The 57,671-nt window shown below is 32.9% G+C and carries 48 protein-coding genes (2 of these 48 cut by a window edge); 30 read left to right on the top strand and 18 right to left on the bottom strand.

What is annotated here, in order from left to right:
• The 6 genes from OH806_RS14445 to OH806_RS14420 all read right to left on the bottom strand — a co-directional run.
• Positions 1 to 1,373, bottom strand: partial view of an ATP-binding protein gene (locus OH806_RS14445; protein WP_264744382.1) — the 5' portion only. 121 nt of this gene lie to the left of the window's left edge; 1,373 of the gene's 1,494 nt are visible here — the first part of the coding sequence; the start codon lies at positions 1,371 to 1,373; the stop codon falls past the left edge of the window.
• A 3-nt stretch (positions 1,374 to 1,376) separates the two neighbouring features.
• Complete coding sequence (locus OH806_RS14440) at positions 1,377 to 2,741, bottom strand: restriction endonuclease subunit S (protein ID WP_264744381.1); 1,365 nt, start codon at positions 2,739 to 2,741, stop codon at positions 1,377 to 1,379.
• Positions 2,725 to 5,016, bottom strand: coding sequence for an N-6 DNA methylase (locus tag OH806_RS14435; RefSeq protein ID WP_264744380.1), 2,292 nt, complete (start codon positions 5,014 to 5,016; stop codon positions 2,725 to 2,727). Before OH806_RS14435 ends, OH806_RS14440 begins: the two co-directional genes overlap by 17 nt.
• A gap of 1 nt (position 5,017) precedes the next feature.
• Positions 5,018 to 5,233: a helix-turn-helix transcriptional regulator gene (locus tag OH806_RS14430; protein WP_264744379.1), complete on the bottom strand. Its 216-nt coding sequence runs from the start codon at positions 5,231 to 5,233 to the stop codon at positions 5,018 to 5,020.
• 563 nt (positions 5,234 to 5,796) lie between these two features.
• On the bottom strand, positions 5,797 to 7,107 hold the full coding sequence (locus tag OH806_RS14425) for a DDE-type integrase/transposase/recombinase (RefSeq protein ID WP_264744378.1): 1,311 nt from the start codon (positions 7,105 to 7,107) through the stop codon (positions 5,797 to 5,799).
• Between the two features lie 94 nt (positions 7,108 to 7,201).
• Positions 7,202 to 7,426, bottom strand: a complete 225-nt coding sequence (locus OH806_RS14420; protein WP_264744377.1) for a hypothetical protein — start codon at positions 7,424 to 7,426, stop codon at positions 7,202 to 7,204.
• Between the two features lie 485 nt (positions 7,427 to 7,911).
• Here OH806_RS14420 and OH806_RS14415 point away from each other — a divergent pair, with 485 nt between their 5' ends.
• The 21 genes from OH806_RS14415 to OH806_RS14315 all read left to right on the top strand — a co-directional run bounded on the left by OH806_RS14415 (position 7,912) and on the right by OH806_RS14315 (position 35,433).
• Positions 7,912 to 8,577, top strand: a complete 666-nt coding sequence (locus OH806_RS14415) for a DUF4255 domain-containing protein (RefSeq protein ID WP_264744376.1) — start codon at positions 7,912 to 7,914, stop codon at positions 8,575 to 8,577.
• A gap of 26 nt (positions 8,578 to 8,603) precedes the next feature.
• Positions 8,604 to 10,559, top strand: a complete 1,956-nt coding sequence (locus OH806_RS14410; protein WP_264744375.1) for a phage tail sheath family protein — start codon at positions 8,604 to 8,606, stop codon at positions 10,557 to 10,559.
• A 35-nt stretch (positions 10,560 to 10,594) separates the two neighbouring features.
• The gene (locus OH806_RS14405) at positions 10,595 to 11,023 is read left to right on the top strand and encodes a phage tail protein (RefSeq protein WP_264744374.1); all 429 of its coding nucleotides are present in this window, start codon (positions 10,595 to 10,597) and stop codon (positions 11,021 to 11,023) included.
• 8 nt (positions 11,024 to 11,031) lie between these two features.
• Positions 11,032 to 11,490 (top strand): phage tail protein, encoded by a 459-nt coding sequence (locus OH806_RS14400; protein WP_264744373.1) that lies wholly within the window; start codon positions 11,032 to 11,034, stop codon positions 11,488 to 11,490.
• A 112-nt stretch (positions 11,491 to 11,602) separates the two neighbouring features.
• On the top strand, positions 11,603 to 11,779 hold the full coding sequence (locus tag OH806_RS14395) for a DUF5908 family protein (protein ID WP_264744372.1): 177 nt from the start codon (positions 11,603 to 11,605) through the stop codon (positions 11,777 to 11,779).
• A complete protein-coding gene (locus OH806_RS14390; protein WP_264744371.1) occupies positions 11,776 to 12,546 on the top strand; it encodes a CIS tube protein in 771 nt (256 codons plus the stop codon). Before OH806_RS14395 ends, OH806_RS14390 begins: the two co-directional genes overlap by 4 nt.
• Positions 12,547 to 12,564: 18 nt before the next feature.
• Complete coding sequence (locus OH806_RS14385) at positions 12,565 to 14,238, top strand: phage baseplate assembly protein V (protein ID WP_264744370.1); 1,674 nt, start codon at positions 12,565 to 12,567, stop codon at positions 14,236 to 14,238.
• A 52-nt stretch (positions 14,239 to 14,290) separates the two neighbouring features.
• Complete coding sequence (locus OH806_RS14380) at positions 14,291 to 14,581, top strand: PAAR domain-containing protein (RefSeq protein ID WP_264744369.1); 291 nt, start codon at positions 14,291 to 14,293, stop codon at positions 14,579 to 14,581.
• A 99-nt stretch (positions 14,582 to 14,680) separates the two neighbouring features.
• Entirely contained in the window at positions 14,681 to 15,094 is a 414-nt protein-coding gene (locus tag OH806_RS14375) for a GPW/gp25 family protein (RefSeq protein WP_264744368.1), read from the top strand.
• A gap of 9 nt (positions 15,095 to 15,103) precedes the next feature.
• Positions 15,104 to 18,397, top strand: coding sequence for a hypothetical protein (locus OH806_RS14370; RefSeq protein WP_264744367.1), 3,294 nt, complete (start codon positions 15,104 to 15,106; stop codon positions 18,395 to 18,397).
• Positions 18,398 to 18,409: 12 nt separating this feature from the next.
• Positions 18,410 to 21,421, top strand: a complete 3,012-nt coding sequence (locus OH806_RS14365) for a hypothetical protein (protein WP_264744366.1) — start codon at positions 18,410 to 18,412, stop codon at positions 21,419 to 21,421.
• Positions 21,422 to 21,431: 10 nt separating this feature from the next.
• The gene (locus tag OH806_RS14360) at positions 21,432 to 23,867 is read left to right on the top strand and encodes a hypothetical protein (protein WP_264744365.1); all 2,436 of its coding nucleotides are present in this window, start codon (positions 21,432 to 21,434) and stop codon (positions 23,865 to 23,867) included.
• A gap of 18 nt (positions 23,868 to 23,885) precedes the next feature.
• A complete protein-coding gene (locus tag OH806_RS14355; RefSeq protein ID WP_264744364.1) occupies positions 23,886 to 24,485 on the top strand; it encodes a hypothetical protein in 600 nt (199 codons plus the stop codon).
• 6 nt (positions 24,486 to 24,491) lie between these two features.
• The gene (locus OH806_RS14350; RefSeq protein WP_264744363.1) at positions 24,492 to 25,991 is read left to right on the top strand and encodes a contractile injection system tape measure protein; all 1,500 of its coding nucleotides are present in this window, start codon (positions 24,492 to 24,494) and stop codon (positions 25,989 to 25,991) included.
• 24 nt (positions 25,992 to 26,015) lie between these two features.
• Positions 26,016 to 26,831: a peptidoglycan-binding domain-containing protein gene (locus tag OH806_RS14345; RefSeq protein WP_264744362.1), complete on the top strand. Its 816-nt coding sequence runs from the start codon at positions 26,016 to 26,018 to the stop codon at positions 26,829 to 26,831.
• 19 nt (positions 26,832 to 26,850) lie between these two features.
• Entirely contained in the window at positions 26,851 to 27,522 is a 672-nt protein-coding gene (locus tag OH806_RS14340; RefSeq protein ID WP_264744361.1) for a chitosanase, read from the top strand.
• Between the two features lie 50 nt (positions 27,523 to 27,572).
• On the top strand, positions 27,573 to 28,922 hold the full coding sequence (locus tag OH806_RS14335) for an eCIS core domain-containing protein (RefSeq protein WP_264744360.1): 1,350 nt from the start codon (positions 27,573 to 27,575) through the stop codon (positions 28,920 to 28,922).
• 11 nt (positions 28,923 to 28,933) lie between these two features.
• Positions 28,934 to 29,245, top strand: coding sequence for a hypothetical protein (locus OH806_RS14330; RefSeq protein ID WP_264744359.1), 312 nt, complete (start codon positions 28,934 to 28,936; stop codon positions 29,243 to 29,245).
• A 30-nt stretch (positions 29,246 to 29,275) separates the two neighbouring features.
• Positions 29,276 to 33,547 carry an eCIS core domain-containing protein gene (locus OH806_RS14325; protein WP_264744358.1) on the top strand — a complete coding sequence of 1,424 codons (4,272 nt, stop codon included), beginning with the start codon at positions 29,276 to 29,278 and terminating at the stop codon, positions 33,545 to 33,547.
• Between the two features lie 14 nt (positions 33,548 to 33,561).
• Complete coding sequence (locus OH806_RS14320; RefSeq protein WP_264744357.1) at positions 33,562 to 34,131, top strand: imm11 family protein; 570 nt, start codon at positions 33,562 to 33,564, stop codon at positions 34,129 to 34,131.
• Between the two features lie 30 nt (positions 34,132 to 34,161).
• A complete protein-coding gene (locus OH806_RS14315; protein WP_264744356.1) occupies positions 34,162 to 35,433 on the top strand; it encodes an ATP-binding protein in 1,272 nt (423 codons plus the stop codon).
• A 127-nt stretch (positions 35,434 to 35,560) separates the two neighbouring features.
• Here OH806_RS14315 and OH806_RS14310 read toward each other — a convergent pair whose 3' ends face one another.
• From OH806_RS14310 to OH806_RS14300, 3 genes are read right to left on the bottom strand one after another with little or no spacing between them, the layout of a single operon-like run.
• Positions 35,561 to 36,325, bottom strand: coding sequence for a hypothetical protein (locus tag OH806_RS14310; protein ID WP_264744355.1), 765 nt, complete (start codon positions 36,323 to 36,325; stop codon positions 35,561 to 35,563).
• Between the two features lies 1 nt (position 36,326).
• Positions 36,327 to 37,088, bottom strand: a complete 762-nt coding sequence (locus tag OH806_RS14305; RefSeq protein WP_264744354.1) for a cupredoxin domain-containing protein — start codon at positions 37,086 to 37,088, stop codon at positions 36,327 to 36,329.
• 9 nt (positions 37,089 to 37,097) lie between these two features.
• Entirely contained in the window at positions 37,098 to 37,847 is a 750-nt protein-coding gene (locus OH806_RS14300) for a hypothetical protein (protein ID WP_264744353.1), read from the bottom strand.
• Between the two features lie 930 nt (positions 37,848 to 38,777).
• Between OH806_RS14300 and OH806_RS14295 the strand changes: the two genes are divergently transcribed.
• From OH806_RS14295 to OH806_RS14275, 5 genes are all read left to right on the top strand, one after another.
• A complete protein-coding gene (locus OH806_RS14295) occupies positions 38,778 to 40,109 on the top strand; it encodes a tetratricopeptide repeat protein (protein ID WP_264744352.1) in 1,332 nt (443 codons plus the stop codon).
• Between the two features lie 483 nt (positions 40,110 to 40,592).
• Positions 40,593 to 40,931: a helix-turn-helix domain-containing protein gene (locus OH806_RS14290; RefSeq protein WP_264744351.1), complete on the top strand. Its 339-nt coding sequence runs from the start codon at positions 40,593 to 40,595 to the stop codon at positions 40,929 to 40,931.
• 136 nt (positions 40,932 to 41,067) lie between these two features.
• Positions 41,068 to 41,469 (top strand): hypothetical protein, encoded by a 402-nt coding sequence (locus tag OH806_RS14285; protein WP_264744350.1) that lies wholly within the window; start codon positions 41,068 to 41,070, stop codon positions 41,467 to 41,469.
• 208 nt (positions 41,470 to 41,677) lie between these two features.
• Positions 41,678 to 42,238 (top strand): DUF1684 domain-containing protein, encoded by a 561-nt coding sequence (locus OH806_RS14280; RefSeq protein ID WP_319804134.1) that lies wholly within the window; start codon positions 41,678 to 41,680, stop codon positions 42,236 to 42,238.
• An 11-nt stretch (positions 42,239 to 42,249) separates the two neighbouring features.
• Positions 42,250 to 42,723: a GNAT family N-acetyltransferase gene (locus tag OH806_RS14275; protein ID WP_264744348.1), complete on the top strand. Its 474-nt coding sequence runs from the start codon at positions 42,250 to 42,252 to the stop codon at positions 42,721 to 42,723.
• A gap of 35 nt (positions 42,724 to 42,758) precedes the next feature.
• Here the strand turns inward: OH806_RS14275 and recO are convergent, their stop codons facing one another.
• The 4 genes from recO to OH806_RS14255 are packed head-to-tail and all read right to left on the bottom strand — an operon-like array spanning position 42,759 to position 47,399.
• A complete protein-coding gene (recO, locus tag OH806_RS14270) occupies positions 42,759 to 43,445 on the bottom strand; it encodes a DNA repair protein RecO (RefSeq protein WP_264744347.1) in 687 nt (228 codons plus the stop codon).
• Positions 43,445 to 45,688 (bottom strand): type IX secretion system anionic LPS delivery protein PorZ, encoded by a 2,244-nt coding sequence (porZ, locus tag OH806_RS14265; protein ID WP_264744346.1) that lies wholly within the window; start codon positions 45,686 to 45,688, stop codon positions 43,445 to 43,447. The genes recO and porZ overlap by 1 nt, the downstream gene beginning before the upstream one ends.
• Positions 45,689 to 45,690: 2 nt before the next feature.
• Positions 45,691 to 46,641: a bifunctional metallophosphatase/5'-nucleotidase gene (locus tag OH806_RS14260; RefSeq protein ID WP_264744345.1), complete on the bottom strand. Its 951-nt coding sequence runs from the start codon at positions 46,639 to 46,641 to the stop codon at positions 45,691 to 45,693.
• Entirely contained in the window at positions 46,641 to 47,399 is a 759-nt protein-coding gene (locus OH806_RS14255; protein WP_264744344.1) for a 5'-nucleotidase C-terminal domain-containing protein, read from the bottom strand. Before OH806_RS14255 ends, OH806_RS14260 begins: the two co-directional genes overlap by 1 nt.
• A gap of 107 nt (positions 47,400 to 47,506) precedes the next feature.
• Between OH806_RS14255 and dapA the strand changes: the two genes are divergently transcribed.
• The 4 genes from dapA (at position 47,507) to OH806_RS14235 (ending at position 50,322) form a co-directional block, all read left to right on the top strand.
• Positions 47,507 to 48,379 carry a 4-hydroxy-tetrahydrodipicolinate synthase gene (dapA, locus tag OH806_RS14250; protein WP_264744343.1) on the top strand — a complete coding sequence of 291 codons (873 nt, stop codon included), beginning with the start codon at positions 47,507 to 47,509 and terminating at the stop codon, positions 48,377 to 48,379.
• Between the two features lie 128 nt (positions 48,380 to 48,507).
• Positions 48,508 to 49,008 carry a GNAT family N-acetyltransferase gene (locus OH806_RS14245; protein WP_264744342.1) on the top strand — a complete coding sequence of 167 codons (501 nt, stop codon included), beginning with the start codon at positions 48,508 to 48,510 and terminating at the stop codon, positions 49,006 to 49,008.
• Positions 49,009 to 49,313: 305 nt separating this feature from the next.
• Entirely contained in the window at positions 49,314 to 49,877 is a 564-nt protein-coding gene (locus tag OH806_RS14240) for a helix-turn-helix domain-containing protein (protein WP_264744341.1), read from the top strand.
• A gap of 4 nt (positions 49,878 to 49,881) precedes the next feature.
• Positions 49,882 to 50,322, top strand: a complete 441-nt coding sequence (locus OH806_RS14235; protein ID WP_264744340.1) for a response regulator — start codon at positions 49,882 to 49,884, stop codon at positions 50,320 to 50,322.
• A gap of 615 nt (positions 50,323 to 50,937) precedes the next feature.
• Here the strand turns inward: OH806_RS14235 and recG are convergent.
• The 5 genes from recG to OH806_RS14210 all read right to left on the bottom strand — a co-directional run.
• A complete protein-coding gene (gene recG, locus OH806_RS14230) occupies positions 50,938 to 53,022 on the bottom strand; it encodes an ATP-dependent DNA helicase RecG (protein WP_264744339.1) in 2,085 nt (694 codons plus the stop codon).
• Between the two features lie 71 nt (positions 53,023 to 53,093).
• A complete protein-coding gene (locus tag OH806_RS14225; RefSeq protein WP_264744338.1) occupies positions 53,094 to 53,627 on the bottom strand; it encodes a thioredoxin family protein in 534 nt (177 codons plus the stop codon).
• Positions 53,628 to 53,669: 42 nt separating this feature from the next.
• On the bottom strand, positions 53,670 to 55,181 hold the full coding sequence (locus OH806_RS14220; protein ID WP_264744337.1) for a peptide MFS transporter: 1,512 nt from the start codon (positions 55,179 to 55,181) through the stop codon (positions 53,670 to 53,672).
• Positions 55,182 to 55,299: 118 nt separating this feature from the next.
• Entirely contained in the window at positions 55,300 to 57,015 is a 1,716-nt protein-coding gene (locus OH806_RS14215; RefSeq protein ID WP_264744336.1) for a peptide MFS transporter, read from the bottom strand.
• Between the two features lie 134 nt (positions 57,016 to 57,149).
• Positions 57,150 to 57,671, bottom strand: partial view of a peptide MFS transporter gene (locus OH806_RS14210; RefSeq protein ID WP_264744335.1) — the 3' portion only. It continues 1,134 nt past the right edge of the window; 522 of the gene's 1,656 nt are visible here — the last part of the coding sequence; the start codon falls outside the window, past its right edge; it ends in the stop codon at positions 57,150 to 57,152.

Here is a 57,671-nt window from a genome sequence, read left to right as displayed (position 1 = left end):
TTTAGTTCTTCATCTTCAATCAAATTAAAAAGCTTACTTAACTGCTTTGTTACCTTCTTATTTCTTCTTTCAACTCCCATTAATTCATACAAAATAGTGCTTATATCCCTCCCATAGTATTTGGGTGTAATTTTAATTATTTCTCCATCTTCTAATATTTGGACATCTGACTTTTCAGGGATAGCATTACTCAATAGTTGAGGTGAATGAGTTGTAATCAAGAATTGACTTGATACCGCTTGATTAATTTCTGTAAATTTGATTATTTCCTCAATAAAATTTCTTTGCCAAGACGGATGTAAATAAGTGTCAGGTTCATCAAATAAGAACAATGTATTTTCGTCTGTCACAAGTTCTATTAAACCTTTAATTATAATAGACTGCTGCTCACCTTCACTCAAAACAGAGAATTTTTTTTTCTCACCTTTATTTATAAAATTAAATTTGGCATCAATCCATAAACCATCAATATAAAGGGTGTTAAGAATTTTAAATAAAGCTTTTTCTTCTACGAAATGTTCACGTATTTCAAATAGTTTTTCCTGACCAATAATTGTAATTATTAAAATCTCATCTTGCCAAGCCTCTATGATAACATTGCCAGGTCTGCCTGTTGAAGATATTTTTTCATCTATAATTAACGGTTTCCCAATACTACCAAGAAAATCTAAAAAATCTTTTACTTTTCCATCTGCACCCCACCAATTAATAGCTTTACCTTTTGCCCAAGTGGGCTTTTTTAATCTAAATGTAATACTTTCAATCTGATCTATTTTTGCCCTTTCAGCCAAGTAATCTGGAATATCTCCAAACTCATAAGATAGAAGACTAATTAAAATTATTTCGAATAAAGCAGGTTCAAAATAAAAAAATGGTCTCTGAATATTTATATTCCCATCTCTGTATTGTTTGGAAAGAACTTGGTCATGTGGTTCACAAATTTTTTTCATAATCTCAGAAAGCCCAGAATAGTAAATAATAATATTGCTTGGTAGTATTTTTTGAAAGCTATTGAATCGTTTTTCAATACTATCTTTATCTTCTAAGATTTTATCTTCTACAAAAACTTTAAAAGATAGATCAGTATTTTTTTTAAGTGCAGATATCTCAACTTTAATATAATCAGTTCTAAATTCACTTGTTGTTGCTGTTTGCTCTAAAATTTCTTCTAATCGCAATTCATAAATCAATCTAAAGCCAAACTTTGATTTCTGATTTAGAAAAACATTACTGAAAATTTGTGCTATTGACTCTAATATACTGGACTTTCCAGAACCATTTACACCTATAAGTACTGAAATGTCTTTTTTAAAATCAATAGTAAAATTTTTTAGTAATTTGTAATCATCTATGTATAGAGATGTTATTTTCATTTTTTAATTTTTAAAAATTGCCTCTTCAAACTCATTAATTGCATTTATTCGATTAATTTCTGCTGCTTGTTTCAAGCTTTCTGCTTTCAGTTTAATCTTGTTAATTTCTGAAACTATATCTTCTTGTATCTCTAAATTAGGGATAGGAAACACAAAATCCTGTAACTCTTGTGCATTTACATTTGCTTGTCCTAAAACTTGGCGACTAATGCTGTCTATTTGAGATCTTCCAATCAAAGAATTAAAAAGATAATTTATATAATGGACATTAACAATTTCTGTATTTAGTTTTAGCCTAATTAAATATGAAGCAAAAGTATATTCATCATCCAAATCAAATATAGCAGTTTTCCCAACGAGTTCCTTACTATTGGTTCTATTAAAAAGTAAATCTCCTTTATTTAATAATACCTTACTTTTTTGCTCATCATTAAGTTTGATATACTTTAAATCATTTAAATCAAGTTTTGAGTTATAAATATTATTCATCCTTAGCATTGGGATTCCTATAGGTATTTCTGTAGCTTTTACTGATAAACCGTATTGATATGATAAAAGAAAGCTTTTAACTTTTTTGACCGGATATTTCCCTTCTGTGATGCCTTTTATTGAATCTAAATTAAATAAATAGTCTATAGCCCAACGATCTATATTGCTAAATTTTGCAAATGTTAATGCCTTTTTTTCTTTGTTTTCGCCGAATTTTATATCTAATACACTAAGTAAAAAGTCATTTATTTCTTGCTCTTTATTTCTTGCTTCATTTTCCTGTATTATAGCTTTATCTATCTTATTATAGTATGATGCTAATAAAGCATGTTGTACGTTTAATGGTGGTAGAGCTATATCTAAACTTTTTAATATATCAAACGTCAAATTTTGACGGACAGAACCTGTTGTGCTTTCTTTGATTATTTTGTTAAATCGTTGTGTCTTAAATAATTTATATAAAAAGTCAGGTAATAGTGATTCTTTACAACTGAATACTACATAAGCAGGGCTGATAAATTTGTTCGAATGCTCCTTTGTTCTCATTCCAATACTACCCACATTAATACGATATGGGTTGTATGCTAACCAATCTATCTCCATCTTCTTATATGGCTGATTGATCTTCTTTCCTTTTTCCTGATAAGCATCAAAAATCCCAATTTTATTACTCACTCCAAGTATTCCAAAATCATCTTCTGGAAAAGCAGAAAGCTTTACTCTATGACTTTCCTCTCGAATTTGAGTGCCAAGTTTAACTATAGGATAATCAGATTTGATTTTTTCGGAAGAATATCTTTTTACATCCCACATTGTTATATCATGGAATTTAACATATTTTATAGAGCTGGTGTTTTCTCTATCAATTGTCATTTGCATTTTCTATGTAAAATACTTCTGGTTGTTGTGTACCAATTGTTCTTTGAAACTTATTATTGAAAATACTATACTTTATGTTAATATAGTTTTCCTTCCAGAGTTTATTTTTAATACGATATTTTTTATACTCTTTAGCTATAGGTTCTAATTCATTTTCAATCGCCGCTCCTGTAGTGCTTATACCTGCTTTCTCAACTTCAATGATTGGTATTTCATAATTAAAATTATTTTTAACTTGAAATTTAATATCATCTTCGATTGATTGATTGATTTGTTTAAGCTTTTCCCTTAATACTTTTTTTTCTTCTTTATCCAGACCTTTTTCTTTTAATTTTTTTTCTATCCGTTTTACTTCGTTTTTATATTTCTCGTTTATGCTTTTAGATGCTTCTTCTTTTATTGAATTATATAAACGTTCTTCATCATTTGTAAATTTTTTAAAAAATAGTAAACTTGGTTTTACAGTTGCGCCAGATGCAATAAAAACATCTTGTGGAATAGATGTAATATTGATAATTTTAGCTTTGCTTTCAACATAGTCTCTGACCTTTTGAAGTTTTGCATTATTTAAAACACCTTCTGGTAAAACTATAGCCATTCGACCTCCAGGCTTTAGTAAATTTAAGCAACGTTCAATAAATAAAACTTCAGTTAAACTACTAACTTCTCCTGTTTTGAATAAACTTAAAACTGATTTTCCCTTTGGTTGATTTTCTCCGTTATTATATTCAGCCCACTCTCTTAATGGCTCTATTACCCTTTTTTCATAATCACTTCCATATTTTGCAGTATAAACTTCAATTTTTTCATTTGTAGGTATGTCAGACGGTATAATTCTTAATGTTTTTTCTACCCTTGCGCCAAATGGAGGATTGGTTAAAATGATGTCAAATCTTTCATCATAAACACCATTAACGTTTATCAAGCCATCATGATGATGTACACCTCCATGACCATCACCGTGCATAATCATGTTCATTTTCGCAGTTCTTGCCATTCTTGGATTAGCATCAGTTCCGAAGATACAATCGAAAGATAACTTACGAATTCTACTGTTAGGATTATATATATCTAATTCAGCATTAAGAAAGTTAAAGTATTCGTTTACAGTATGATCTATTTTTTCTTGTTCTTTCTCACTTAGGTTTATAAAATTGCTTCCATAATATTTATCTTTTATTTCTTCTTTTACATGCTGAATATCTTCTTCTATTTTTGTTCTGACATATTCAAATGTTTTTATTAGAAATCCTCCACTTCCACAGCAAGGATCACAAACGGTTTCATTTTCTTGTGGGTCAAGGATTTCAACCATATAATCAACAATTGTTCTTGGTGTAAAAAACTGCCCTAACTCGCCTCTAAAGGTTCTACCAAGAAATTGTTCAAAAGCAATTCCTTTTATATCATCAGATGTTGTAGAAAGATTATAAACTTCTAATTCTTTTATAATAGCTTCAAAACTATTCTCTCTAATCCTAATTGTTTCATTAGATTCAAATAAATCATCATTTTTGTGCTTACTTTTTACTTTGTCAAATAGTTTTTTATAAAATGGTAAGTCTTCATCATTTTTTATTTTATCCCAATTACTTTTTTCTGAACGATATTCTTCTAAAGAATATATTAATCCTTTTTCATTTTCCCTTTCATATAGAGTTTTTATAAATAATACTTTACTTATTTCATCAAATGCAGCTTCTGGAGATAATTTGTCATTATTTCTAATAATGTTATGACATCTAAAAAGCAAGCGGCTAAAGTCATCACGAGCAAACTCAATTGTTTGACCTAATAAAGCGTTTATTTCTTTCTCATCATTGATTGCATCTGCTTTTGGAATATTTAGAATTTCTTCAAGATCAAAAGAGGATCTTTTTTTGTCAACTTTGTATATTTTAGAGAATACTTTTGCATGTTTCTGGTTTGCGGTAACAAGAAATTTTGCTCCTACCATTGAGGCAAATTCAGCTCCTTTATAATAATCTTCTTTTCTTATTGTAACTTGTTGAGCTTTGCATTCAACTACTATTAAAGGTTCGGAACCATGGTCTTTCTCCTTTTTTGATGTCCATATGACGATATCAGCATACGTTTTTATATTTTTATCTGAACTAATAGCAATAACTTCTTGCTCCATTTGATCAATTGAAAAACCGTAGTGCTTTATTAACCTATTCACATATTCTGTTCTTACTTTATCTTCAGGTGAAAAGCTTGCATTTCTTTCTTTTGAAATTAATTTTATGGTTTTTTTTTCTGTTTTAATCTGCATTCTATCTAATGATTTTAGTGGAGTTAATTAACTCTAACACATCAATTTCTAACAACTTAGCTATTTCTATTAAGTTTTCCATAGACGGCTGGTTTTCATTAGTACACCACCTTGAAATAGTAGTTTCATTTTTATTTAGTTGTTGTGAAAGCCACTTATTTGTTTTTCCTTTTTCTGCTAATACAACTTTTAATCTATTAATTGCCTTTTTTTTCATATCAATTAGCATTTAATGCAAATATACTTACATTCAATCAATATTTAATTAAATTTTTTTTGAAAAAAAATTATGCATAAAGCCCCATGTTCTGAAGGCCCTCACCACTTTCAGAACAAAAATATCCCCCATACCACTTATAAGAATCAAAAGTTTTACAGAACAATTATAAATTCAAGTTGAAAGCTGAGTTTTCGTGTGCTGTACAATATAACTTCTTATAGTGTTATTTCTAACTCAAAAATCAAAAAAATGGTAAGAATTATCAATTACAAAAGAAGAGTAGCAGGGCTCCCTCCCAAGACATGATGTTGAGAAAAAATAGGGAAAATTCTTTTATTAATTAGGTTTTGAAAATGTAATTAATTCACAATCAGCATGTACGAGTATTCGTGCAAAGTAGTGAGAATACAAAAAAGAAATTTTTGGATTGTATAAAGAGCAAAATTTTGGTATTTTTGTTCAATTCAAAAGAGAAAAAAGCTCTTTGGCTTTAATGTAAAATGGAGATCAGGAAATAGAATAGAAGGAATACTTACTGAACCGTATTTTTCCGCCAATTCTTACGCCGCTTTACAGCAGGAATTCCGATTGTTTTCCAATCGTTCCTTGTTGATACGGTTTAGTATAGGTTTGACATCAGCGAGTTCTGGGTTATTATGAATTTCGTCAGGTGTATAAAACTGATGTTGGTAATGAGGACGAATACAATCATAATCCTTTACAAAATATTCCATAACCTTATGAATATCTTTGGAGTGAATTTCTCCATAACTTCTAAAGAACTTTTTTAAGATTTTAAAATGTCCTTCTATCATCGAGTTTGAAAATTGCACATCTTTCAAAGCAACTTTCTTGTGAATTTTCACTTGGCAATGCCGGATGAAATTTCGGATTCGAAAATTGTTATTTTCAGAACCACCATCGACAATGAGATCTAAATCAGTAGGAGAAAGAATTTGACCAAATTGTAAAAGAATTGCTTCTTTCAAACTAACGAGTCTTGTTTTAGCTGTTTTATCACGAGAAACAGAATATGCAATAATTTTTCGGGAAAAATTATCCAAAACGGTGTGAATATAGAATTTTACATTGTCCGAAGTAACAAATTCAGTAACATCAGCATGCCAGATTTCATTGGGACGAGATGCTCTTACGGAGATTTTCTTTCTAAGTTTTCTACTGGATTTTCGTTTTTCGGTAACGCCCAAGCGAAGACAATACCGATACCAAGAAGTTCGGGACATTGAAATATGACCTTTCTTGATGGCATATCCCCAAATCGAGGCAATACTCCACGTAGAAAATCGTTTTCGGGACATCAAACTTTTCAAAACATTAATTTCACGCTGTGAGATTTGGTTGGGAAAACGCTTGGTGCAATATCCGGTTAATGAAACCGGACATTTAAAACTCCGTTTACTGTTCCAAATCTTAAATTGATGTGGAGTGATTTGCAGAAATTTACAGACCAAGTTTCGATCAAACTCAACAGGAAGGTTAGACACCATATCAATGACCGATTCTCTATTCTGAAGAATAATTTTATCGAAATTTTTCTTTCCAATAAATTCGAGAATGGCTAAATACAAACGGCAAAAGGTATGAAAAGCGGTGGTCATTTTCTTCACTCTTTCATCAAGAATCACTTTTATTTTCTCCAAATCGTTTTCAATTTGAGAAGCAAATTCATTTCCTACGAATTTTTCGGGATTGAGTTCCTTCCAATTCTGAGAAGTAGAACGAGGAATTGAAGATGTGAAAGAATCAGGTAAAATCAGCTGGTGAATACCTAAAGCGTAGGAAGTTTTGATAGTTGAATGATATCTGTTGTATTTTTTCATCAACACAAAAATACTGAAAGAAAAATCCATTTTAATGTCAAAAGAAAATAAAAAATACGTCTGACGAAAATTCGTCATCAATCAAAAGAAAGAAAATGTTTCGAGCCCTGTAAGGGTTTGTAAATTAGTGTAATGTATTGATATATAATTCAAAGCGGTTCGAGAATGTGACGAGAGGGACCACGGAAGCAAATTCAGAACCTACAAACTTTTTCGCACCAATATCTTTCCAATAAAATGAAGTAGAACCGGGAATTTCTTTTACAAACTTTTCAGGAAGGATTTCATTTTGGATTCCAAGAGCATAGCAGACTTTAATATCAGAATGATACTTTTTATATTTTTGCATGGATTCATTTGTGCTTTACAACAAAATTAAATCAAAATCCAAGAATTAAAAAACTAAAAAATAGTTTCGAATATTCGAATTCAAAATCAACTTGTTTCGAGCCAGTAAGAGTTTGAAGATTAGTGTAATATGTTGGGAAACAATTCAAAGCAGTTCGAGAATGTGACGAGAGGGACCACAAACAAAAAAGTCGCCATTTTGGCGACTTTTTTGTTTGTGGTTATTTATCAAATAACTTAAAATCTTCCACATTAGCTCATTGCTGTAATAATAAATCAACTATTGGTTTTGTGCATATTATTTTAATAGAAATTCTCCTCATAAACAGTTTCTAGATGTGATTTTTTTACCAAGCTCTAAAATATAAAATAAGTCCTGTTTAAAATACTTTACAGGGGTTAGTGAAAATACGGATATAAAATTTAGGGATTTTACGGATGTTCGTATTAAAATATTAGGTAACTTTATATGACTAAAACTAACCCATGAATCTCCGAAAAATAATAGAATTACTATGTAAACTAGTAGATCCTAACAGTTCTATTATTGATACTGTTAACATATCTACGGTAAATGATGGGGACGAATTTTTAAACACTAAGTCCCCGATTATCCTGTCTATTGTTAATATAGAAGAAGATAAAACGCTTAAAAATCAAACGGTATATCTTAACAATACGAATGACAAGGAAAAAATTTCAAAATACAAAAACCCCGCTCAATATTTGATATTGTCTCTTTTATTTGCTTCATACAATAAGGATATGACTAAATATCTGGATGGAATAGATAAACTTAAAAACATTATAGTTTATTTTCAGCAGAATAATTCTTTTTACTACAAAGATGATGATACGGAACTTATTTCTTATGAAAATTATCAATTAAAGAATAATCTGGAAAAAGAACATTACTATAAGATTACAATGGAAACCGTAAGTCTTACTTCAGAGCAGCTGAACCAAATGTGGTCTTATTTGGGATCAAAATACATGCCCTCCATGCTTTATAAAATGAGGTTATGTATGATTCAGGAGTCTCCTATAATTGAGGATAAAGTCATTAAAAAAGTGAAGATCAACTTATGGGAGAATGATAAAAACAGTCTGATCGGAGATATAGAATCAGGCGAATTTCAAGGAGAAACATAAATAAAAACTAAAAACAATTATCAGCCATGAATGTAAGTTCTATCAAAACCCCGGGAGTCTACATCAATGAAATTGATGCGTTCCCGCCTTCAGTTGCTCAGGTAGAGACAGCAATTCCTGCTTTTATCGGATACACGGAAAAAGGACCTACTGTTCCTACAAGAATTAAATCTTTTATGGAATTTGAACAGACTTTTGGAGGGGCGCCCGCACCAAAAAATGTAACTGTAGAGCTAGACGAAAATAATACCCCGAAAGACACATGCAGTGTAGAAGAAAGTCAGTATAAATTATACAATAGCATGAAGTTGTTCTATGCAAATGGTGGAGGTGTATGTTATATAGTTTCTATTGGAGGGTATAAATCTGCCATTACGAGTGAAGCAGCCTTCATTAATGGATTAGATTTGTTAAGAAAATTTGATGAGCCCACTCTTTTATTATTTCCTGATGCCATTAATCTGGATGTTGCAAAATTAGGGCTGTTACATCAGCAGGCTCTATTGCAATGTGCAGATCTTATGGATCGTTTTACGGTGATGGATGTAAAGTCTGAAAACGGATTAGAAACTGACAGCTCAAATTTCAGAGATAAGGTAGGGAATCAGAATCTTAAATATGGCTCTGCTTATTATCCTTATTTGCAATGCGCATTTCCTTATGATTTCCGTTTTAGTGATATCAATGGAAATACAGCGGGTAAAGTAAATTTTAAAGGAATTTTTTCAACCAATACAGATTTGAAAAAATCTATCGAGGATTATGAAAAGCTAATTAATGATTACAATACGATTAATACGGCTTGGAATCCTAGTCCGGCTCCCGCCGATGCTACAAATCCGAAAAAGTTGCATCAAGCTATTACTGATGGTGCAAAACTGAAAACAGCTGTAGACAAATGCTGGAAATTATTGGAAATAGTGGGCAAACCCGATATTCCTGATATCACTAGCACAAAATTCGCAACATTTTTACAGGATTTAATCAGTAATTTCCTAAAAACACACGCACAGGATTTAGTAGACTTTAAAAAATCTTATGAAAAGTTGAAAAAAACTGATGGGGTTACTGATGTTGATGATCTTTCTGCTTTGGATAATGATACCAAGTTCAAAAGTGTGTGGGGAAATATTTCAACCTATACCGAAAGTACTCCAAACCCTTTTGACACAAAGATAAAAGTAAGTATACCTGCTGATGCTGGTCCGCCTGCTGTTCCTGCACATGATGAACCTGATTTTGTGAATATACAAGCCATTATACAAAAATTACATATCGGTATAATTAATACAATGGATGGTATGATGAAAAAAATGTATGATTTCATGTTGTTTGAAGAAAACAATCTTGTTGTTCAGATTCCGTTCTATTCAGCGATTATTACAAAACTTTCATCGTGTATGAATACAATTCCTCCTTCAGGAGCAATCGTAGGAATTTATGCTAAAACTGATGCTACAAGAGGAGTTTGGAAATCTCCTGCTAACATTAGTGTCAACGGAATTATAGGAGTTACGGCAGATATTAATGATTCTGATCAGGAAAGTATGAATATCCATGAGACAGGCAAATCCATCAACCCAATCCGTAGCTTCTCAGGAAAAGGATTCTTGGTTTGGGGCGGAAGAACTCTTGCCGGAAACAGTAATGACTGGAGGTATATCAACGTAAGAAGATTAGCCAATATGATTGAGGAATCTGTGAAAAAAGCGTGTATGCAATACGTATTCGAGCCTAATGTTTCTCAAACCTGGGTAAGTGTAAAAGGAATGATTGATAATTACCTTACCACTTTATGGAATGACGGAGCATTGGCTGGAAGTAAAGCTGAGCATGCATTTTTCGTTTCTGTTGGTTTGAATGAGACAATGTCTGCACAAGACATTTTAGAAGGAAGAATGATCGTAAAAATAGGTTATGCACCGTCAAGACCTGCAGAATTCATCATTCTTGAATTTAAACAAATGCAACAAAGATCATAAACTAATAACCTTTAAAAACTATAGCTATGCCAAATATGGATTTTCCACTGCCAAAGTTTCATTTCAGTGTAGATTGGGGCGGAAGTAAAATAGCCTTTACAGAAGTTTCAGGACTTAATAAAGAAATGGATGTAATCGAACATAGAGTAGGATCCAGTCCGGAATTTTTTAAAAAGAAAATGCCGGGATTACAGAAAGTAAGCAATATCACTCTCAAAAGAGGGGTTTTCATCGGAGATAATGAATTTTTTGATTGGTACAACACTGTGGCTCTCAATACCGTGGAAAAAAGAACCCTTATTATTTCATTATTAGACGAAAATCATGAGCCAAAAGTAGTTTGGACGGTTAAAGACTGTTTCATTGTCTCCCTAAAATGTACAGACATGAAAGCAGATGCTAACGAAGCAGCTATTGATACCGTAGAAGTTGCCAATCATGGTTTTACTATAGAATATAAATAATAAGCGTCATGTCTGATAGCAATCCAATAGTAGGGTTTTATTTTTCAGTTATTTTCGAGCTGATCCCACAATTCTCTGTAGATACTAAGTTCCAGAGCGTAACAGGGCTGAAAGTAACCATGGAAACAGAATCTTATACGGAGGGCGGACAAAACAGATTCAAACATAGCCTTCCCGTAAGATCAGGATATCAGGATCTGGTACTGAAAAGAGGTCTTACCTCAGATATGTCGGGTATATCTATGTGGTGTACACAGGCATTGGAAGATTTTATATTCTCTCCTGCAAATCTCATTATTACTCTTCTCAACGAAAATGGAAACCCCGTAAAAGTATGGTATGTTTCTCATGCAATCCCGTTGAGTTATGAATTGGGAGATTTCAACGCGGAAGAAAACAAAATCGTGATTGAAACTATTACCTTGAGATACAATTTTTTCAAAGAAATACCGGTTCCCGGATTTTAGATAAAATTACTCTTATTATAAGTGATAACTGATGTATGATAATTGATGTGTGAGTGTTCTTCTAATATTTCACATCGAATATTTGGCATGTAGTTTCTAACATCTACTTAATATGGCCATTGAGATCAAAGAGCTGAAAATAAAAATAAATGTCAGCGAGCCTCAAAATAGCGGATTTCCTGATCATCTTAAAATGAATACTTCAAAATTTCAGGAGATGAAAACAGAAATCGTTAACGAATGTATACGAAAAGTACTGGAAAAAATTAAAGAAAAATCAGAAAGATGATATCAGGACTTTTAGGCATTATTGATAAAATGCGTATCGAGGTTTTTCCTACCAGAGAATACATAGAACCTCCCAAGAAAACCATCTTTGTTCAGCTTAATCCTGAAAAATATACTCTGCATCACTCGGTAAACTTTTGTGAAGGACAGGCTATTGGAACGTCGGGAACAGATTTAACTTTCAACAAGATAGAAGGAGAAGAGGTGAGTTTTGATTTTGTCTTTGATAGTTCTGGAGTAGTACCTCCTGGGAAAATAAAAGACGGAAATGGTGAAGAATCTCTTCTTGATGCAGTGGGTGATATTGCTAATGCCATAAAACCCGCAATGGTAAATCCTTTTGTAGAAGTGGAAACCGTAGAAAAGGATGTGGAGGAGTTCAAAAAACTATTGATGGGATATGATGGGGAAACTCATGAAACCTCTTATCTCCGAATTTTATGGGGAGGCTACAGCCTCGATTGTAGGCTCAAAACCATGGAAATAGAATATACTCTGTTTCGAAAAGACGGAAGACCCATTCGTGCAAAAGTGAAATGTACATTCAAAGGAACGGTAGACTATAAAGTAATGATCGCCAAAGAGAATAAAAGTTCTCCCGATCTTACCCATGAAAGAATGGCTAAAATGAATGACAAGCTGACGGTACTTTCAGAGGACATTTATCAAAATGAAAATTATTATATAGATGTTGCTAAAAACAATAGGCTGCTCACATTCAGAAAGTTGGATGTAGGACAAAAAATACAATTTCCACCCATTAAATAGACAACAGAAATGCCAGACATGAAACCTTTTTATCCGGATGAAACCTTGCTTAAGTTAGAATTCCTGATCAATAATGAAAATCAGGGGCTGGATAATCTTTTGTCTGAGGGGAAAGTTCATTTTGAAGTCAATAAAATTCCGTTTGCCAAATTTACATTTATCTGTTCCGATGAAGACTTTAAAGAAGGAAACAATTCTCCTTTACAATCTTTAAACAGACCGCAAGGTGCTTCTCCATTACCTATTGAGGTGAAAATATCCTATAAAAAAGAGATGAAAACCATTTTTAAAGGAGTCATCAAATCTTTGGATTTACATCATGAAAATTGCAATGTAGTTGCTAAAATAGAATGTAAAGATATTGCGCTAAACCTTTTACAGTCTTCTACTGATGAACAGAATGATAGTGAAACTTTTGAGGATAAATTAACCAGTTTTATCAGTAATCTCACATTGAGCAGCGATCTTAGTGGTCAAAGTTGGGGACAGGAACATGTTACTCACAACCGTTCTACCGTTCCTTGGGATTATATTGTCGGATTTTTAGATTCTATAGGGTTACCTGTGGTTTTAAGAAATGCAGAATTTACCTGTGTAGATATTATTAATGGAGAAAAAGAGGTCAAGTATAATGCGGAAAACGGGATTAATGTTTTTGCTTTTAACGGAAGGATAGATCCTGATGTGATAAAATCTTCAGTAACCATTCAGCATTGGGATATTGAAAGCCAATCGGTAAGCGAAATCACTTCCGAAAATGAAGCAGAAGAAAATCCACATACGCTAAGGATAAGTGAAACCAATTTACAACCAGAAACTCTGCAAAAAGTAGCAGATGCCATTATTGCTAAAAGTAGGATTGCTTCTATCAGCGGAAAAGTAGCCACTTTTGGAAATCTGGAAGCCAAAATCGGGGAATATATAACTTTCAATAAAGTAAATTCCGAAATTGACGGTAAAGAGCTTCTTATCACCACAGAAGAACACATTATAGAAAACGGATGCTGGAAAACAGAATTTACGTATGGGCTGGAGAATGAGAGGTCTTTCACACAGAATACAACGTCAGGGATTAACAATGCCAATGCCGAATTGGGACATTCAAATTCTGTAAATGGATTACAGATAGGTATTGTTACACAAATTGTGGAAGATCCTAATAATCAGTTTAGGATTAAGGTAAGAATTCCTGTTTTATCCGAAAACGGTGAAGGAGTTTGGGCAAGATTAGCGACTTTAAACGCAGCCAATGAAATGGGAAGTTATTTCATTCCCAATATCAATGATGAGGTGATTGTAGGATGTATTGGGAATAACCCGGATACACCCGTTATTTTGGGAAGTTTGTACAGTAGCAACAGAGCAATGCCTTTTCCCATCGCAGAAGAAAACTACAAAAGAGGATTTGTTACCAAAGAAGGTACAAAAATCATCATGGATGACGAAAAGAAAAGCATTGAGATAAGCACGGCAAAAGGGAATAAAATTACCATCAGCGATGACTTGAAAGGCATTACTATGCAGGATGAAAACAATAATAAAATTGTAATGGATGATCAGGGAATTACTATTGAAAGCTATAAAGATCTCAACCTGAAAGCAACAGGAAACGTCAAAATTGAAGGTGTACAAATCGCAGGAAATGCATCAGGAAATATGGATTTGAAAGGTGCAATGATCAATTTAAATTAATAAATGAAAAATGATAATTGACGAGTAATAATTTTGTTAAAAACTAATAATTATGGGAATAGCAGCTCGTGCAACAGATATGCACACATGTCCTATGGTAAACGGAACTGTGCCTCATGTAGGAGGTCCGATTATACCGGGATCAAATTCCACTGTAATGATCGGAGGAATGCCTGCGGCGGTTGTAGGTGACAGCTGTATTTGTACAGGATCTCCAGATTCTGTGGTAATGGGTTCTTCCACGGTAATGATTGGCGGGAAACAGGCAGTCCGAATGGGAGATAGTACAGCACATGGAGGTGTTATCGTAGCAGGATGTTCTACAGTAAATATTGGTGGCTGAATCTCAGCGTTTCAATATTTCTGACAATCATTTAATGAAATATTTTAAATGATTAAAGCTAAAAGTCTAAAATCTAACTTCTAAAATCTACTCATATCCATGAAAATAAAAACTTTTCTTGGAACCGGATGGGCATTTCCACCTACGTTCAACAAACTGGAGGCAACTGTAGAAACTGTTTCGGATGAAGAAGATGTGTTTCAGAGTCTTCATATATTGCTTACAACACAGTTGAAAGAGAGAATCATGCGGTCTGATTTTGGGTGCGATCTGACTTCCATGCTGTACGAGAGCATTACCATCACACTCCTTACCAAAATTAAAGGGATCATTACAGACGCAATTCTAAAATATGAGCCCAGAATAGATTTAATAGACGTACAGTTTTTTACTGAAGATACGAATAACGGAGTGATTAATATAGAAGTGACCTATAGAATAAGGGCGACAAACTCAAGGAAAAACTATGTATTCCCTTATTATATAAAAGAAGGAACATTTGTAAAACCATAAACATTCAAAATGAAAAACTGTTCATCTTCAATGTCAATTCATCAGGGTAGCGGTACTACACAGAATGAAAGACTGAATCCAGCCTTATTGCCAGATTTTTTTCTTTTAGACGAGAGAAAAGAAGAAGATTTCATTTTGTTTGTTCAGAAACTTTCTAAGTATGTTGATTTTTATGGGGAATATAACATAAAAGAAGGTGATTGGTCAGACTTTTTTGAAAGCGAATCCACTTCCATTATCATCAGTATTGCTCTTTGGAATGTTGATACTTTACAGAGCAATTATGAATCTGTAAAAAAAGAAGTTCAGCTCAATGCAAATCCTGTAGACCAGAAAGAAATCTTAACCAGATATTTTTCAGCGATAGCCAACAGTTTTAAAGATTTAGCAGATAAAGTTGATTCATTAGATGATAGCATTATAGCAAAAGAAAGTCTTAACGGAAGTATTCAGATTATTCAGAATCAATTAAAATCTATTATAGATACGGAGATTATTCCTTCATCAGACATGGTTCAGCTTATCCAAAGCTATATCTATGTGAAAAAAGTGCAACAGCTTTTCGGTTTACTTTCCAGTTGGAGAAAATATGCGGAATCAGCGATTGATGACCAATTGAATAACTATGACAAACATCATCCTCATTACGCATTATTTTTAACATTCTTGAAATTATTGAGTTTTGCTAAGGAAAAACTGAACGAGTTTACCAAAAAACACCTCGATTTTTATTACAAAGATGTAATACGTACAGAAAATCAGGCAGCAAAACCCGATCAGGTATATCTTATTATTGAACCTTACAAAATTGATCCTTTTTTATTGGCTAAAAACACCGTTTTCTTAGCCGGAAAAAATACTGAGGGAGAAAAAAAATACTATGCTTCCACTACAGATCAGGCTATCAATCAGATAAAGCTAAAAAACTTTTCGAGTTATCATCTGGAAAATAATCAGTATTTTAAAGTTTCAGATCTTATTCCGTTGAATGGAGCAGGAGATAGTTTTGATGCTTTTAGGGCAAATAAGGAAGAATTTAAAGAAGGCATTCTCATTGCAAGTCCTTTATTCTTTTTGCAAAGTGGAGAAAGAAATATATTCCTTCGGTTTAATAACCAGAATATAGATCAAAATCAGTTTGATTTCTACATTACAGGAGAAAAAAAAGTGATAGAAATTACCACAAAATCTTTCGAAAAAAAGAACAGCAATTCTTCTGAAAAATACATCAAACTTACCATTCCTGATACCGAAAAAGCTATTGTTCCTTACGATAGTAAAAAACATCCTGAGATTGTGGTGAGCACTCAATTTCCGGTACTTAAAATAGTTCCTAAAAATAAAAATGTTATTTCATCGGTATCAGAAATCAATATAGAAGTTAAAGTAAACAACTTCAAATCCTATACGTTAGAATCTGATTCCGGAAATATTGATATTAAAAAACCTTTCTATCCTTTCAGTGAATTTCCTAAAAACGGAAACGGATTTATGGTAAGCTCCAACGAGTTTTTTATGAAAAAAGAAACCGTAGCAGAGTTTATTGCAGAGATGGATACTGGTTTTGACTTTATTGAATATTTAGGTACAAGCAATATATTATCTGAAGGTAATATTACCTCCAAAAAGAAAAGCGTCGAACAAAAAAAGATAGCCGATAATATAACAGATATGGGCTATTCGATGGATTTCAATGAACTAGGTGTTTATTATGAACCTACCTATTCGCTTATCGGCAAATACAATTGGCTGAATGATAAAGTAAAAACTTTTTTACTGGATAAAGGAAAAAGAATCCATTACTCTGATGAGTTATCAACCATTATCAATAATTTTTCAGTTAAAGAATATAATTTTAAAGACGTTGCAACTCAACATAAAATCAGAATAGAACTGAACTATCCCAACTATGCAGGGGAAAAATATATGGAGGATTATATTACTGCAAGTACTTTAATAGCCAATCAGGAAACAGGAACATTCCCATACAAACCACGGATTGTGGAGTTTACGTTTAATTATCATGTACAGGAGATCCTAAACCCACTTTCTAACGCTGATTCTGATACGGAATTATATATTATACAGCCTTTCGGATACAAGAGAATACAAAATGAGTTCCTGAAATTTTCAACATTGAATAATTTAGAAGGTTTCATGTATTTAGGCTTTGAAAAGGCTAATCCTAAAGACAGCTTCAGCTTTTTAATCCAACTCGAAGAAGGAACAGCCAATCCACAGTTGCCACCAGCAATAATTAAATGGGAATATTTATCTCTTAATCAATGGGAAAGTTTCGAAGACAATACCATTGCGGATGAAACCTATTCTTTTACCCAATCGGGAATCGTGGCAGTAAATATTCCGGATTTTTCGGCAACGACCAATACACTTTTTGCTCCGGATCTTTTCTGGATCAGAGTATCTGTTTCTAATATTCAGGCGGTATGTAGGATTTTGGGAATTCATGCACAGGCTGTGAAAGCAGTTCTGACTGATTTTGAACAAAAAGGAACAGTATACACAGAAATTACCCCAAAAGAAACCATCAGTAAAAGCTTTAAAGTAATATCTGGTGTAAAAAAAATTAAACAGCCTTATGCTTCTTTTGGAGGAAGAACCTATGAAGAAGATCAAAACCTTTATCTGAGAACAAGTGAGCGTTTGAGACATAAAAATAGGGCAATTACTTCCTGGGATTACGAACACATCCTGTTACAGGAATTTCCTGATATATACAGGGTGAAAACTTTAAATCATTATCGATATGATTCTGCCCAGATTTCTAATGTTTCGGCGGGGTATGTTACCATTATTCCTGTGGCAAAATCTTCACCTACGGAAAACATCAACTGGAAACCTCTTTTAAGCCTCAACAAAATGCAGGTGATTAAAGAATTTCTGGAAAAAATAAGTTCACCACATGTAAGATTTAATGTAAAACCTCCAAAAGCAGAAAAAGTAGAAGTAAGTTTTAATGTAAAATTCCATAAAAAAGAGGGAATGGATACCCGAATTTATGTTCAGGAGCTCATCAAAACCATCAATTCATTCCTTTCACCATGGGCTTATGATCTGGAAGATGCCGATTTTGCTCAAAGTATAGAATTTTCTACCATGATAAAACTTATTGATAATCAATATTATGTAGATTATATTACAGACTTCACGGTGACGCAGTATATTCTGGATGAAAACTATAATATCAAGGGAAATCCGATCAAAAATTTGAGCAAGATTACACCTCAGACTGACTTTACGTTGTTTGTACCTACAGAAACGCACAATATTCATGAGATTTAAAAAAAACAGGACATGGAAACAGAAAACTACATCAGCAAAGACCGGATATTGGCTCCATCTCAGGATTTCCAGTTCCTGCTCAAAACAGGGCTGGAATATGTAGAGAAACTCGGGAGTAAGTTCTGGACCGATTACAATCCTCATGATCCGGGAGTGACCATTCTCGATGTATTGTGCTATGCTATTACCGAATTGGGATATCGTTCAGATTTTGATATTCAGGATCTTCTTACCAATAAAAAAGGAATTATTGACAATAAAACTTTTTTTACAGCATCTAATATTTATACCAATGCTCCTTTAACGGTTAATGATTACAGAAAACTGTTGATTGATATTGATGATATTTCTAATGCATGGTTAATTGCCACAAAAAATACAAAAGATTCCAACGGTTATTATCTTCCTAATGATACCGAAACAATGATCTACATCAACAGGTTGGAAGATAAATTAAGCCTTAAAAATACCGATAAAGAAGGGAAAAAAATCCCTGAACTTCATCTTCGAGGTCTGAACAAAATAAAAATCGAGCTGGATGAAAATCCTGAATTGGGTGACTTAAATTCTTTGCTGATAGAATTTGCCTTTTGGGAAAAAGATCACTGGGTAAATTGTAGGATAATACCACAGTTTGCGAATTGGAACGACCCGAAAGCTGATCTTTTCAGGAAAATGAATGAACCTTCAAAAATCTCAATAGACAGTGTAAAAAAAGTAGGAGATATTGTTTATGTTATTGTGCATCGATATACTAAACCGTCGGACGAATTGCATTTCCGCATTTTTGCTGATGATCCTGCTGAGCTTGATATTATTTTGAACCATTTCGATACAGAAAAGCCTGTTTGTGAATTTATTTCGCTTTTCGCTAAAAAAAGAAAAAAAGTTCAGGATAATTTTTCAAAGGTAGTTTCCACTTTACATAAAAACAGAAACTTCACAGAAGATTATCTCTGTGTTGAAATTATAGAAAAAGTAAATATAGGAGTTTGTGCAGATATAGAATTAGCTCCTGAAGCCGATCCTGTGGAAGTTATGAGCCAGGTACGGATTGCAATAGATAAGATTGTTAATCCTAGAATCAGTTTTTATACTTTAAACCAATTGGTAAATGAAGGTTATCATGCTGAAGATATATTTTTAGGACCAAGATTAATGCATGGTTTCATAAAAGATGAAGAGCTTGAAAAAGCACAATTATTAAAAGAAATTTATGCTTCGGATATTATTGCTGTTTTGATGGAAATTCCGGGAGTTCATTCTGTGAAAAATCTCATGATGACAGCTTATAATCTCCTTGGAAAACCTATTTCAGGTTCCATTAATGAAAGCTGGGTACTGAAACTTTCTGGCGAGGTAAAACCTGTTTTTGATGCACATAGATCAAAGTTGTTATTTTTCCAGAAAAATATTCCTTTTTTGTTGACAGAAACCCAGCAAATGTTGGTTGACCAGAAAGTAGATTTGTACAAAACTCAGATTCAACAGAGAAAACTGAACGGGATTACCACAGATTTTTATATAGAAAACGGAGAACATTTTGAAGTGAACCGCTATTACAGTATTCAGGATGATTTCCCAGCCAATTACGGATTGGGGAAAAATTATCTTTCAGACAAAGAGTCTCCTTTAAGACAAGCACAGGTAAAACAACTTAAAGGCTATTTGTATTTCTATGAACAATTACTGGCAGATTTTTTTAGCCAGTTGTATAATGCAGGTAACCTTCTCAATACAGAAACCATTAAAAAAACCTATTTTCCTGTATATCTAAAGACAAATGATTTTACAGGGAAAGATTTTTATTCAAAAGAAATATACAGCCCTGATCTGGAAAACAGGTTATTGTCAGGAATTCCCAATGAAGAAAGTGTATCATTGTATGAGACAAAAAAAACATTTTATGATCGTAGAAACAGAGCTTTAGATCATCTTATTGCAAGATTTGCGGAGAGTTTTAATGAATATGTTTTCACGATGTATCAGATTACTCAAGGAGCATCCGGAGCTTTTACATTTGATAATGAAGATCTTATACAAGATAAGCAGGATTTTGTCAATAATTATCCGGAAATAAGCAAAAACAGAGGCTTGGGAATAGATTACCTGCATACTGATTCTACTTTAGCTGTTTATCATCCTTTCTGGAAAACCAATCATAGAGGAGGGTATGAAAAAAGGGTCGCAAAACTTTTGGGAATCAATGATATTGGCTTGAGGGATATCGTTACCGAAGATTCACCACAAACTCAATGGACTGTAGAAACCGACGAGGGAGATTTCCTTTTCAAAATAGTGACCCCGGGAACCAACCTTCTGGAAAAATGGGAGTGGTCTCAACTGCATTTTTTAGATCAGAGCCTTTATAAAATAGATTCCTATTCCGGAAAATATTATTTATATCTGGTGAATGATACTAAAAAAATAGCTCGTTTTGAGAAAAAATTTGACGATGAGCAGAAAGCCTACGACTATCTTGTATATATGATTGGTATTTTAAATAAATATTACGAAAACTTTTTTTGCCTGGAACATATTCTTTTAAGACCATTCAATACAAAATATTTTACCGATGAAGAATTGCTTACGGTGTGCTTAAATGACGATTGCAGCAGTGAAGCAAATGATGATCCTTATTCCTTCAAAGCTACGATTGTACTTCCGGGATATTTGTCGAGATTCAAAAATCTTATTTTCAGGAGATATGCCGATAAAATATTCCGTCAGGAAGCTCCCGCTCATGCGCTACTGAAAATTTGCTGGGTGAATGCTGAAGATATGCTGGGATTTCAGAAAGCATACAGGAAATGGCTGCAGGATTACAGATATTATCGTGTAAAATTCTGCAATCATACCTTAACGATAAATGAAGAGAAAACGTATGTAAAAACCCTTCAGGATTTAATAAAAGCATTAAAAGAGCTTAATACCATCTATCCGGAAGGTAATTTATACGATTGCCAAATAAGTGAGACCAAAAATCCTTTAATACTTGGAAATACATCATTAGGAACCTTATAAAAAAACGACCATGAAAGCATATAATACCTCATCTTACCCTGTTTTTGAAGCAGATCAGGTTCTGAGCCAGAAAGATCTCAATATGGCAGTCAGTCATCTGGAAGAGCAGGACAGGATTACCAGAAAAAATTTAACAGGAATAGGAATTACTTGTGGATTAGAACTTGCTTTTCCTGCCAAAAACCAAGTGAAGATCAGTTGCGGAACTGCTGTAACTTCCTTGGGTTTTCAGATCAACTGGAACGAAAAATTATTTACCCATTACAAAGAAACCAAATTATCAGATCAGTTTCTGGCTCCAGATTATACAGATGAACCTTATTTGGATGCTATTTTCAAATATTCAAAAAGCTATGCTTCTTTGAAAAAGATTTATGACCTGCTTCCTTCTGATGCTTCAGATACAGATAAAAAACCTATTCCTAATGATTTTTTTGATGATAAACTTATCATTCTTCTTTTGGAAGTAACCCTGATTGATCAGAAGAATTGTGTAACGACTAATTGCGATGATAAAGGAAAAAGGTTGGAGTTTAATCTACGTCCAATTGCCGTTTCATCAGGAGATTGGTTCAAAGAATTATTTCCTCAATATCCGTCTTATCAATTTACTAAGCTTACATTTCCAAGATATAATGTTCCGTATAATACCATCACGACTCCGGCAAAAGTGCTTGATAATTTTGTAAAGCCGTTCAGTGCTGCTTATATTAAATCTGTTTCCGATGCAGTTTCTAAAATCTACAATGAATATAAAGGAATAACGAATCAGAATTTAAATGTTCTTAATGATGCAAAAACAGTTATAGATAAAAATTTAAAGGCATACAAAGATACCATCAATGTACAATATTTCTGGGATTGGATGTCAGACATTGTTTCAGCATATAATGAGTTGATATGTTCAAAAAAAACAGAGCTTTCCTTATGCTGTGTGAATGAAGCTCTTTTCCCTTTCCATGTTGTTTTGGGAGGAAGTACAGCTCAATCTTTAACTTATAGAACCCCGTTTTTCTCTACAAATAATTCTTCAAAGAAAAACGAGAAAAAATTGAAAGAACTTCAATTACTTTTTGAAAAATTAGCTCATATCATAAGTTCTTTTAAAATAGAGAAAAATTTAAATATCCGAATTACCCCGTCTCAATATGGTGATGTAAAACTTTCCGAAAAAGCGTTGCCTTTCTATTATGATGAAATTTTAGAGCTTCGGGATTATTGGAGTCCTCATTTAACTATAAAAAAACTGAATGATACTGTTTTGTCTTATCATTCCTTACAAAATAATTACACGACTAAGGCAGAAGTAAAAGCACCATTATTGTTTGAGACAGAACCGTATAATTTTTTCAGAATAGAAGGGCATATCGGGAAAAATTATCAGGACGCAATGGCAGATATTTTAAGAATTCAGGAAACCCATCAGTTGCCTTTTAAAGTAATTGCCTTGAATGCAACTCAGTTTCCTGATCTGCCGATAAATCTTGCGACAGATGAAACCAATTGGAGTTATTTGGAAACGGATTATGATCTTGTAAGAAGAAATTGGGAAAACGTAATAGGTAAAATAATAGAATGGTTGGAAGATCATCAAGGTACCATAAAAGAAAATAGATACATAAAAGATTTAAATTTTCTGAATAACTATATCCGTTTTCTGAAAAAAGGAAGGAACTCTATGGTAGAATCTTTCACGGCTTTCATTAAAATTTACCATCAGTTTATCCCTATTTATGAGAAAATAGAAGAATTGTCTATACAATTCAGGGAAGCTGTTTATAATAAAAGAAATGAGGATCTGAGATTTGAGGAGGATTTGATAGATCATATTGATGAGGTGATTATGGTTTGTGAAAAAGGCGAATTTCGAGCGTTGTATCAAGCCGCACAGGAAAAATGGAAAGAACTGGGAAAAAGATTGTCTTTACAAAGATTCATAGAAAAGCATCCCGGAATAGAACACAAAGCCGGAGTAACAAAAGGTGGAACTTTCATTGTTGTGTATAAAGAAAATCCACCCAAAAAGAAACTTCAGAGAATAGATGCTATAAGAAATCTTAGTGCAGCAAGGAATGAGAAAACCTTAATGGCTTCCAACGAAGCAACGAGTGGCGTTAAGGCTTCTGTAGATGTTTCCGGTACAGAATGCAGCAGTATGATTGAAAATTCGTTACTGAAAATGCAGAATTACATTGCGTATTACCATCCGGAAAACGCTTTGGAACTCAATAAATATTTATTTTATTATTTCAATCCCAAATTTGTGGTCGAAAATAATGATATCATTCCGGATAAGACGGTCATCGCAGATTTCTACATTCCATATATATGTTGTGGTGAAGGTGATGTCATCAATTTTGTACTCGGAAAAGTAGAAGAAGAACCAAAAGTAGGAGATTTTGATTTTCCTGATTTTGACAGTGAAGATTTTAATACCAATAGATAACCAAAAAAATTAAATAACATGGCAACGAGATTATCCGTAGAAAATAAAATTGCCGCAATAGAAGATAAAGGCAATAATACCGCTCTGGAAGTGCGGGATGTTTTAACAGAATTATTAAACTATACAGAAAACCAGCCGTTTCCTCCGGGTCAGGATGTAGAATTCTTTCATTTCTGGACAGATGGAAATCCTGTAAAAGATAAGCTGGGGAATCTTTTATGGTATTCTATAAAAGGAATTAAAGGACAATGGATTAATTTCACCTTCCGTGTAGAAATTAATATTAGCAACCCTGCTTCTACCAACAATATGTTTGATAATGTTTTTACATTTCCCATCCAAAATAAGGATGAGAAATTACTGCAGTACCTTAAAGATATCGTAGTTCTCAATTCTCCAACCGTACGATTTGTAATTCCTTATACAATTTCTAATGGTGAACAAATACTAGATTATCCGCTTAGTACAAGCATTTATTTTTCGGAGAAAAATATGATTGTTTTTGATTTTAATAATATTATTTATACCAAAGACTTTTCTGAATTAGGAATTGCAAAAGGATATGCTTTTTCCTCAGTATCATTTCATTGTCCTCCGTTTAAATTAGGGAAAGTTTAAGAAAACATGCATCTCATTAGGCAACATATTTTGGATATCGACTGTTCTTCCGAAACTTTTGGAAAAGAACTGCAAAATAATTTGTCTGCTATGCTTGAGAAGGAATTTTATCCACGCCTTGAAAAATTATTGAATCAATATTCCATTGAAGGCTATATCTGGGAAATAGATTCGCTACCTGTTGAAATTTCAGAGATTTCTCCTGAAAATTGGAAAGAAGAAATTGTAAGAAAATCACTGGAACAGATAGAATATTATCTTAAACTTAATCAACCTCAAGAGAATGCCTCGAAAATAGCTTTAAATAAAACATTTAATTCTGAAATATACCCGGTAGAAGTACATGCAGAAAGTTTGTTTTTAGATTTTTTGAAAAAAGGATATATCATCAGTAATTCTTTTGCTACAGATATTGAAACTATCATTTCTAAGTTGAATGGTAATGAAAAGCTGGCGGATGAAATAGTAAAAACTTTTAAAGAAAATTTGGAAAGTCTGTTGAGGTGGATATTTTCCGTTCCTGAAGATTTTAAAGTGAAAATTTATTCTTTTTTGCCGTTTCAGAATGAGTTTCAAAAAATATCAGAATTGAAAAGACAATGGGAGAAACGATATTCATTTTCTATATTTTCAAACGAAATTGATGAAAAACAATGGTATGAAATGATAAAATGGATGTTTGTTTTCATCAAGACAGGATTTTCCGCTGAAATAACATACCGATTTTTATCTGTTTCCACAGAGAAACATTGGAATATAAAAAAAGAAGAAATTTTTGAATTTTTACAATTTATCACAAAAGAAAAAACGAAAGACAATACAGATATAACCTTGAAAAATGATGAGATGAAGTTCTTTGAAAACTGGAAGGGATATTTACAGAAAGAATTGAAAATTCAGAAAATAATTCCAGATGTTGCTGAAGAAAATTACAGTCAGATAGAGGAAAAGATAATGTCAAAGTTTGAGGATTATAATGAAAATAATCTGTTGAGGGAAGAATATATATTCTATGTGGAAAATGCAGGAATAACGATACTTCATCCTTTTTTACCGATGCTTTTTGAACAGCTTGGTCTCACAGAAAAAAATGAATGGAGAACAACTGCAGATATTCAGAAAGCCGTTTTATTGCTTCATTACTTGGTATACGGAAATACAGAGTTTCAGGAAGATAAAATGATACTGAATAAAATTATCTGCGGATTGTCTGTTAATGAGGTAATTAATATAAAAATCAATCTGAGTACAGAAGAAAAAGAAGCCTGTGAAGACCTTCTTAAAGCTGTTTTACAGCATTGGAAGGTCATGAGTAGCTCATCTATGGATGCATTACGAGGAACTTTCTTACAAAGAAAAGGAAAACTGGAAATTCAGCTTCGAGGTTTTGAAATATGGGTTGAAGAAAAAGGCTATGATATCCTGTTAGAACAAATTCCTTGGGGAATCACGATGGTAAAAACACCGTGGATGGAATATCACCTCACCTGTAATTGGAACCAATAATAACCAATCATAAAACAAATTACCATGAAAAAAACTCAATATTTAAAAGAACTAAACATTTCTGCTCCACAACAGAGAGGCGGTGCCAATAAAAAATCGGATGTTGAAAAAATACAATCCTGGCTGTGTTTACAAGAGAAAATGCATCCCGGATTGGGAACAATGGTAAACATTGATGGAGATTTCGGACCGGCCACAGAAAATGCAGTGAAAATCTATCAAAGATCTATTGATGTTCCATCAAACGGAGTCGTAACACCATCACTTTTCATGGCATTTACTTCTCATATGAAAAATGCCTTTGAAGGAGTCGCTCCAAAAGCATCCATAAGAGAAAGCATACTCTCGGTTGCTGAAAATCATTTGAAGCATCTCCCCTTTGAATTGAATATTCGTCAACAATCCAATTCCGGACCATGGGTGAGAAGCTATATGGGAGGGAATGAAGGTGCAAGTTGGCTATGGTGTATGGGATTTGTACAAACCATTATAGATCAGGCGATGTCTTTACACGGAAGAGATTTTACCAAAATAATGCCTTTAACCTATAGTTGTGATACCATAGGTACTTACGGAATTGGCCAAAACACTTTGATTAGAAATGAAAAAATACGGAAAGATCCAGGGCTTGTAAAAAAAGGTGATATTCTGTTGATAAGAAAATCTCTTCATGACTGGGTGCATACCGCTATTATTATGGATATCAAAGGCGATACTTTTGTTACGATTGAAGGAAATACCAACAATGATGGTTCCAGTAACGGAGATGGTGTATATAAAAGAATACGGAATTTCAGGAAATCGGTATTGGATGTATTTAGTTTGAGCAAATGGATATAAACCAACAAAAAAATTAAATATGATCACCCAACTACAAAAAAATAAGATTCTGCAGGTTATCAATGTATTTGAAACCGGTAGTAAAGAAGGGAAGTACGATACTCTTGTAACATATCCTGACGGAAAAAACGGAACACGCCAAATCACTTACGGACGTAGTCAGACTACGGAACAAGGTAATTTAAAAGCTCTTATTGAAAAATATATTGCTAATAAAGGTCTATTTGCCAATGATTTTAAATCTTATGTTTCCAAAATAGGAAAAGTAGCTTTGGTAGATGATGCAGACTTCAAAAAACTTCTAAAAAGATCGGCAAAAGAAGATATAATTATGCGGACAACCCAAGACGAATTTTTTGATGTTCTGTATTACCAGCCTGCATTACATTTTTTTGAGAAAAACCTTTTTACGCAGGCTTTGAGTATGTTGGTTATTTATGATAGCTATATACATTCAGGAAGTATTCCTTCTTTTTTAAGGGAAAGGTTCCCGGAAAATGTACCTTTAAATGGAGGAGATGAAAAAAAATGGATTAAACAATATGTAGACACTCGCCACAAATGGCTCATCAATCATTCAAAGAAGCTTTTACAGAAAACAGCATATAGAACGAAATGCTTATCTGAGCAGATCTCCAATAACAACTGGGATTTGTCTAAACCGATAAATGCAAACGGAACAATGGTTTAATTGTTTAAAATAAAGTATATACTTAAAAAAGAACCTCTAAAATTGATCCTATGGAATCACAAAATACATTTAGAGAAAACCAAACGAATTCATCAAATAAAAATACTTCGTTTTTCAGACCTGTGATTCAGAAGAAGCTAAGTGTGGGTTCTTCCAATGACAGATACGAAACAGAAGCAGATCATGTTGCAGATAAAGTCATACAAATGAAAAATACTTCTTCGCAAAACTTTGCACATTCAGGTTCTATGATTCAAAAGAAATGTGCACACTGTGAAGAGGAAGAAAGAAAAATACAGACAAAATCTTTAGCAGAAACTATACAAAAAAATGCTAAAGCACTTTCTGAAAGCTCAATTGCACCCTCTCATATAGAAAATAATATAAATAGGACCAGAGGAAAAGGAAATATGATGGATGGAAATACTAAAGATTTTATGGAAAGCCGTTTTGGAGCAGATTTTTCAGGAGTGAAAATTCATACAGGAAATGAAGCCGTACAAATGAGTAGAGAATTACATGCTCATGCTTTCACTGTAGGTAATGATATTTATTTTAATGAAGGAAAATATAATCCGGAGACAGATTCAGGAAAACATTTACTTGCTCATGAACTGACACATACTATACAGCAAAATGGAGGGATCGGAAGGAAAATTCAAAAAGTAGATGATGCAACTGCTGAGTCAGGGACAGGTGTTGATCAGGGGATTACCAACGGAACTATGATTGCGGATGCAATTATGGGTAATACATATACTGCTAATTGTAGATTGAGAAATTATTCTATGCGTTTCAAGTTTTCAAAAGCTTACAAAGGAACATATCCTTATCGGGCTGCTTCTCGAGATGTAAAAGGAGTTTATGTGAAAATTGAAGCATCAATAGCAGACAATCAGTATTGTGGTAGATGTACACCTATGAAATTAATTCAGACTTTAAGAAATATAACACAAAATAGTTCTGGAAATATGGAGACGGCAGATCCTACTGACGCAACAAGAAGAGAAAGATCTGGCTGGAGTGATGCTTCAGCACCTTCAAGAGGTTGGAGAGTTGATACCCTTACAACATCTGCTAATCCTTACTATACCTCTACTTGGGTGGGGCAGGAAGGTTCAGAAACCTCTCCTGCAATTCTTTGGGATGTTCCCGGAGACTGGAGTACAGATACAAATGTGGGTAAAGAATTTTATACCTGTGCTGTTTGTACAGATGTTTCAGGCAGAAACTGGATATCTGCATGTGTACAGTGGGGATATTATATTAATAGTAGCGGAGACATCGCTTTTAGACCAATAACACCGGTTGCAACCTGTAGCTATACCCAACAGGTGAGGGATGTATCCGAAAGATGGGATTCCATAGCAGGAAATACAAAAACTAATATTACTTTTTAATAAGATGAATAATGAAACAAAATCAATTCATTGAAAAATTAGAAAAAATTGCTAAAGAAAATATAAAAATAGAAGATGTTGAAAAAGTTGTTCAAACTAAACCTGTATTAAGCAGTTTGGAAGAAAATTATGTGGAAATACTACAAAAGGCAACTATAGACATCGATGAAGATTATAAAAAACAATTATCTATCCTTCAAGAAGCTGTTGACTTCATGTATTGGAAAATAGAAGATGAAAAAGCAGCAGTCAGAATTGCAGGAATATGGTGGGATATAAAAGAAAAAGCACATGTTTTTTTCGCAAGAATATATGCGCCTTAAAGAGATTTAAGTGCTGAACTCAATAACATTATGGAAAAAGTTGTATCTACTCAGGAAAAGGTACTTTCAAAGAAAAGTAACTCTTCATTTTTCAAGCCAGTTATTCAAAAAAAATTGAGTATTGGTACGGCTAATGATGTTTTTGAAGCAGAAGCAGATTCCGTTGCGGAAAAAGTACTCAATACTTCCTCAGAGACTAATCAATTTAATACACAGGCAACTCCTTTAGTTCAGAAAAAATGTGCTCAATGCGAGGAAGAAGAAAGATTGAGAAGAAAACCTCTTGCAGAAGATGTGTCCCATTTTGTTCAAAGATCATCACTGATTGATTCGTCAGAAATTTCCACTTCAGAACATAAAATTTCCCATACAACACCATTGGTACAAAAAAAATGTGCTCAATGCGAGGAAGAGGAAAGAATGAGAAGAAAAGAAATGAATGAGGTGCCCCAAAATGTTGTACAAAAATATTCACATTTTAATTCACCAGAAGCCTTAGCCCCATCTTATTTAGAAAACCAGATCAGAAGTTCACAAGGAAGTGGACAGATGATGGATAACAATACTAAAGGCTTTATGGAAAGCAGATTCGGTGTTGATTTTTCTTCAGTCAGAATTCATACAGATTCCCAGGCAAGTACAATGAGTAAGGAACTCAATGCAAGAGCATTCACGGTTGGGAATGATGTTTATTTTAATCAAGGTGAATATAGTCCTTCTACAAGCTCTGGGAAATTCTTACTGGCTCATGAGCTTACCCATACCATTCAGCAAGGCGGAAGTAATATTAAAAAATTACCTATACAATCTACAAAAGATCAGAAAATTCAGCGAAATATTCTAACAAGAATAGGAGGTGGAATTGCTGATGCAGCTTCTACAGCGTGGGATTATACAGGAGGTGCGGTCATCCGTTTCGGAGGAAGAGTAATTGAATGGGTGGAAGACAGGGCAGAAGATATAATCAACTCTATTGCACCGGGATTGCTCAATTTTTTAAGATCCAGCATTTGGGAACCTATCCGGGATATGATTGCAAGAGGATTGGATACCCTTACAGGAGGTTTATTCAGCAGGTTGCAGGAAGAAGGTCTTTCCGGAATATTGCATGAATTTGTAGATGGTATAATGCAAAGTTTACAAGGAACCATAGCTGATGCTTGTCGAAGTTTTGCACAGATTGCCGAAAAAATATCCAATTTTATCAGTAGATTAGGAAGTGGAGCATTGGCAAGATTAAGAAGTGTATTCAACAGGGTGAGCAGTTTTTTCAGTTCTATCTGGAGTGAGTATGGTCGCCCTGCAATGGATGCCATAAGACATTTTGCAAGCGATGCATGGAATTGGATTGTAGAAAAAGTTAACTGGCTCTGGGATTTGATAGAACCTATAAGAAATGCTATTGAAAGGGCATGGAACTGGATAAAAAGAATATTCAATATCGCTTGGGAGAGTGTAAATTCTGTATGGGATTGGATTGTAGAAAAAGCAACACAAGCATGGAACTGGATAAAAGAAGCTATTGAGCCGATAAGAGTTCCTTTAATGATCATTGGTGGAATTTTAGTAATGCTTTCTCCTTTAGGTCCATTTGTTCTGATTGGAGCCACAGTATATGGTATTTACAGAGCTGTACAATGGGTAAGAACCAATTGGAATAATGAGGTATTTGTAAGATTCAGAAATTATATACAACAAAATATTTTAACCCCAATTCAGCAGGGTATAGAGCAACTTAGAAATCTTGTCAATTCTGCTTTACAATGGATAAACAGTGTGTTTCAGCAATTACAGGCAGCTTTTCAGTCTCTTGTAAATGCCGTGATACAATCATCAATTTTTACCTTTTTAAGAAGCATTGTACAATCTGTTGCCAACATGATACAGGAAGTCAGCTCTTGGATTGCCACACAATGTATAAGAATTGGTGAGTTTATAGCAGATATTGCACAACGGGTTTGGGCGCTTATAAGACCGTTTGTTTCAATAGTCGCTAAACTGATAATCCTTGCTACCTATCCTTGGCTTATACCAATAGTTCTTACCGCTTGGTACTGGAGAATTTTACCGGATTGTTTTAAGCCTCCTATTATCAATTTTGTACTCAGAATAATGATCGGGGTATTAAGAGCGATGCCGAATTTTGCAATGTTTGGTGAAACGTGGGTTCAAGTGAAAGGTAGAATCATTGCTTTCCTTCAGGAAATGTTTGCAGCTTCTGATGAAGAGAAAACTGCCGCAGTAAATCGGGTTGCAGTCATGGTTTCTGAAATGGACTTAACGCTTCTAAGTAATCAGGTTGCCGCAGCAAGAGGTGCTCCTGGAGAATTTGAAGGACAAATGGAAGAAGAATTGATTGGCGTTGATCTTACCACTCCTTTACCATTTGAAAGAACATCAGTAGATGCAGCCACTCCTGCATTAAGTGATCAGCTTCAGGAATCTGGAATTGCAGAAAGTATACATCCCGATGATGCGGCATTATTTGGTAGAAGAGAATTTACAGAACAGCATATCGGAGTAGATTCCATAGGAGATTTTACTCCGAGTGAACAACTACAGGAGGCTATCATGAGTCGTACTGGTGAAGACGGAACTGTTGAATTTGGTAATTCTACAGACAGCTCCAGAACCGTGCACGGAATTTTATCTGAAATGATTCCTGCTGGAGGAGGGATTGGTGGTGAAGAAGGAACAACGGAATCAGCTGATTCCGCAACAGGTGATGGTGGAGTTTCTCATGCCGCTCCTCTTTCTCATGAAGAAGAGACCGAATCAAGATTGCAACAAATGATGGCTCAAAGTTCTGAGGAAATTTCCAGACAACCATGTACGATGCCTGAAGCTTCTTCAGAAGGTCGCCGTGAAACAGGAGCAAGTGCTTTCCCTGAAGCTGCGAAATTCGGACCTCTTACCAGAAGTCAAAGAGCAAGATACACGCTTAACCAAATGTATAACGGAATTGGGCATTGGTGGCAATGTAACAGAAGTTGGCTGATTCCTGCAATATTAGGAGTGATTATCGTACTTGTTTTAGTCGAAATATTAACCGGAGGTGCAATTACAGCTGCTTTACCTGCAATATTTAGTGCTTTAGGTCCCATCATGATTGGGGTTGCTGTGATAAGATCATCTTACTATTTGGGAGAATATGTCTATAAATCGATTGCAGGAGATATTCAGGGAGCTAGTAAATCTTTAGCGAGAGCTTTTGCAGTCGCGGCAGTAGAAGCAATATTTGCATTGTTGGGAAGTTCAGCATTCTGGGGAAGAATTCGTGATGGTGCGAAAGGTGCTGCAAAATTGGCAGGAGCAGCTATTTCCGCTACAGGTAGGGTAATTGCAAGAACAGGAAGGGTAGGAGCTAGATTAGTAAGAGGCATCACTGAAGCAGGACATTATGTACTGCAAACCACAAGAGCTATGGTAAGCCGAGGAAGATTAATCATGAGCGGAGTAAGAGGAAGAATAGGACAGGGTGTTCGTACACTTGAAGAACTGGGAGAAAGACTATTCTCAAGAGTAAGATTCAGACGTTTTAGAATTCGTTTCAACAGAGGGTGGTTCAGATTAGAAGGTTATATCAACCCTTGGGTATTGCTGGCTACAGGTGAATTACAGTTTATAGAACAAAACAGACTAAGACCAGCCGGAGGAGGCGGATTATTGGATGATACAGTGCGTTTGGGGGATGAAGTACTTATCGGAAGCGGTTCGTCAAGAGGAATTATAGTAGGAGTGGAACGTACACCAAGCAGGTTTGTTGATGAGTTAGGCAGCTTATCACGTTCAGCAAGAGTTGATGAATTCAGAGGCTTAAGAGGTTCTGTGGGATCTCGTCTTTCGGCAGCAGACAGATTAAGAATTATTCAGAATGGAGAAACTACAGCTGCTTTACGAAGAGGAATATCTGGTGTTCAGCCTGCCAATTTCCAGGCTCATCATATAGTTCCAAGAGAGTTGAGAGGAGCATTTGATGACTTTTTTACAAGGATTGGGTTTAATATTGAAGATGGAGCAAGAAATGGAATCATGGTGGCGCCAGATTTATCCACAAGAGCTGCTGCAATAACATTAAACCCGAGTTTAGCCTCCCAATTCGGAAATTCTGCATTACATTTGGGTTCACACCCTAATTACACGGCAAGAATGGCAAGTGAACTGACGACTATCAGAACTGCTTTGGATGCGAATCTTATAACGGAAGCTCAGGCGTTATCGAGATTAGATGCCGTAATAGGTCGTGCCAGAACAGCAATCAGCAATGGAGGAGGAATACATATAAATAATGTAGTATTTTAATTAATTTTATTTTTATGACAGATTATAGACGATTTTACGCAAAACTTGAGCCCGAAGAACTGTATATTTCAGAGATGAAATTTGATGCTGATTTTGAAAAAAAAATGTACTTGGGCGTTAGTCTTAAAGGAATGTGCAATCCGAAAGCAACAATAAAAAATGCATCTGGAGAAAAGAACGATTTTTTATATTCATTGGGGATAAGTAAACTGGTGGTTTCTGAAAAAGCAAAATCATTTTTAGAGAAGTCAGAAGATGCTCATTATTTTGAATTTTTTGATATTGAATTTCAAAATAAAAAGATACCTCCTTTTTTTCTGCTCAATATTTTAGAATTGGTAGATGCTTTTGATTGGGAAAGATCTCAGTACGAATTATTTGAAGAGTTGGGACCAAAAGGCAATAAAGTAATCCGAGATCTGATTAAAATGGAAATAGACGAATCTAAAACCAATAACAGAAAGCTGTTTTCGCTTTTAAACCATGAAGGAAATACGATTGTGCACAAAGATTTTGCAGAGGAAATGATAGATTACGGACTGACAGGAATATTAACTGATCCTTTATGGGGACATACATTATAATGAATTATAATAAGTTTTTAAAATAATAGAATGCTTTTTACCAATCTCAAAAAATATATTCTGAATGCTTTAGGACAGAATGAACCTGCAGATGTCAATTTTAAAAGTACTTTTTCTGATGTGCTGAAAAGAGAAGTTTCTCATGAAGAAGGCTTTATTTTGTTGATGGCTTTAATGCCTCATGTTTATCCTTCTTTTTTTGACGAAGTCATTCGGGAGGCTTTTCCTGAAGGTGGTGACTTTCCGGAATTGGGTGGGGTAAGAGAAGGAAATCATCGAGGAATGATTCCTACAGGTGAGACCATTCAGTATATATTGGCAAAAAATGATCTGGATTACCGTCTCAGAATTCAGAAGATTTTTTCAACCAATCATTGGTTTTATAAAGAAAATATTGTCGTTTTGGAAGAAGTGAAAGAAAGCGAACCCGTTATGAGCGGAAAACTTGTTCTTCCAAAAGAAATTGTTCATCTTCTATGCTTCGGAGAAAATATTAAACCAAAATTCGGGGTCAATTTTCCGGCTAGAGAAGTGAGTACTTCAATGGAATGGAAAGATCTGGTCGTGAGCGAAGCTATTCATAAACAGGTAAATCAGATCAAACTTTGGATCAAGCATCAGCAAACCCTTATGAACGATTGGGGAATGAAAAAGCAGGTATTACCCGGTTTCAGATGTTTGTTTTATGGCCCTCCCGGAACAGGAAAAACTCTTACAGCAACTTTATTAGGCAAGGAATTTAATCGTCCTGTTTACAGAATAGATTTGTCTCAGGTAATTTCAAAATATATAGGTGAGACCGAGCAAAACCTTGAAAAAATATTTAATCAGGCAGAATATAAAGACTGGATTTTACTTTTTGATGAGGCAGATGCACTTTTTGGAAAAAGAACAACCACTCGTTCTTCCAACGACCGTTATGCAAATCAGGAAGTAAGTTATTTATTGCAAAGGGTAGAACGCTTCAATGGTTTGGTTATTTTAACTTCAAATTTTAAAAATAATATTGATGATGCTTTTTTAAGGAGATTCAATACGATTATTAAATTTCAAAAACCTACATCGCAGGAGCGTATTGAGCTTTGGGAAAAAGCCATTCCGAAAAATGTTTCTGTGGATCATGATTTGATCTGTCTGCTCGGAAAACATTATGAAATTACCGGAGCCCAGATTGTTTCCGTCATATTGCACGCTTCTCTTTTAGCCTTGGAAGATCAGGCGACATCACTATCAAAAGAAAACCTTCTTGCAGGTATAAAAGAAGAATTTGAAAAAGAGGAAAGACAGTTTAATATGATTTAACATGATTTATAAGATCATAATGTTTTTTCAACAGACTTTCAATAAGGGGTGGGAATGGCTTTAAATTAAATTATATTCTCATTAGTGTTTATCATAACTAAAATAAACAGTGTTTTTTACAGGAAATTTAAGGAATCTCACTATATAAAATACTGATAAAAGAGGGACCTTGTTTCCAAGAACATGCGTTAGAGTTTGCTAATACTTGAATTATAGAATTAGCCTCGAGCACTGTGCTTTTAGTGATATACGCTGAATATGAGCTATTGTATATTAAAGTAGTGACTCCATTGGCTGCATACTCGTCTGAAGTTTCAAGAAAAATAAATGGAGCATATACTTCCCAATCGATTGAGTTTGACATATCACATTTGACATCATAGGAAGTAAAACCTGCAGTAATGGTATAAATTCCTTTTTTGGCGACTGTAAATTTGTTGCTTGTACTATTCCAGGTACCATATGCAGGATCTATACTGGAATTAATTGTAGGAAAAGAAATAGGGACATAGCTAGAGATTGCATTTGTAGTGGTACTATTTGAATCTCTTTGAGCATTAAAAATTTGTACTGTTGCCCCTTTGGGAAGGTTACCCCATACCGGTGCTGTATCTGGACCTTGTGAAATTAGATATTCTCCTGCATTTCCGGGTTTTTTTGCTGGCATAATTGCTTTTCCAAAAGTCAAGTCTCCGGATAAATTGACATCTATTAACATTTGATTAGATGAATTACTTGCTTTTAATACTTTTCCGGAGGTATTAGAATTTTGTGAAACCACATCTAATGTAGCGGTAGGAGTATTTGTGTGAATTCCTATTTGGGCTGTTATTTTATTTATGGAAAGTATAAACAAAATAAATATGATAAAATGTAAAGAAATGTTTTTCATGTTAATTGGTTTTAGGAGAATAGTTGATGTTGAGTATAGCGTCTTTATATTGCCAAGTGGATTGTGAAGTATTCAAATTACTGGTTTGTACAGTAACCCATATTTCTGTTCCTGCCGTAAGATAACGGGTTACTTTTCCTGTGCAAGTCATATTATAACTGCTCCCCTGATTACGGGTAGCTTTATAAAGCTGTTTATAACTCCCAAGATTAATTGTCATAACTGCTTTTCGATTAGAGGATGATTGGCTGGTACTTAAAGGAACTGTAGCAGTTATATCATAAATTCCATTTTCCAAAACAGTGTAACGTTTTGTTGTAGATTTCCAGTTTCCTATAACAGAGCTGCTAATGGTAGGAGAAGTTCCAAAGTCAATAGAAATGTCTGAATTTGAAGCCAATCCGCTTATGCTTAATGAATTTTGTGCATGATATGCAATTGCAACATATTTATAGAGAGGAGAGTTGGAAACATCTTTCCATTGAGGGGAGGTATTGGCTCCATTAGATCCTAGTACATACCCACTAGTACCGGAAGAATTGTTGGCAATTAAACTTCTTTTGAAAAATAAATTTCCGTTTTTTCCGACCGACATTAGATCTTGTTTACTATTGTCTCTTATTTTTATTATATGTGTATTATTGATATTGTTATCAGCAACTACATCAAGCATAGCTGATGGGTTGGTTGTTCTTATTCCAATTTGTCCCATGAGGGCTTGAACTGTTGTAAGAAAGGTAATTATTGTTGTGTGTATTTTCATATTTGTTTTTTAAAGTTCTACATATTTTATTTGCAGAGAAGATTGGGTCTCTCTCCATTGGTTGGCGTTGAATCCTGAAATATATATTTTATCTCCAATATTTAATTTTTTTACAACTTCTCCTGCAACCGTATTGTAGTAGGTAGCAAAACCTGGAGAATAACCTAGTATTACATCTGCAAAAAACTCATATTCATCTCCTGCTGTTAGTTTAGCAAAAGCTTGAGTAGGAGTTTCATTTGTTCCTGTATACATTTCTAATGAAAAGGATATGATATAAACCCCATTTTTGCTAACTGTAAACTCACGATTTGTTGTACTCCAGATCCCGATAGAAGAATTAATTATATTTGTGGTTGAAGGTCCAACTTTAATCCATGTTGAGGCAGAATTATTTAGGGTTCCTGTAGTTCCTAAATATGCCCCCTGGAAAACGTCATAAATCTGTTTTGTCTGTTCAGGAAAAATAGCTTTCCACTCTGGAGCGTAACCGGTACCTTTAGAAAATAAATATTCCCCTTTTTTACCAGGATTTCCATTGGGCATCAAAGCTCCTTCAAATTGTAAATTTCCGTTATCAAAAACTGTAAAAACCTCGTTGTTTGTAGCATCATTGGCTTCAATTGCTTTTGTTGAGATACTATTACTTTTAGATTGGATATCTAGGGTTGCTGTAGGGTTGTTCTTGTTGATTCCTACTTGGGCGTATGTGTTTTTCAATATAAATAGAGAAAATATTATAAATATATTTTTTTTCATAATTAATGAGTCTGTATTAAATTACTGTCGTTTAATCTGAATAATTATTGAATGAATAATTTCACTTAGAATATTATTTTCTTAGACGGAATTGAGTTTTCAGTACAAAGCGAATTGTTTCTAGATTGAAATATGTAGTTGTATTAGTGAACGTAATGTGAGCACCAATTTTTCACCTTTTCTGTTACTAACTTCATGTAGAATGTTGGCTAAAACAGATGAAATGAAATTTTATCTGTTTTGTATTAATACCTACATTAATATTTTTGTTTAAATAGACGACCTCCAGAGAAAGGAATTTTAAAAAGGGAATTATTTTTTTCATTTTATGTGTTTTTTATTTTATGTTGATCTCCAAGTTTTCATTTTGTTCTCATAATAATCAAAATAGAGAATTGAAATATTGAAAATGATAAAATTTTGACAAAAATAATGCTTTTGTATAAAAATATTCACACTGCATTTGCACTGCAATTATATAGATTATTGATTATCAATTGTCAATTATTTTATTGAAATAGGTTTAAATTCTATATTTCTTTTCACGAGATAAATTTGTGTTATTAATGTATCGATGTTATATGTTAAAAAAAACAATTATGAGATTCGGTGTATTTTCTAATATAGATGCTGGATTTTAATTGATTTTCTTATGTTTTATTTCGTATTTTTCATAATTTATGTAGTTTTAGGTATAAATTACATAACACATTGCTATCACAGTTGATAAAATTTCTTATTTTTGTGCTTTATGGTTTAATAATTGTAAATGGATCTTACATCAATTGATGAATGTAAAATTATATGCTTAAAAAATTTATTCTATTTTTTTGTTTTATTCTAAGTATTGGCTTTTTTAATGGGCAGTGTAGTGAAAAAGAGATAGCTGATAAATTAGATAAATCAAAACATTACTTTGCAAATTTCGATATGCTGTCTTCTGTAAAGATGGCTCAAGAAGCTCTGAATCAGGCAACAGAATGTAAAAGTTCTTTAGGAGTTACGAAAGGAAATATTTACATTGCAAAAGCTTTGATCGAAGTGGGTAAATTCAATGATGCATTTTCTTATTTAAAAGAAATTGAAAAAGAAAGTCTCTTTAAAAAAGATAAAATAATACAATCTGAATATCATCGTTTACGAGGGCTTATCTTTTCCCAGACTAACTTATATGATAAAGCAAGAGAAGAGTTTAGAAAACAAATTAAGTTATCGGAAAAACTGGATGAGCAATCTAAAAGATTAAGTTCTTTTTGGGCGCATCAGAACCTTGCTCAGATATTTATAGAACAAATGGAATATGATTCTGCGATGGTTCATTTAAAAATTCAGGAGAAAATACTTGAAGAATTTGATGAAAAGGCTGATCTGTATAATTTTACAACAACATATGCCCAAATTGGAGAAGTGTATATTTTCCAGAATGAATTAACAAAAGGGGAAGAATATTTAAAGAAATCCCTAGATCTTCTGAATAAAAATAAGTCTAACTACTTGTTTTTTACTTTGAAAAGATATGGTGATTTAAATGCAAGAAAAGGAAATGAGGGTTTAGCAATTAAATATTATGAAGATGCATTGCAAAATGCAAAAGATTTAGGATATGATAATGCGGAGAGAGAACAATATTCTGTATTGGTTGATTATTTGAAGAATTTTCCTTCCAAACAAAACCTTTATACAAAATATTACAATGAATCTAAAAAAGTAAGCAAAAAGGTTGATAATGAAAGACAGCAGCTCACTTCTAATATTATCTCTTACTTAAATAATACCGAGATTAGCAAATCTAAAGATAAAATTGATTATTACAGAACGATAATTATTTCTTTGTCTATACTTATTGTTATAGCTGCTATTGCCGTTTTTTTAAAAATAAAAAATCAGAAAAAGAAAACAACGCAGTATTTATCACAGTTGAAAGATGATAGGGAAGAATTAATTTCAACATTAAACGAAAATAAATTTGAACAATTAATACAGTTAGTAAGAGCAAATTCTCCTGAATTTCTAATTTTATTCAAAGAGCTTTATCCCGATTTTATATCAAATTTAAAAAAACTAAACCCGAATATTAAAGTTTCTGAGTTATCGTTTTGTGCGATGATATTCTTAAATTATAGTACTAAAGACATTGCAGAATATACGTTTGTAAGTATACGTGCGGTGCAAATCAGAAAAAACAGACTTAGAAAGAAATATAATATCCCTTCTGAGGTGGATTTAAATGTTTGGATGAGAAGTTTAGATACTAAAGAGTAATTTTCCTCTATTTATACCTGCGAATATTTCATTTACGTTAACATTTATACAATAATATAATTCAGATTAAATAGTTTTTAGTTTGTAGTATTTATTTTAATTAATTGTTTTTCAATTGTATAAATACGGGTGATACCTGTGTGATACGTATAAATATTGATAAAAAAAATCCTTGATATATATTTGTCGAAATATTGCTAGTGAATAATTAATTATTAGTTTCCCCTCTGCTAATTTTTATTCCGCAGTAAAAAACATAGGATGAAAAGAAATTTAGCCTAACAAGTACACAAAATTCAATTGCCAAAAAGCATTTGCCTTTTTGTGTACTTCCCTTGTTTATTTATCGATAGGTTTTAATAAAAGAAGTAATAGAATACGATTTCATATTATGTCTCAAAAATCTGTTATGACATCATCCTTTGTTTATAATTTGAATAGCCAAAGTATTAATGTCAAATAAATAAACCAATTAAGAAACTAATGAATTGCCCTCAAAACTCACCCGATTATAATAAAATATATTCTGATATCATTGCTAAAAAGTTTCCGCACAAATGGCAATCTTGTAAGAGTATTCTTGAAAAAGAAACATTAACCTCTGTTGATATTATTAAGATTAATGAAAAAATCTTTGACGGAATTCAAACCAATAGTGTAGATAATCAAAGGTTAAGAGCGTATTCTAAAGAGGATATTCTGAAAATTTTAGAATATCAAACTAAAAACAGACTAAACAAAAGCCAATTAGCCGCTCATTTCAGATTAAGTAGAAATACAATTACAAAATGGAGAAGGCTATATTTGGTTGATGAGTTATAAATTCCAGATTAATTATTGAGCTGAAAAGTTTATTTTACCCGTTTAATAATGGAAATTAAATGGGGAAGAATGGGTTTTGTCATTCAGAAAGTATTTTAAAGTAAGTATATTTGCAAGGTAATAGAAAATATTTCTTGTGGCTGAAACAATTGAAAAACCTGTCATTGTAAAAGAACTTTTAGAATCTCTTCAGACAAAAGTAGAAGAAGAGAAACAAGTGATTGTGCATTGCTGTTTTCCGGCTTCACCTTTTTTAGGAAATCTTATCAGAATTTGGCAGTCAACATATCTTTTTGATAATCATTCTGAACATAGAAGTGAATTAATACACGCAGAAAATATTACCATTTTTCCCAACTGGACGCCTGTCCCTTTTATGCGTGATTTTTGGTTTACACTTATATTTTCAGGACTTCCGAAAGATTGCAAAAGTTTTGATTTGAAAGAAGTAATTCCCGAAGAAGGAGGCTTCTATGTTGAATCAATCAAAAGAAATTCATCGGATATTTATCGTGTGAAAATTTCAGAGTCGTATTGATATATCTGTATTCTATTTTTTTCCTGAATTAAGATTTGTATTACATTATTAAAATTAGCCTATTTGTTAATTTGGAGCATTTTTTGTAATATAATATTAATAGTATTTACAGTAAAAAATCTTAGTTTTAACAAGTAATTTAGACACGTTCATGAAAAAATATATTTTGATATTGTTACTTTTTCCATTATTTGCCTTTTCTCAAAAAATGGTGTCACAAGACATAATGGAAATAAAGGAATTTCAGGAAAAACTAAATGCAGAATATCTGAATCCTGCTGAAACGCCTTTAAGAGGAGATAATTTTACTAATTTTAAAGGTCATCCGTTCTTTCCGTTTGCTTTAAAATATAAAGTCACAGCAAAATTTGTAAAAACAAAAAATGCTAAACCATTTGAGCTTCCAACATCGTCAGGAAAGACGAAATCTTATAAAGAATACGGAAAAGCTACTTTTGAGTTAGACGGAAAATCTTATACGTTGAGTTTGTACCAAAGTTTAGATTTAATTAAACAAAAAAAATATAAAAATTATCTTTTTCTGCCTTTTCGTGATGCAACCAACGGAAAAGAAACTTATGGAGGCGGAAAATATATGGATTTAACGATTCCTAAAGGAAACACAATTGTTTTAGATTTCAACAAATCTTACCAGCCTTTTTGTGCTTATAATGCTTATGATTACAATTGCCCGATTGTTCCTGAAGAAAATAAACTTCCAATTGAGATTCGTGCAGGTGTAATGTATGAAGATATTTATCATCATTAAAATATTGATTTATGGTTAGCCTGCGTTTTTTTAAACACGATGATTTTCCAGAGTTAAATTATGTTTTGGATGAAATTCAGGCTCAATATACTTCTACCGCAGAATTCGCATTGCAAAGAATCAAAGACAGAAATACAAATCAAGAATTTCCGGTAACGATTTTTGAAAATGAGAAATCTGCAGGATTTTTCACCCTAGATTTTGGAGAAGATAAATTGGATTTAACGGATAATATGCATTCAGTTTTATTGCGTTCATTGTCTATAAATCCTCAAATGCAGGGCAGAGGAATAGGAAAACTGGCAATGACTGAAATTGATAGTTTTATACAAGAACATTTTAAAAATTGTAATGAAATCGTTTTGGCGGTTAATCAAAACAATGTTTCGGCTTATAATCTTTACCTCAAAGTGGGTTACCAATGTGATGGGAAAACACGCATGGGAAGGAGTGGACCACAATTTTTGATGTATAAAAAACTTTAAATTATTGATGAATTTTGTAATGAAACTTCATTAATTTATTCAAAAATTTCCTGAATAACTTCCAATGAATTGGGTGTTTTGAAATCAGTAATGTGGTAGTGATAATATACCAAAATACTGTCTAAAAAATCTTTTCTGAAAGAAGAATGAACTCTTATTTGATAAGGGTTTTCAGCCAAAAGAATAGCTTTCCAAATATTTGAAATATTGTCATTGAATAGCTGGTGTGTTTTTTCATGGGTGAAAGTTCCTGTTTCTGGGTCTAAAAAACTTTCGTCATTAATTAATGGAGAAACGCCTTGTATTTTTAAAATTTTAATCAAAAAAATTAAATGAGACTGATAGTTTTTTTGAGCTAACTCATCAATAAACTCATCAAGACCTGTATAAATACTAAGATTCTGATTTTCATGTCTTAAATTTTGATTCAAGAAATCGGTAATAAAGAAAATAATGGTATTGGTCTTAATATCGGTGTAAATATCATTACTTTTTATCAGTTCAAAATTGGAAACGGTATGTATTCCGTTTCCTTTAATGGGATTCAATGAAAAATTGATTTCACTTAACGGCAGAAGTAAGGCTTTTTTCTTATTTCTTTTGGAATAAATTCCTTTCAAAAAATAAGACTGAAAGCCATCTTCTTTTGTAAAACAATGCAGAACTGCATCATTTTCACCATATTTTAAGTAAGAAAGTAAAAATGCGTTTTGTGAATTCATTAATTAACGACACCTATTTTAGCGGTAGCTTTGTCTGAACCATCTTCATTGGTCATTAAAACAAAATAAATTCCGGAAGCGACTCTTTTTCCTTTTTGGTTATTCAAATCCCATTCATAATAGCCACCTCTTGCCACCGCTGAATGTACAACGTTTCCTGCAGCATCTACGATTCTTATGTTTGTTTTTTCAGCAAGACCTTTTATGGTAACAAGACCTTTGAAATTAGAGTAAACAACAGGATTGGGGTATACTAATACATTTCCGAAATCAGATGTTACCTCCGCAACATCCCCTTGATAAGTAACAATACCATCAAGTGTTACAAAATAAACTTTTCCCGTTTTTTTATCAACTTTTATGTCTGTCACACTATTGGTTGGAAGAGGGGAGTTTTCTTTTGTAAAGTGTTTTATAGTTCTCTCTCCATCAGGTGATAAATAATATACACCACCATCTTCTACGGCGACCCATTTATGATTTCCTCCATCTACTTCAATTTGTAATATTGTATTATCTCTGAATAATTCTTCTGCAATTCCGTTTTGTTCAATAATTACAGGAACAGCTTGCGGTGAAGGTTCAGTTATTGCTGCTTTTGGATTTGAAAGTATTCTTAAACCTAATCTGGTACCAATCCAAACATTATCATCTTTATCAATTGCAGCAGATACGGTTCCACTTGCGGGTAATCCGTTTCCTTTTTGTATAATCTTGTATGGAGTAGTAGTGGAAGTAGGATTGCTACTATATTCTTTAATGATTAGTCCTCCCGGATCAAAAAATGGAGAAGGTAAATATAAAATCCCATCTTTTGTAATTGGTTTTTGAGAACCTCCGGCATTAATAATAGGAACAAGAGTGAAGCCATCAGCAGATTTGTTGTAAAAGAAATATCCTGTATTTGCAGATCCACCTTCGATAAAACATACAGCAGCGAATAAATTATTGTTTTCATCAAATGTTAGTCCTGTAATTCTATTTAAATTTGGTGCCGAATCATTGTTTTTATATACTTTCTTGAAAGCATCGTCTTCCATTTTGTAAATGCCTTTTTGATTCAGTGCGTGGATGTGATTCGTAAAAAATACTTCAGAAGGATTAGAAGGATTAGGAACTACATCCAAAATGTTAAACTGAATAGGATTATTTGCAAAATAATCTGGATAAATCCACTTACTTCCATCAAAATGATAATATCCAATATTTCTACCAGGTGTAGGATCATTGTAGCCAACTTTTCCTCCGGTGGCTACCCAGATTTGATCATTGAGTAAAGAGATTTTATATGAAATATTACTATATGGACCATCAGGTTTGAATATTGTGCCATCTTCTGTTTTTATACCAGACAATTTTGTTCCACCATAAATTTTTCCATTAACTTTTGTTGCAGTATTACATTCTTCTCCAATACTCGTATTACCAGTCGTCGTTCCGTTAGTTGAGAATGTATAAATTCTGCTGGCATCTGTCACAACAATATCATTATTTGTCACAACAATATCACGAATACCCCCGAAACTTTGAGGCAGAGGTGTAGAAACTCCATTGTTATATAAATAAGCAACAGCTGAGGAACCAAATGATAAAACAGATTCTGAATCAATTTGGGTGAATGAACCCGTCATTTCTGTTGTCCAGGTAGAGTAAACAGGGAAGGTTGTGTTCATCTCATGACTTTTTAATCCTGAGTTTGTCACAGAAAAAACTTTATTTCCTACTAAAGCCGCTTCATTACTTGCTTCGTATACTCCTCCGTTCATAAAGAAGGCAGAGTCATTAAATTCTTTTTTTGTTAAGTCAAAAACAGAGACACCATATCCTACAGAAATAATAGCTTTGTTACCAGTAATGGATATATGATTAATTTTTTTGTTGCCTGTATAGCCTGTTGCTAAAGGAATATCAACAACATAAGTAACACCTTCGGGTGTGATAACGTCAAGAGAACCATTTTGGTAACCAACAAGACCAATATTCGTTTGTGGGTTATAATCAAATGCTGATATTTTTACATCGTGAAGACCATTGGCTTTAGATAATTTCGTAATCTCACCCGTTGAAATTGTATAATAGAAGATCCCGTTTTCTGTTGCCGCAACTATTTTTCCGTTGCTTTCCTTCATGGCTAAAACATTATTGTAGGAAAATAAATCCGCCCATTTTTTTGAAGAAATATTCTGTGCATTTACAAATTGCAGGGATGCTAAAATACCAAGAGAGATTAAAAGTTTTTTCATGCTTATGCTATTATACTGCTATCAATTACCTGATTATTCCAGGAAATATGTTTTACATTTTTGTTTGTATCGAAATAAAAATCAATTCTGCCTAAAAGAAGTCCAGCCCAACCAACCTGGTTTACCAAAACATTTTTTCCTTGCCTATTCGTAAAGGTTTGAGGTTCCGGTAAAAAAGTATGAGTGTGTCCCCCTAAAATAATATCAATATTTTCAGTTTTGGCAGCTAAGATTTTATCACTTATTTTATTGGGTTCGTCTTTGTAGTCATATCCTATATGAGAGAGGCAGATTACAAGGTCACATTTTTGTTCGTTTTTCAGCAAGTTTGAGTAATGCTGAGCTACATCAATAGGGTCTGAATAAATAGTTTCTCCATATTGTTTTTTACCAACTAATCCATCCAATTGAATTCCTACTCCGAAAATTCCTACTTTGATTCCGTTTTTGTTGAAAATTTTGTATTGAGATGTTTTTCCGTCAAGAACAGTATTTTTAAAATCATAATTTGAACAGATAAACGGAAATTTTGCATTAGGTAATACTTTTAAAAATCCGTCTAAGCCATTATCAAAATCATGATTTCCCATTGTGGAGGCATCATACTTCATCATTGACATTAATTTGAACTCCAATTCTCCACCAAAGAAGTTGAAATATGGAGTCCCCTGAAATATATCTCCGGAATCTAGAAGTAAAACATTAGATTCCTGATTTCTGATTTGTTGAATTAAACTAGCCCTTCTTGCAAATCCTCCCTGATTAGGATTTTTGCTATAGCTTGAATCAAAAGGTTCTATTCTGCTGTGTTGGTCATTGGTATGTAGAATAGTCAGTTTGTTAGCAGATTTTAAATCAAGAATTTTTAATTCTTCTGCCATCATCATATTGGGAGCTAAAGCCATAGCTAAAGTTCCGCCACCTATTGCTTTTAAAAAACTTTTTCTATCCATTACTGCTTACCAATAAAATTTAAACGAACATCTGTATTTGGAATTACTTCAGGATTTTTTTTGAAGTAATCAATAAATAAATCCCTCAATTTAATGCCTGTTGGGATAGATTCTCCTTTTAAGAAAAACTTCATATTGTCTCCTCCAAGAGCCAGATAATCGGAGGTTGCAATTAAATACTCTTGTGTAGGGTTTACTGTTTTTCCGTTAATTAAAGTTTTTGTTATTTGTCCGTTATCTGTTTCTATGTATAAATGAGAAACAGGGTTGTTTACCTGAGTTTTTGCATAATAATCAAAAAGTCCCTGTAAATCCGAACCCTTCATTTTTACAATAATAACTTCATTTTCGAAAGGCATTACTTCAAATACACTTTTCAATAAAATATCCCCTTTGCCAATTGTTGTTCGAATTCCTCCGATATTTATTAATGCGGCATCGATATTTTTTTTAAGATTTGTTTTTGCCCATTCTTCAGCCCCATCGAATGTATAATCTGCTAAAAGATTGCCCAAATTACTATTGTCACCTTGTTTGGTAAGGTCTTGATTGGTATAGGAAATTTTCTGGTTCATTTCTTTATCCAATCTTTGCTTATAAGGTTCAATAAATTTTACAAACTCTTCATCATTCTTTAGCTCATTATTAATAGAAATGTTTTTCTGAGTCTGCACATTCGAAACCTGCAGTGGAGAAACCGTTTTGCAGGCAGAAAGAGCAATCAGAGCAATTCCTAGTAACAAGAATTTATTTTTCATAATATCTTTTAGTATATGCAAATATAATTATATGTATAATAAAACATTATTATTTATTAGAAATTCTTAGCAGAAATTGCTAATTTTGAAAAAAATAATTCTAACAGATGAGCATTTTAAAAGGAGTAGGTGTTGCATTGGTGACACCCTTTAATGAAGATTTATCCGTTGATTTTGATAGCTTGACAAAACTTGTTGAGTATAATATCGAAAACGGAATCAATTATTTAGTGGTTTTGGGAACTACTGCGGAAGCTGCAACGCTTTCTGCAGAGGAGAAGAAACAGGTGATTGAGCATATCATTAAGGTTAATGATAAACGCCTTCCTTTGGTTTTAGGAATTGGTGGAAATAATACTCTTGAAGTAAAAAAACAGATTGAAGAAACAGATTTATCTGCATTTGAGGCGGTACTTTCTGTGTCTCCATATTATAACAAACCAAATCAAGAAGGGCTTTATCAACATTACAAAGCACTTGCTTCTACAGGTAAGAAAATTATTATTTATAATGTTCCGTCAAGAACAGGACAGAATATTGAAGCTGATACAACGTTGCGTTTGGCAAAAGAATTCCCGAATTTATTCTTAATAAAAGAGGCTGCACCAAATATTCTTCAGTATTTTGATATATTAAGAAAAAAGCCTGAAGGTTTTAATTTGGTTTCCGGAGATGACGAATACACACTTCCTGTAACTTTGGCAGGAGGGAATGGAGTGATTTCTGTAATTGGACAAGGATATCCAAAAGAGTTTTCTGCGATGGTTCAGTTGGCTTTTGAAGGAAAAGTAAAGGAAGCCTATGAAATTCACAACAAATTGGTAGAAATTACAAGACTTATTTTTGCAGAAGGAAATCCTTGTGGAATAAAAGTTATTTTGACAGAAAAAGGAATTATTAAAAACTATTTAAGACTTCCATTAGTTCCAGCTTCAGAAGGTCTTTATTCAAAAATAAAAGCTGAAATGGCAAAAATTTAATAAGGGTGTCTTTTATTATTTAAAATTTGTAGTAACATTTTAAATCGAAAGTTGACTTATTAAAACAACGATACAAAAGGTGGAAGGCTCAAAGCTTTTCACTTTTTTTAATCATAAAATTTAAAGTAATGAAATTAATAGAAGCAATAGAAAAAGATATTCCTTTGATTCAGGATTTAGCAAGGAGATCTTGGGAAAGTGCATATAAAGGAATTATCTCTGATGAACAGATTGAATATATGTTGGAAGAAATGTATTCCAAAGATGAGATTTCTAAACATTTGCAGAATCCGAATTATCATTATTATCTGATTTTTGATGAAAATAATGATTCTTATGAAGGATTTTTGGGCTATGAGCACAATTATGAGAAAGAAACAACAAAACTTCACAGAATATATTTAGTTCCTGAAAGTAAAGGGAAGGGTTTTGGTAAAGGAGCTTTGGAGTTTTTGAAAGGAAAAGTTCAGGATTTTGGAAATAAGAGAATTATTCTAAATGTGAATAAAAATAATTCTGCCAAAAAATTCTACGAATCACAAGGATATAAAGTATATAATGAAGTGGTTTTAGATATCGGAAATGATTTTGTAATGGATGATTATTTGATGGAGTATTTATTTCACTAGTTAATGAATTGTAATTATATAATTTTAACTTATAATTCTATAACAGGTGATGTATATTTTTTTTCATCTTTGTAATATAATAATCAAATTCATAGAATAGAATTTGTATAATGTTACATTCATATGCTTTGTTGGCTTTTTAGCTTTTTAGAAGTATATTTTTTTCATCCTTAGTGTTTAAAATTCCTGTATTGAATGATACAGGAGTTTTTTTTTATGAGAGTTTATAAAAAAAGTAATTTTATTTCACTTTTTTTTGAATTAAAGTTTTTATATTTACTCAAAATTTTATACACTATATTAGGATGAGAATGTACGTTAAATTTGATTTCAATGCCCTTTGTAAAAAGGTGTTGGATGAAAAGCTGAAGGAACAAGGGGTAAAATACCGCTTGTTAGATTTCGGTGAAGTAGAGTTTTATGAGACTTTTACAAAAGAACAACACAATAAATTCAAAAAAAATCTTGAAGATTACGGTATTGAAATTATTGAGAGTCAAAAAAATGCTTTAGTTCAGAAAATAAAAGATACAATCGTTGAATTGGTTTTTTCGGAGGAAATTATCCCTGTAAAAGCTTCTATTTATATTTCTGAGAAATTGAAACACAGCTACGGATACCTTTCCAATCTATTTTCTGAGGTTACTTTTACGTCAATTGAGAACTTTATTATTCTCCAGAAAATTGAGTACGCAAAAGAACTCATTATAGGAAACAAGCAAAATCTTACAGAGATTGCACATAGATTGAATTATTCAAGTGTAGCACATTTGAGTACACAGTTTAAAAATACAACAGGAATTACACCTTCTCAGTTTTTCAAGATTATTGAAAGAAGAAGAAAGGTGCAAAGTTTAGCAACTTTTTAAGATGATGAATAAAGAGTTTTTAAATATTGCAATTGTAGATGATAATGATAAAAATTTAACTTCTTTTAAAAATAATTTAAGCAAAATAAAAATAGGTACAAGAATTCAGATATTTGAGAATATTAATGATATATTGAATTGTATAAATGAAGAGGAATATGTTGTACCTGAAATTGTATTTATTAATTATGATGTCTTTGAGGAAAAGATTTTGTTTGAGATTAAAACGAATGGCAGATTTAAAAATTTATCTACTGCAATTTATTCGGACAGGATGTCAGAGAGTGAAATAGAAGATTTTTTTATCAAAGGAGGAAATATTTTCGTTAAGATAAAAGATGATGAAACAGAGTTTAAAAAAGCGCTTTCTGAAGTAATCGCAATTAACTGGCAATATCATACATCAGGATTAAATAAAGATAATTTTATCTTGAAGATATTGTAAATAAAGAGTTTTTTCATTTGCATTTTAAATGGGAAGCGATATTTTTTGAGTTTAATATTCACCAATGTGTGAAAATTATATAACTTAAAAATGAAATGATATAAAATATTTTATACAATATATTGTCATTTTTGTAATAAGAAATTGTAACACAAATTCATTTATATATAAGAGCAAAAATGTATGAATGAAGTTATTTCAATTTTTAACTAAATTATATTATTATAAACCTAAATGTTAGTTAAACAAAATGAATTATATTAAAATCCAATTTATAAGCGAAGACGATCTTTAATAAAACGGTACAATCATGAAAACTTGGGAGTAATTGAAGGATAACCTTAATCGTTTCATTTTAAAGTGTCCTTCAACAAACCATCAGTTAGTTTTTATAATAGAGAAGTTGGAAAATTAATTCATTTTGTTTTTAATTATTTTAATAGCGTGGTAGCAAAATCATCATTTCAAGTAGTAAAGTAAATATTTTCACCATATCACAAAATATTAAGCTGTCACGTTATTAAAATAATTGTTTAAGTATTGTAGAGAATAATTTCTTCTAGATAACAGTTTTATAAGGGGGCCGCGTTAAGATTTTTTCTTTTCGCGGTTTTTTTATGATATTTTACTCCACTTATTTTTTCCTTTGTAGTATTTCAGGTAATAATTCTTGATAATCTGATTTTCAGTTCTGCTCAATAGAGGGTCTGTTTCAAGAATTTTTTCGACTATTTTTTTTGTGTTTTTTATGATTTCCGAATCATTAACTAAATCTAACCTTTTAAAATCTATTACACCACTTTGCTGCGTTCCCAAAATATCACCAGGACCACGAAGTTGCATATCTACTTCAGAAATTTTGAAGCCATCATTGGTTTCCGTCATTGTTTTTATTCTGGTTCTGCTTTCTGTGGATAATTTATCGGAAGTCATTAATATACAATAACTTTGTTCTGCACCTCTACCAACACGTCCACGCAACTGATGCAGTTGTGATAATCCGAATCTTTCTGCGCTTTCAATTACCATTACGGAAGCATTCGGAACATTTACTCCAACTTCAATTACCGTTGTTGCTACCATTATTTCGGCTTTTCTGGATGCAAAATAATTCATTGCAGCATCTTTTTCGTCGGGTTTCATTCTTCCATGAAGCATACTGACATTATAGCTTGAAAAATATTGCATTACATGCTCCAATCCTTCCATCAGATTTTTGTAGTCTAAAGTTTCAGACTCCTCAATTAAAGGATATACAAAATAGACCTGTCTGCCTTTTTTTATCTCATCCCTGCAAAAATTATATACAAAAAGTCGGTCTTTTTCTCGTCTGTGAGCGGTGATGATGGGTTTTCTTCCAACAGGCATTTCATCAATTACAGATACGTCCAAATCGGAATAAAAACTCATTGCCAACGTTCTCGGAATAGGAGTGGCAGTCATGACCAAAATATGTGGCGGAACTTTATTCTTAGCCCAAAGTTTGGCTCTTTGTGCAACTCCAAATCTGTGTTGTTCGTCAATAATTGCCAAACCAAGGTTTTTAAATTTTACTTTATCTTCCAAAACAGCATGAGTTCCTACAAGAATTGATAAACTTCCGTTTTCAAGTTCTTCATGGATAATTTTTCTCTCAGAAGCCTTTGTTGAGCCGGTTAAAAGACGAATATTAATTCCTGTATCTTTTAATAAATCTTTGATTCCGTTATAATGCTGTTGAGCGAGAATTTCGGTGGGAGCCATCATACAGCTCTGAAATCCGTTATCCATTGCAATCAGCATTGTAAGCAAGGCAACCATTGTTTTTCCGGAACCAACATCACCTTGAAGAAGACGATTCATCTGAATTGGTTTCTTCATATCTAAACGAATTTCTTTTAAAACCCGTTTTTGAGCATTCGTTAAATCAAACGGAAGATGATTTTCATAAAAATTATTGAAATAATCTCCAATTATCGGAAACGGATTTCCATGAGATTTGGTTTTGTGATGGAGTTTTTTTAAACCGAATCCTAGCTGGAAGAAAAAAGATTCTTCAAATTTTAACCTATAATTTGCTTTTTCAAAAAAATCTAAATTTTTCGGAAAATGAATATTTAAAAATGTATGTTGTCGGGATAAAAATTTAAATGATTTTATTAAATATTCAGGTAAATTTTCTTCAATAAGATTCGGAATCTCTTTGCAGATATTTCTTAAAATATTTTGAAAGAATTTTTGATTTAAACCTCTTTTGGTAAGTTTTTCTGAACTTGGATAAATTGGTCTTAAACGGTTTTCTGTCTCTTTTTTTTCTTCAACTTCAATTTCAGGATGCGGCATTGAATATTGATTGTTGAATACATTTATTTTTCCGAAAATATAAATTTCTTTGTTGATGGGAAGTTGCTCTTTCAACCATTTTGAATACTGAAACCAAACCAATTCCATCGAGCCTGTATCATCATTGAATTTGGCTGAAAGTCTTTTTGTTTTCCCAGTCTGTACTTCCTGAATATTTGTGATTTTTCCTTTTAATTGAACATCAGTATTAATATCTTTAAGCTGAGAGATTTTATGAACTTTACTTTTATCTAAATAGCGAATAGGGTAGAAGTTTAAAAAATCCTCCACTGTAGAAATTCCCAACACATTTTTGATGAGTTTGGCTCTTTCGGGACCAATGCCCTTGACGTATTCTATGGATGTTTCTAGAGTCATTAAAGAAATACGAATTTCGTGAAAAAATAGAAATTAAAAAAGACTTCCGGTTTTGAAAGTCTTTTTTTGTTTTAATCTTTTATTTTTGATTTGAATTTTTTCTGATAATCTTCCCATTGTTCACGGGTACGGATTTTCTTATATAGCTCGTTTGAAATTAATCCTAAATAAGGTTCCAATTCTTTGGCAGACAATTCTCCTTGAAGAATGGTAATAGGACCTCCGTTTTCATCTAAAAATACAGTGCTCGGAACGGCTGCTACATTCATGTATTGTGTAAATTCATGCAGTGAATTTCTTCCTTTTCTTTGAGCTGTATTGGGATTTGAAAATTTTCTCCCGAATATTTCCATATCATTTTTTTCTTCAGCATTGAATTTTACGGGGTAGTAGTTTTCGTTCAAAATTTCAGCAATTACGGGATTTCCGTATGTATTTTTGTCCATTGTTTTGCATGGTCCGCACCAGTCTGCATAAAAATCAATAAGGATTTTTTTCGGATTTTCTTTTTGAGCTTTCAATGCTTCATCAATGGTCATCCACTTTACCTGTGCAAAACTGACAACAAAACAAAATAAGAATATTATGCTTATAATTTTCTTCATAATTTTTAAATATTTAGTAAAAATAAGCCTAATAACTTATCTTTATTTTACATCTTGCATTAATTTTTTCACATACGGTGATATCAAAATTAATACCACACCAGCAATTACTGCGTATAATCCCAATTGTTTGTATCCGTCAGTATAGGTAATAAGAGCGTCATAATTGGTAGAATCTTCTTTTGCGGTAGCTAAACCTGCCCCGATAATTCCTGCAACATATTGACCGTAAGCTGAAGCCAAAAACCACATTCCCATCATCATTCCCTGAAGGTTTTTTGTCGACAATTTAGTCATAATTGATAACCCGATAGGAGAGAGGCATAATTCTCCTAAAGTAATAACCAACAATGCAATAGTAAAGAAGTTTAATGAAGTTATACCCTGAAGATTTGCAAAAAGCCTTGTTGCAAATAAAATGTAATAACCCAGACCAAGAAAAATAAACCCTAATCCAAATTTAATGATGGTGTTTGGTTCAATTTTTCTTTTGTTTAGCCAAATCCAAAGTAATCCAAGTAATGGAGCTAAGAAGATAATAAAAAATGCTCCTCCTGAATTATTAACACCATTTGGGTCTAAACCTAAAAGGTCTTTATTCAGGTTTTTAGCAGCAAAAATGCTTAATGAGCCTCCACTTTGCTCGTAAATTCCCCAGAATATAATGGAGAATAAAATGAAAACTAAAGCAGCCCAAAGTTTTTTACGTTCAGCCGGAGTAACTTTTGTCATTTCATAGAAAAGATAGATTAAAGTCAATGGACCTATAATCCACATGAAATAATCTGTATACTCTGTTTTCGCAACCATTGTCATAATGATTGGAACGAAAATTAATGATAAAAAATATACTCCGTATTCCTGCCATTTCGGAATTGGTGCAGATTTTACTTCATTATCCGGATGGCCTGGCTGAAGACCGATAGAGCCTAAACTTTTTTGAGTAAAAACAAAGTTAATCAAACTAATTACCATTACTATAGCTGCAAAACCAAAAGCAAGATGCCATCTTAATTCTTCTGGGATGTAGTCAGCGAAAAGTTCTCCTTTTCCGATGGCGATACATAAATATCCACCTAATAAAGCTCCAAGGTTAATTCCGGCATAAAATAATGAAAAACCAGCATCAGCTCTTGAATCATTAGGTTTGTAAAGTTGGCCAACCATAGATGAAATATTGGGTTTGAAGAAACCTGTTCCTACAACTGTAAATGCAATTCCTAAAAAGAAAAATTTGTGAGGATCTGTTGCCAAAATCAAACTTCCTACAATCATTAAAAGTCCGCCCCAAAATAAGGATTTTCTGAATCCTAAGATTTTATCGGCAAAGAGTCCCCCTACAAAAGTGAAAGCATAAACAAAAGCTTGTGTTGCACCGTATTGAAGATTGGCTTCTTTTTCATGGAAGTTAAGTTGAGAAATCATGAAGAAAACTAGCATTCCTCGCATTCCGTAGAAACAAAAACGTTCCCACATTTCAGAGAAAAAAAGACTCCAGATTTGTTTTGGGTATTTTCCTTTGAAATTTTGTATTTCATCTAAAGTTAAACTCATAATTATATATGATTAAGTTGTAATTAAGAAATTTTATTGAAAATTTTAATAAATAACTTACGAAAATAAAAAAAACCTCCGACTTAACAGAGGTTTAATTGTATTTTGTTGATGCAAATTAGTTTACACCATGCATCATTTTCTTTAAGATAGGTGATATTAAAGCCAAAATAACAGCTGCAATACCACAAAGAACTACGAATACCATAAAGAATTCGAATAAGTTATGGATTTCAAAGCCTACAAAAGTAGGGTTTGCTAAAGGTAGCTGAGCTTTTTCAAAAGCTGCAATTTGATCAGCATTTAGAGTTACTTTTTTATCTAATACATCTTGAAGATTTACTCCAATTTCCTCCGCTTTTTTGAATTTATCACCTGTAGCCGGAATCAAAGCTCCTAATGAACCAGCCAATGCATAACCAGCAGCATTAGAAATAAAGAATACGCCATACAATAATGAAGCAAATCTTTTTGGTGCTAATTTTCCTACCAACGATAATCCGATTGGAGATAAACAAAGTTCACCACAAGTTTGGATAAAGTATAATAACATTAGCCATTTAATCGCTAATAATCCTGAATTTCCAAGATCTTTTACGTTGTGTGCGATAATGAAATAACTTAAAGCAATTAACGCTAAGCCCATTGCCTGTTTCATTGGAGAAACCGGTTCTTTTCCTTTTGCTCTTAATTTATCCCAACATAAACTGAAAGGAACCGCCAATAATACAACGAAAATACCGTTGAAAATCTGAACCATTGAAGGAGGCATATTCCATCCGAAGATGCTTCTGTCAGTTTGGTTATCTGCAATAAACGTTAATGAAGAACCAGCCTGCTCAAAAGCTGCCCAGAAGAAAATAATAAAGAATGATACAATGTAAATAACCCAGATTCTTTGTTTTTCAACTTTGTTTTCTGCAGACGACATAATAAGGAAGGCTAAGGAAATACCCGCAGCATAAATGAAAGGATAAATAATTCCTTTGATTAATTGTCCCATTTCAACAGCTTTGAATCCAAATTCACCCACAAGTAGGTATCTGAAAGCAAAGAATAAAACAATAAAAATACCTCCTGTAATGCCCAATGCTACTCCAGAAAATTTTGCTGTTTGTGTTTCTCCTTCCTCAAAATCTGCACTTGTATTATTTTTAGGCAATCCTCCGATAGGTCTTCCTTCTGGTGTTACAACATATTTATTTTTAAGGATAAAGAAAGTGATTGTTCCAATTACCATTGCAATAGAAGCTGCTAAGAATCCCCATTTGAAAGCGAAAATATCTCTCACTCCCGTTGTTGCGTCTTTTACGTCTCCCACATATGGACAAATAAATTGTCCTAAGAACGCTCCGATGTTGATTCCCATATAGAAAATCGTGAAGGCTGAATCTAGTTTTGATTTTTCCTGTTTCGGATAAAGGCTCCCCACCATTGAAGAAATATTCGGTTTGAAGAATCCATTTCCGAATATAATGATGAAAAGAGCAAGCCACATAAACATTTTCGCACTGTCTAAGCTTCCTGAAAAAGTCGAAGCACTGATGAAAAGCAAGAACTGACCGATTGCCATTAATGAGCCTCCAATTAAAATGGCATTTCTGTTACCAATATATTTATCAGCAATGAAACCTCCCAGAAGAGGAGTGAGATAACATAAAGCTAAAAATCCACCATAGATGATTGCTGCATCAGCTTCTTTTATTAATAAGGAATTTACCATAAAAAGCGTTAATAACGCTCTCATTCCGTAAAAATTGAAACGCTCCCACATTTCGGTTCCGAAAAGAACCCATAATCCTTTCGGATGTCCTTTTTGCTGAACTGTATCCATATTTTATTGTTAATTTTTGTTAAGACTGACAAATATAGTTTTTTTTGTGTTTTCGGCAAGGTTTTAATTTTATATTTAAATAAAAAAGCTACAGAATTATCCTGTAGCTTGGTATTATTTATCATAAATAAGGTTTAATGACCTTTTTCTTTCATGATTTTGTTTAATCTTTTTAACATTGAAAGCCCTAAAAGTGTAGCAAATATTAATAAAGCGAAATTTACTAGGAAATAATTCATTTTATTGTCGTAGCTGTACCATGTACTTGCCAAAATCCCAGAAAGTTTGTTTCCTACTGAGTTTGCTAAGAAAAAGCCTCCCATCATTAATGCTGTAATTCTTGCAGGAGAAAGTTTGGAAACGAAAGATAATCCCATTGGTGAAAGACATAATTCTCCGACAGTGATCACTCCATAACTTGCAACCAGCCACCAAGGTGAAACTTTTACCGCACCGTTATCTCCAGCCCAAACTGCTAAAACCATTACCAAACATGATAAACCTGAAATAAATAAACCTAAAACAATTTTTGTAGGCGTTAAAGGTTCTTTTCCTTTTCTTCTTAATAACGCCCAAAAACCGACAACAACAGGAGTTAGGGCAATTACCCAAAACGGATTAATAGATTGGAATAGCTCCGTATTGTATAAATAAAC

This window comes from Chryseobacterium oryctis, from assembly GCF_025971925.1.
GTDB lineage: Bacteria > Bacteroidota > Bacteroidia > Flavobacteriales > Weeksellaceae > Chryseobacterium > Chryseobacterium oryctis.
The sequence above is the reverse complement of the archived record's forward strand: the minus strand, read 5'-3'. Positions and strand labels throughout refer to the sequence as shown.

Excerpts from the sequence above, each read along its gene's own strand:
- recG (WP_264744339.1), bottom strand. The coding sequence starts at position 53,022 with ATGACTCTAGAAACATCCATAGAATACGTCAAGGGCATTGGTCCCGAA.
- OH806_RS14380 (WP_264744369.1), top strand. The coding sequence starts at position 14,291 with ATGGGAATAGCAGCTCGTGCAACAGATATGCACACATGTCCTATGGTA.
- OH806_RS14225 (WP_264744338.1), bottom strand. The coding sequence starts at position 53,627 with ATGAAGAAAATTATAAGCATAATATTCTTATTTTGTTTTGTTGTCAGT.
- OH806_RS14355 (WP_264744364.1), top strand. The coding sequence starts at position 23,886 with ATGGCAACGAGATTATCCGTAGAAAATAAAATTGCCGCAATAGAAGAT.
- OH806_RS14295 (WP_264744352.1), top strand. The coding sequence starts at position 38,778 with ATGCTGTCTTCTGTAAAGATGGCTCAAGAAGCTCTGAATCAGGCAACA.
- OH806_RS14430 (WP_264744379.1), bottom strand. The coding sequence starts at position 5,233 with ATGAAAAAAAAGGCAATTAATAGATTAAAAGTTGTATTAGCAGAAAAA.
- OH806_RS14275 (WP_264744348.1), top strand. The coding sequence starts at position 42,250 with ATGGTTAGCCTGCGTTTTTTTAAACACGATGATTTTCCAGAGTTAAAT.
- recO (WP_264744347.1), bottom strand. The coding sequence starts at position 43,445 with ATGAATTCACAAAACGCATTTTTACTTTCTTACTTAAAATATGGTGAA.
- OH806_RS14340 (WP_264744361.1), top strand. The coding sequence starts at position 26,851 with ATGATCACCCAACTACAAAAAAATAAGATTCTGCAGGTTATCAATGTA.
- OH806_RS14415 (WP_264744376.1), top strand. The coding sequence starts at position 7,912 with ATGAATCTCCGAAAAATAATAGAATTACTATGTAAACTAGTAGATCCT.
- OH806_RS14245 (WP_264744342.1), top strand. The coding sequence starts at position 48,508 with ATGAAATTAATAGAAGCAATAGAAAAAGATATTCCTTTGATTCAGGAT.
- porZ (WP_264744346.1), bottom strand. The coding sequence starts at position 45,688 with ATGAAAAAACTTTTAATCTCTCTTGGTATTTTAGCATCCCTGCAATTT.
- OH806_RS14335 (WP_264744360.1), top strand. The coding sequence starts at position 27,573 with ATGGAATCACAAAATACATTTAGAGAAAACCAAACGAATTCATCAAAT.
- OH806_RS14260 (WP_264744345.1), bottom strand. The coding sequence starts at position 46,641 with ATGGATAGAAAAAGTTTTTTAAAAGCAATAGGTGGCGGAACTTTAGCT.
- OH806_RS14390 (WP_264744371.1), top strand. The coding sequence starts at position 11,776 with ATGATATCAGGACTTTTAGGCATTATTGATAAAATGCGTATCGAGGTT.
- OH806_RS14350 (WP_264744363.1), top strand. The coding sequence starts at position 24,492 with ATGCATCTCATTAGGCAACATATTTTGGATATCGACTGTTCTTCCGAA.
- OH806_RS14365 (WP_264744366.1), top strand. The coding sequence starts at position 18,410 with ATGGAAACAGAAAACTACATCAGCAAAGACCGGATATTGGCTCCATCT.
- OH806_RS14315 (WP_264744356.1), top strand. The coding sequence starts at position 34,162 with ATGCTTTTTACCAATCTCAAAAAATATATTCTGAATGCTTTAGGACAG.
- dapA (WP_264744343.1), top strand. The coding sequence starts at position 47,507 with ATGAGCATTTTAAAAGGAGTAGGTGTTGCATTGGTGACACCCTTTAAT.
- OH806_RS14240 (WP_264744341.1), top strand. The coding sequence starts at position 49,314 with ATGAGAATGTACGTTAAATTTGATTTCAATGCCCTTTGTAAAAAGGTG.
- OH806_RS14255 (WP_264744344.1), bottom strand. The coding sequence starts at position 47,399 with ATGAAAAATAAATTCTTGTTACTAGGAATTGCTCTGATTGCTCTTTCT.
- OH806_RS14405 (WP_264744374.1), top strand. The coding sequence starts at position 10,595 with ATGGATTTTCCACTGCCAAAGTTTCATTTCAGTGTAGATTGGGGCGGA.
- OH806_RS14290 (WP_264744351.1), top strand. The coding sequence starts at position 40,593 with ATGAATTGCCCTCAAAACTCACCCGATTATAATAAAATATATTCTGAT.
- OH806_RS14370 (WP_264744367.1), top strand. The coding sequence starts at position 15,104 with ATGAAAAACTGTTCATCTTCAATGTCAATTCATCAGGGTAGCGGTACT.
- OH806_RS14220 (WP_264744337.1), bottom strand. The coding sequence starts at position 55,181 with ATGAGTTTAACTTTAGATGAAATACAAAATTTCAAAGGAAAATACCCA.
- OH806_RS14320 (WP_264744357.1), top strand. The coding sequence starts at position 33,562 with ATGACAGATTATAGACGATTTTACGCAAAACTTGAGCCCGAAGAACTG.
- OH806_RS14420 (WP_264744377.1), bottom strand. The coding sequence starts at position 7,426 with ATGCAAAAATATAAAAAGTATCATTCTGATATTAAAGTCTGCTATGCT.
- OH806_RS14310 (WP_264744355.1), bottom strand. The coding sequence starts at position 36,325 with ATGAAAAACATTTCTTTACATTTTATCATATTTATTTTGTTTATACTT.
- OH806_RS14395 (WP_264744372.1), top strand. The coding sequence starts at position 11,603 with ATGGCCATTGAGATCAAAGAGCTGAAAATAAAAATAAATGTCAGCGAG.
- OH806_RS14300 (WP_264744353.1), bottom strand. The coding sequence starts at position 37,847 with ATGAAAAAAAATATATTTATAATATTTTCTCTATTTATATTGAAAAAC.
- OH806_RS14385 (WP_264744370.1), top strand. The coding sequence starts at position 12,565 with ATGAAACCTTTTTATCCGGATGAAACCTTGCTTAAGTTAGAATTCCTG.
- OH806_RS14425 (WP_264744378.1), bottom strand. The coding sequence starts at position 7,107 with ATGGATTTTTCTTTCAGTATTTTTGTGTTGATGAAAAAATACAACAGA.
- OH806_RS14305 (WP_264744354.1), bottom strand. The coding sequence starts at position 37,088 with ATGAAAATACACACAACAATAATTACCTTTCTTACAACAGTTCAAGCC.
- OH806_RS14360 (WP_264744365.1), top strand. The coding sequence starts at position 21,432 with ATGAAAGCATATAATACCTCATCTTACCCTGTTTTTGAAGCAGATCAG.
- OH806_RS14235 (WP_264744340.1), top strand. The coding sequence starts at position 49,882 with ATGAATAAAGAGTTTTTAAATATTGCAATTGTAGATGATAATGATAAA.
- OH806_RS14440 (WP_264744381.1), bottom strand. The coding sequence starts at position 2,741 with ATGCAAATGACAATTGATAGAGAAAACACCAGCTCTATAAAATATGTT.
- OH806_RS14410 (WP_264744375.1), top strand. The coding sequence starts at position 8,604 with ATGAATGTAAGTTCTATCAAAACCCCGGGAGTCTACATCAATGAAATT.
- OH806_RS14325 (WP_264744358.1), top strand. The coding sequence starts at position 29,276 with ATGGAAAAAGTTGTATCTACTCAGGAAAAGGTACTTTCAAAGAAAAGT.
- OH806_RS14215 (WP_264744336.1), bottom strand. The coding sequence starts at position 57,015 with ATGGATACAGTTCAGCAAAAAGGACATCCGAAAGGATTATGGGTTCTT.
- OH806_RS14375 (WP_264744368.1), top strand. The coding sequence starts at position 14,681 with ATGAAAATAAAAACTTTTCTTGGAACCGGATGGGCATTTCCACCTACG.
- OH806_RS14330 (WP_264744359.1), top strand. The coding sequence starts at position 28,934 with ATGAAACAAAATCAATTCATTGAAAAATTAGAAAAAATTGCTAAAGAA.
- OH806_RS14400 (WP_264744373.1), top strand. The coding sequence starts at position 11,032 with ATGTCTGATAGCAATCCAATAGTAGGGTTTTATTTTTCAGTTATTTTC.
- OH806_RS14280 (WP_319804134.1), top strand. The coding sequence starts at position 41,678 with ATGGTGTCACAAGACATAATGGAAATAAAGGAATTTCAGGAAAAACTA.
- OH806_RS14345 (WP_264744362.1), top strand. The coding sequence starts at position 26,016 with ATGAAAAAAACTCAATATTTAAAAGAACTAAACATTTCTGCTCCACAA.
- OH806_RS14435 (WP_264744380.1), bottom strand. The coding sequence starts at position 5,016 with ATGCAGATTAAAACAGAAAAAAAAACCATAAAATTAATTTCAAAAGAA.